Source organism: Pseudomonas brassicacearum (genome assembly GCF_003732265.1).
Taxonomy (GTDB): domain Bacteria; phylum Pseudomonadota; class Gammaproteobacteria; order Pseudomonadales; family Pseudomonadaceae; genus Aquipseudomonas; species Aquipseudomonas brassicacearum_D.
Map to the genome: position 1 here is coordinate 57,672 of NZ_MOBK01000011.1, position 57,671 is coordinate 115,342.

The following is a 57,671-nucleotide window of genomic DNA, read 5'->3' on the forward strand; positions in this document are numbered from 1 at the left end:
TGTACTCCGTGAACAACCGGGCAATCGGTGTCACGTCCTTCAAGGTGATTTGCGGTTTGTTCTGTTCAATGCCCGCGACCATGATCGCGCCCACCACCAGCAACGCATCGCGATCACCCTTGGTGCTGTTGGCAAACTGCGCAAGCCCCAGTGTTCCGCCAGCCCCGCCCTTGTTTTCGAAGGTGGCGGATTTAGCGACTTTGGCCTCGATCATGGCTTTGCCCAGTTCGCGGGCGGTCTGGTCATAACCGCCTCCGACCGAACCCGGGGCCATGAACTTGACCGTATCCAGCGCCATGGCGGGTGTCGAGAGTGCGACAGCGGTGATCGCCACGGCGGCGGCGTAGTTGAAACGACGGAACAAAGCGAACATGAGCGGTCTCCTGATCTCGTTTTTGTCGGTGCCGGTTGAATCGCGCTCAGGAGCAACCCCTGCTCACTGAACATGTGTCTGTGAACAAGCGTAGGTCATGGTTTTGATTGAGGGCGTGTTGTTGTCCAGATCGCCCGATGCCTCGGACTTATTACGTATGCGCCTCCACTACCCACTTCACTTTCAGCAGCGCTTGTCGAAGCGTGTCCATGTCCACCGAGCCCAGCGCCAACCGCAGGGCGTGAGGCACATGGAGTGACGTCGCAAAGGGTTCGGCGGTGGACACCGAGACCTGCTCGCGCATCAGCGCTACGGCGATCTGGTCCGCCCGTGCATCTTCCGACAACGGTAGCCACAGAAAGTAGGACGACGTATGGCGGATCACGGCAAGTCCGCTCAGCGCCTCATCGGCCAGCTTCTGTCGCGCCTGTGCGTCTTCGCGCTTTTGCGCTTCGAGCCGGGTGACGGTGCCATCCTCGAGCCAGCCGCAGGCGATGGCCGTCATGACGCCCGGGGTGTTCCAGGTGGTCGCCCTGATCGTACGTTCGAGTTCGGCGACGTTTTGCTTCGGGGCCGCAATGAAACCAACACGCAGGCCGGTGGCGACGTTCTTGGAGAACCCGGACACGTAAATCGTCCGCTCCGGCGCCAGCTCAGCGATGGGCGGCGGCGCGTCTTCGGCGAGAAACGCATAGGCCGCGTCCTCGATGATGTGCAGGTCGTGCTTGCGCGCAATCGACACCAGGAGTTCGCGCTGGTCAGCCGGCATCACCCAGCCCATCGGGTTATGCAGGGTCGGCATGGTGTACACGGCCCGCACCGTCCGGCGGCGGCACAGGTCGTTCAGCGCCTGCAGATCCGGGCCGTGCTCCGTGACGGGAATGGGCACGATTTCAAGGTGCAGCGTGGCGGCCAGCACTTTGAAACCCGAGTAGGTCAGCGCGTCCGCCGCGATCACGTCACCGGGTCGCAGCAGCGCCATCAGCGTCACCGCCAGACCATGTTGAGCGCCGCTGACAATCAACACGCTGTCGGCGTCGACCGTCAGGCCTCGGCTGCGCAAATGTCGGGCGATGGAGGCGCGCTCATGCGCACGCCCGCAATGGGGCTGGTAGCGCAGGTGCGATTCCAGGTCGCCGGATAACGCGAGTTGGCGCAAGGCATTGCGCAACAGGTCGGCCTGCCCCGGCAGCGCGGGATAGTTGAAGTTGAGGTCGATCACTCCCGGCGCAACATCCGGCTGATCGATGCCGTGGCTGGGCGGCAACGACGTCTCCCGGACAAAGGTCCCGCGCCCGGTTTCACCACTGACCAGCCCCATCGCTTCCAGCTCGGCGTACACCCGGCTGGCCGTGACCAGCGCCAGGCCTTCGCTGGCGGCCAACTGACGGTGCGTCGGCAAGCGTGTGCCGGGCAGCAAGCGCCCCGAGTGAATATCAGCGGCCAAAGTGTCCACCAGGGACTTGTAACGGGAGCGAGGCATCGTGGGATGTATCCATGACAATTTTTTGATTGTTCTTAATCCTGGCTCATAGGATGCCTTTCACGCAACCTGACACGGAGACGCCACATGGAAAGGACCTCAACGCTCAACAGACCGACGCTGGACAAGCACGCCAGCGGGCTGATCAATGGCTTCATCGGTGTGCTGATCTTCAGCGGCTCACTGCCCGCCACCCGCGTGGCCGTGCTCGAATTCGACCCGGTGTTCCTGACCGTCGCCCGGGCCACCATCGCCGGCGTGTTGGCGCTGTGCATGTTGTGGCTGTTCAAGGAAAAGCGCCCGGCGCGCAGTCAATTGCTGCCGTTGGTCATTGTGGCGTTGGGGGTTGTGGTCGGCTTTCCGCTGCTGACGGCGCTGGCGTTGCAATACGTGACGTCGGCGCATTCCATCGTCTTCGTCGGCCTGTTGCCGCTCGCCACCGCGGTCTTCGGTGTGTTGCGCGGTGGCGAACGTCCACGGCCGGCGTTCTGGTTTTTTTCGGTGCTGGGCAGTTTGCTGGTGATCGGCTTCGCCGTTTCCCAGGGCCTGACCGCGTCGCCTGTCGGTGATGTGCTGATGCTGTTGGCGATTCTGGCCTGTGGCCTGGGCTACGCCGAAGGCGCCAAGCTCTCCAGAACACTGGGCGGCTGGCAGGTGATTTGCTGGGCCCTGGTGTTGTCGCTACCGCTGATGGCCGCGCTGACGGTGTGGCGGATGCCCGTTTCATTGTCCGGGATCACGATGCCGGCCTGGTTGAGCCTGGCGTATGTGTCGCTGTTCAGCATGCTGATCGGTTTCGTGTTCTGGTATCGCGGATTGGCGCAGGGCGGGATTGCGGCGGTGGGACAACTGCAACTGCTGCAGCCGTTTTTCGGCCTGGCGCTGGCGGCGACATTGCTGCACGAACAGGTCAGCCTCGGCATGCTCGGGGTCACCGTGGCGGTAATCGTATGCGTAGCGGGCGCGAGAAAGTTCGCCAAATAAAAGTGTACTGCGGCTTGCGCTCATGGCTGTACGGGGCGAGCCGCACGCCCTCCATGATAAAAATGGCGTTCTCGTTGCCGGAGACTCGCCATGGACCTCGCTACCCTCACTCTTTTTCTGCCCGCCTGCTTTGCCCTGAACATGGCGCCTGGGCCGAATAACCTGCTGTCGGTCAGCAACTCGACGCGTTACGGCTATCGCACTTCCTGCGTGGCCGGGATCGGCCGGTTGCTGGCGTTCGCCGGCATGATCGCCCTCGCCTCCGCCGGGTTGGCCGTGGTGCTGCAAACCTCCGAAATGCTGTTCTACGGGATCAAGATCGTCGGCGCGGCGTACCTGTTTTACCTCGCCTGGCAATTGTGGCGCGCCGACCCTGGCGCCGAGCGCGCTGACACCCGGCTCCCCGTCGGTGTGCTGGCCTTGGCGCGGCAGGAGTTTCTGGTGGCGGCCGGCAACCCCAAAGCCATTTTGATCTTCACCGCATTCCTGCCGCAGTTTGTCGACCCGACCCGCGCGGTGACGCCGCAATTCGCGTTGCTGGGGGCGTTGTTTTTGATACTGGAATGGATTGCCATCAGTGCGTACGCCTACATGGGTTTGCACATGCGTCGCTGGTTCGCTGAGCCGCGTGGCAAGCGGATGTTTAACCGTTGCTGCGCGGGGTTGTTGTCGGCGGCGGCCTCGGTGTTGTTGATGGCGAAGCGAGCGTGATCAACCGGGGGACGATGGTTCTTTAAGCACGACATCGTCCCCTTCCCGCCTTTGCATCTGAGAAATGTTATTCCCCCATCCAAACTTTTCGCTTCGCTGGGCGTCATCTCTTTAACGCTGCCGACATGGCCTAGCAACCCCGACAAATGACCTCAGCCAAGGATCGCCGATGACCTTTCTCGTTTTTCTTCTCGCCTGCGGTGCAGCCGCAAGCACAGGCTTCTTTTTCAAACCGGGCCAGTGGTACGAATCGCTGGTCAAACCCGGCTTCACCCCACCCAACTGGGTGTTCCCCGTCGCTTGGTCGACGATCTACCTTTTGCTCGCGTGGGCCGGGTACCGGTTGACCCTGATACCTGGAAGCCAGGAGGTGCTGGCGTTATGGGCGGCGCAGATCGCGCTGAATACGCTGTGGACGCCGGTATTCTTCGGCGCTCAGCGCATTTTCGCCGGCATGGTGATCCTGACGCTGCTCTGGCTAGTAGTCGCGGTGATGGTGGTGATGGCGTTGCGACTGGATGTGATCACTGGCTTGATTCTGCTGCCTTACCTTGCGTGGCTTTGCGTGGCCGCTGCGTTGAATTTTTCCATCTTGCGCAATAACCGCTGATGATGAATGCCAACGAGGGGATCAAATCCCCATGGCCTGCTGACGAGCGAGAGTTGGCACAGGTGCGCGATTTCAACAAGAAGCTCGCCTGGTTGCCGCGCTTTCGAATCCGCAATCGCCTAATGCCTCGATTGATCCAGGCCTTGCTGCGTGCCAGTCAAATTGGCGGCGCAGGTAAATTGCTCAAGCACGAGCTCAAGGCTGAGAGAAAGGTGGTGAGCGTGGGCGGCGCTTCAGTGCCCGTTCGGATCATCCGGCCCAGAGGTGAATCAAAGGGCGTCGTGCTGGATTTTCATGGCGGTGGCTGGGTCATCGGCAATGCGCAGATGGATGACAACTTCAACGTTGCCATGGTGAAGACGTGCAACGTCACGGTCGTATCGGTCGATTACCGGCTTGCCTTATCGACACCGATTGAGGGTGTGATGGAGGATTGTCTGTGTGCCGCGCGCTGGTTACTGAGTGACAGCTGTGAAGAGTCTGCTGGCTTGCCCGTGATCGTCGTCGGTGAATCGGCCGGGGCGCATCTTGCTGCGGCGACGTTGCTGGCGCTGTCACCCGACTTGCTCCAACGGGTGAGCGGCGCGTTGTTGTATTACGGTGTCTACGATTTGACGGGAACGGCGAGCGTGCGTGCGGCGCCCCCTGAAACGCTGGTGTTGGACGGCCCCGGCATGGTTGAAGCGTTGCGCAGGTTGACGCCGAACCTGAATGACCAGCAACGCCGGCAGCCCCCCTTGTCACCGTTGTACGGCGACTTTACGGGTTTTCCGCCGGCGCTGATGTTTGCCGGCGAGCTGGATCCCCTGAGAGACGACACACTCGAATTAGCCGAGCGCTGGATGAAATCGGCACCGGTTGAGGTGCATGTGTTGGCGTCATGTCCTCACGGGTTTATTCATTTTCCGACGGCCATGGCAGATAGCGTGCTTGCGTATGGCCGTGAGTGGATAACGGCTCGGATCGATGCGCTGGCAGGCGCCTAGCGGTGTTGGCGAGGAAGCAAGCTCCCCCGCCAACGTAATGCAGCGATTACTTAGGCGGAACGAAGTTATCCAGCATTCGATTCACCGCCAGCTCCCCCAACATGATGACCTGCTGCAACGCCAGGACGTTACTGCGATGAGTCCCCTCTAGCGATGCCGCCACGTTGCTGGCCATGACACTGGCCGACGCCATGTTCTCGCACGTTTGAACCAGCAAGGTTTCATGGTCGACGTCTGGAGCAATCATGTAAATGGTGCTGGGTTTTCGAGGGGTGTTGTTCATGAGCGCCGCCGGGTTGAGATAGAAATTGAGCGCGCGTTCGGCGGCGTCGTGGAGTTTTTTGGGGTCGAGGGTTTCGTACGGGGATACTGAATCGGCGTTTGGCGGATCGGTATCTGGTGAATCGGTGTCTGGTGGGTTAGGTGTTACCTTGAACATAGATGAACTCCAACTTCTAATATTGAGGAGCCATTACCCTCGCTACCAAACGAAGGGGTGGCGGCCATACGTGGGTTGGTAGACCGGTAGAAGCTGGAAACCCGGCGCTCACAATGGAGCCCCACGCATGACCACCATAAAAACAGAGTCCCAAAAAGAGACTACATAAGGTGTTGTCATGCGGCTTCTAGACGGGCTACCAAACCCGATCACTGTTTTTCAGTGACAGGGAGACGATATAGCCCGCCCCGTAGCCGCACAAGCCGGCGGATTCTCTCTGACCCGTAGGTAACGGCGCAAGGTTTTGTAGCCTTCGGGACGTAACACCAAGTGTTTTTAAACACGCGCCATTAAACGTGTGAAGGCTTCCAATAAAATCAAAGAAACGTCCGACATTTTCAGAAATGATCGAATCCTATCGAGTGGCCGGTTTGATGCCTTGAAGTTCGCTTGGCCCCGAATCGAGTTCCTACGTGAGCGGCTAAACGACGCTTAAGGCTGATCAGTCGACGCCCCTTTGAGCTCAACCTGATTGCCATCCGGGTCAAAGCAATACAGCGACAAGCCATAACCCTCAGCACCAAAGCGCGTGGCCGCTTTCTCCGGCGTCAAACCAAAAGACTGCAAGTGGCTGACAAGTGCCACTTCATCAAAGGGTTCGATGCGCAGGCAGACATGGTCAAGGTTACGCCCCTCTGGGCCAGCGGCGGCACCACCCTTGCGCCCCAGCTCCCCGTCCAGGCTGACGAGGTCGATCATGGAAGTCCCGGCGCGCAAATGCACCAGCCCCAAGTGGTCTTGGCGCTTAACCAGTTCAGCGCCGAATACCTGGGCGTAAAACGCGATGCTGCGCTCCAGGTCCTGGACGCGCAGCACGATGTGATCAATGTGTTGAATCGTGAACGGATGCATGAAATCAGTTCCTGAAGGGTTGCATGACCGGTAACCCGGACACTGTAGTCCAGGGCCACAAAAATTCACTGTCGATTTTCCGGTGGAGTCACCGCCCGCAGGGTTTTATGCTCAGGCCATGAACATACAAACCGCATTGCTGCCGCCCCACGCCGAAATGGTTCGCGCCATGCTTGAACGCGACACTGCCTACGAAGGCGTGTTCTTCACGGCCGTGAAAACCACCGGGATCTTCTGCCGCCCCGGCTGTACGGCGCGCTCGCCGAAACCGGAGAACGTCGAGTTCTTTGCCCACGCCGATGAATGCATGGCGGCAGGTTATCGCGCGTGTCTGCGTTGCAAGCCGCTGGACGCTGCGGCCATCGCGCCAGGCTGGGTGCAGACGCTGCTGAAGTCGGTGGACGCCGATCCCGAGCAGCGCTGGACCGACGCCCAGTTGCTGGCCGAGGGCATCGAGCCGCTGAAGTTGCGGCGCTGGTTCAAACAGCATTTCGGCATGACCTTTCACGCTTGGCTGCGCACCCGTCGCCTCGGCATGGCGCTGGGCGGGATCAAACAGGGCGATTCCATCGACAGCGCGGCCTTCGATTCGGGTTATGAATCCCTCAGCGGTTTTCGTGACGCGTTCCAGAAGTCGTTCCACATCACCCCGGGACGAGCCGCACAGAGTGAACCCCTGCTCTTCACCCGGCTGACCACGCCACTGGGGCCGATGATCGCCATGGCCGAGCGTCGCGGGCTGGTGCTGCTGGAATTCCTCGACCGTCCGGCATTGACCCGTGAAGTCGAAGAGCTGCAAAACCGTTACGGCTACGCGGTCGCGCCGGGACACAACGCGCACTTGCAGCAGATCGAGGCCGAACTGGCGCAGTACTTCGCCGGCAAGCTCAGCGAATTCACTGTTGCGCTGCACATGCCCGGCAGCGAGTTCGCCCGGCAGGTCTGGGCTGCACTGGCACACATCCCGTACGGCCAGACCAGCACCTACGGCAGCATCGCCAGGTTGCTGGGCAAGCCCGGCGCCAGTCGCGCGGTGGGCCTGGCCAACGGGCACAACCGGCTGGCCATCGTGGTGCCCTGCCACCGGGTGATCGGTGCAGACGGTTCATTGACCGGCTATGGTGGAGGGCAACCACGCAAGGCGTTTCTGCTCCGGCTGGAAAACGCTGCGATGCAGATGACCCAACAACTGGCGTTCTGATTGCCTCAATCGTCATAAGGAAGGACATTCGATGGACAAGCAATTCCACCAACTGCACCACGAAGGCTTGTTGATCCTCACCAACGTCGCCGATGCCACCGGGGCGCGCATCGTCGAGCAGCTGGGCTGCGAAGCCGTTGCGACCAGCAGCGCGGCGGTGGCCTGGGCCCATGGTTATGCGGACGGCAACGCCCTGCCCCTCGATCGTCTGGTTTCGACCGTCGAGTCCATCGCCCGGGTGATTTCCGTGCCGTTGACCGTGGACGTCGAGGCCGGTTATTCCGTTGACTTGACGCGGGTCGCTCAAGTGATTGAAGCGGTGATTGCGGCCGGGGCGGTCGGGATCAATATCGAGGACGGCGCGTCCCCGCCCGAGTTGTTGGTGCGCAAAATCGAAGTGGCGCGCAAGGTGGCGGATCAGCGCAATGTGCGGCTGTTCATCAATGCGCGCACCGATGTGTACCTCAAGGGATTGGTGCCTGCCGAAGATCGCGTGGCCGAGACCCTCAAGCGTGCCGCGCTGTATCAAGCCGCGGGTGCCGACGGGTTGTTCGCCGCGGGCGTGTCGGCGGAGTACGAAATCGCTGCGCTGTGCCAAGGCACGACGTTGCCGGTGAACGTGCTGGGGCTTGCGAGCCTGCCTTCGCCTGAAGCGCTGAAAGCTCTGGGCGTGCGGCGCTTGAGTGCCGGGTCGGGCATCGCCGAATTCCTGTATGGCGCCATGGCCGGGCTGGCCAAGGGTTTTCTGGACACCGGCAAACTCGACAGCAGTCACCTCAAGGCCTTCACCTACGGTGAAGTCAACGCCCTGCTGAAAACGGCCGGGAACGCTTGACCGCCGTGCCCGATCCCTATCGGCCCGCGACCGAATTTCTGGCGTCCCTTGACGCAGACTGGGCGCGCCACATCGCCGTCGTCGGTCCGTGCCTGCACCAACCGCATGCGGCGCGCGATCCGTATGAGTCGCTGGTGCGGGCGATTGCCTACCAGCAACTGCACGCCAAGGCTGGGGATGCGATTGTCGGGCGCTTGCTGGCGTTGTTTCCGTCAGTGGCGTTTCCACGGCCGGAGCAGATCCTGGCGACCGGGTTTGATCAATTGCGCAGTTGCGGATTTTCGGCGGGTAAGATCGCGACCATTCAGGGGATCGCCCAAGCGACGCTCGATGGCGTGGTGCCCGACTATGCAACGGCGTTGGCCTTGGACGATGAGGTGTTGATCGAGCGTCTGATCACCTTGCGTGGGGTTGGCCGCTGGACGGTTGAGATGTTGCTGATTTACAGCCTTGAGCGGCCGGATATCTTGCCGGCCGATGACTTTGGCGTGCGTGAGGGGTATCGGCGGCTGAAGGGGCTGGAGGTGCAGCCGGCGCGTAAGCAGATGGTGGAGATCGGGTTGGGGTGGAGCCCGTATCGGACGGTGGCGGCGTGGTATTTGTGGCGGGTGCCTACCCGATAGACCGAGTCATCGTTCTTCGCGAGCAAGCCCGCTCCCACATTTGACCGCATTCTTCTGGGAGAACTCGGTTAAATGTGGGAGCGGGCTTGCTCGCGAAGGGGCCGGCAAACTCACCCCATCACTCAGCGCCAATCACAACCCCGACTTCAACCGGCTAAACGCCCGAATCAACGCCCGGTTAAACGCCTTCCCGTTGTCATTCTTGCTATACAACGAAGCCCTCACCTGCGCCGACGGATACGTCCCCGGATCATCACGAATCGCCGGATCGACCAGCCCGTCCGCCGCCGTAATCGCATTGGCGTAGTGAATGGTGTCGGTGATCGGCGCGATCACTTCAGGTGTCATCAGGTAATCCATCAATGCCAGCCCCGCCTCGGGGTGTGGCGCATCCTTGGGAATGACCATGGCGTCAAACCAGATCAACGTGCCTTCCTTGGGTATCCGGTACTTCAGCGTGAACGGTTTCTTCGCCGCCTCGGCCTGCCCCGCCGCGATGGCCACGTTGCCGTTCCACGACATCGCCACGCAGGTGTTGCCGTTGGCCAGGTCGCTGATGTTCAGGTCATTGTCGAAGTAGCGAATGTACGGCCGAATCTTCGCCAATTGCTGCTCGGCCAGTTTCAGGTCATCGAGGCTCTGGCGGTTGATGTCCAGGCCCATGTACTTCATGACCGCCGCGAATACTTCGTTGGGATCGTTGAGCAGGCTGACCCCGCAATCGGCAAATTTCGATACCACTGCCGGGTCGAAGAGCATCGCCCAACTTTCCCGTGGCGCGTCGGGCAGGCGCTGCTTCACCGCTTCTTCCTGGTAACCGACGCCGGTGGTGCCCCAGGCATAAATGCCGGCGTAACGGTTGCCCGGATCGAACACCGCCATGTGCTGGCGGAATTCCTCGCCGACGCCTTGAAAGTGCGGCGTTTGCTTGCGGTCCAGCGTCTGGATCGCACCGCTCTGGATCGCTCGGGACAGATGTTGCCCGGCGGTTAGCACCAGGTCATAGCCGCTGCGACCGGTGAGCAATTTGGTCTCGACGGTTTCCAGTGAATCAAAGTGATCGGCGACCACATGGATGCCGGTTTGCTTCTCGAAATTGCTCAGCGTATCCGGCGCCAGGTACTCGCCCCAGATGTACAGGTTGACCACCGGTTTGGCGGTGTCGGCGGCCTGCACACACAGGGGTGCAAGCACCAGCATTAACGCTTGAGTCAGTTTGTGCAGGCCCATGTTCATACTCCCTTTTTGTGGCTGGCAGGCGCGGCGTACTGGGGCATGGTGATGCAAGCCACGTTGCCGCCGCCGAGGAGTATTTCCCGGGAGTTTTCGATGCCGACGATCTTGTGCTGCGGGAACAACTCGGCGAGGGTCGCCATCGCAGCTTGATCGTTGCGATCGCCAAACAGCGGCACCACGATCGAGGTGTTGCCGGCGTAGTAGTTGATGTACGACGCGCAGATTTGCGTCCCGGCCTGACGGGTGTGCGTGCTGTCTTGCTGATCCAGGCCCTCGGCTTCTTCGGCGGTCCACTCCAGTACGTCGGGTTGCGGCAGTTTGTGCACGATCAGCTCGCGGCCACGGCTGTCGCGGGTGCTGCGCAGGATGTCGTAGGCCTCCTGATAGATTTCCCACTGCGGGTCATCGCGGTTGTCGGTCCATTGCAGCACCACTTCGCCGGGACGCACGAAGCACGCGAGGTCATCGACGTGGCCGTCGGTTTCGTCAAATTTGCAGCCTCGTGGCAGCCAGATGACTTGCTCGGCACCGAGGTAATCGGTCAGGCGCCGCGTGACTTCTTCCTTGCCCAGATGCTGGTTGCGATTGCGGTTGAGCAGGCATTGCTCGGTGGTGAGGATGCTGCCCTGGCCGTCGCTCTGGATGCCGCCCAGTTCGGCGATCAGCGGCGCGCGGTAACGGTCAAAACGTTCGATTTCGAGGATTTTGCTGGCGATCTGATCGTCCTTGTCCCACGGGTAGTACAAACCGCCGTCGAGACCGCCGTAAGCGTTGAATTCAAAGTCGACACCGCGCACTTCACCGCTGTGGTCATTGACCACGAAGCACGGCCCGCTGTCGCGGAACCAGGTGTCGTTGCAGGTCATTTCCACCACGCGCACTTGCGGCGGCAACTGACGGCGGGCGGTGGCGAATTGCGCGGCCGAGGCACAGACCGTGACCGGTTCACTGTGCGAGATCGCGGTGACGATTTGCACCCAGACTTTCTGCGCGGGCTTGGCGCCGTTGCGCCAGACATCGGTGCGCTCCGGCCAGCCGAGCCAGCAACCGGACTTGGTTTCGAATTCGCCGGGCAAGCGGAAACCGTCTTGCTTGGGGGTGGAAACGAGCAAACGTGCCATGGTCAAACCTCGTCAGCGGGGATTGGAATGACCACAGGCTAAGGTCGCTGGCGCCCTCCTCGCCAACGATGATTATTTCGGGACAGTTGAATTCAACTCATCAATCGATCAGCTGATCGTTGAACCATTCGAGCATCTGCGCCACCGCCGGACGCTCCAGCCGCACCCGCTCGCATACCAGCGCGTATTGGCCGAGGGCAGTCATGCTCGAGGTGAAAGGCCGGACCAGACGCCCGCTGAGCAAATCTTCCTGCGCCGTGAGGTTATCGCCCATAGCCACGCCCTGCCCTTGGGCCGCGGCTTCCAGCGCGAGGCCGGCGTGAGCGAAATACAGCTGTCGCTCGGGGCGTTGATCACCGGCATGGCTGGTCAGCCAGGCGGTCCAGGTCTTTCCATCCTGATCGTCGTGCAGCAGGCAATGACGGGCCAGATCCTTCGGCGTTTTCAAGGTGCCCTGATTGAACAGGCCGGGGCTGCACACCGGGAAGAACTGCAACGCCGGCAAAGGCCTGACGAAGTACGCGCTGCTGTCCACCGGACCGGTGCCGTAGGTGATCGCCAGGTCGATATCTTCACCCGGCGCCGTGCCGTCAATCGGTTGTTCGTACAGGTGCAGGGTGATGTGCGGATAGCGCGCGTAGAAATCCGTGAGGCGGCTCATCAACCACTTTTGCGCCAACTCGGCGGTGACGGCCAGGCGCAACACCGCCAGGGATGATGGATCGCGCAGTTCGTCGCAGGCATCGCCGATCAGTTCGAAGGCTTGCTGCAGGCTTTGCATCAGTCGGCCGGCGGCCATGGTCGGGCGAATCTGCCGGCCTTCGCGGATGAACAGCGAAACGCCTAACTGTTCTTCCAACTGACGGATTTGGTGGCTGACGGCGCTGTCGGTGACGCACAACTCGGCGGCGGCCCGGCCGAAATGCGCGTGGCGGGCGGCGCATTCGAAGGTTCGCAGTGCGGCTAAGGAAGGCAATCGTCGCATGAGGTCAGCCTTGGATATGAAGGTGTCCATGCTGCCTTGGGCATCCGCGGGCGTCCAGTGAGACCGCGTTATCGTTCTTCGCGAGCAGGCTCGCTCCCACAGGTATTTTGTGAACGCTGAAGATCCAATGTGGGAGCGAGCTTGCTCGCGAAGGGGCCGGCACATTCACCACAAATCCGTCGGCCCATCACCCTCCCTTATCCACCATGACTTCCCTCCACACCCGGCGCATGTTGGTGCCTCAATCGGAGGGATTCGCCATGCTCGACGCACTGAAACAGATCAACTCAACCTCAGCCTTCAACCGCTGGGCCGGTGTCGAAGTGACCCATGCCGCCAGCGGCGAAGCCGAGCTGACCATGGCTTTTCGCGAAACCGATATGGCGCAATATGCAGGCTTCCTCCACGCGGGCCTGATCGGCGCGCTGCTCGACACCGCTTGCGGTTTTGCCGCTGGCACGGTCGCCGGCAACGTGCTGGCCTCGCACTTCTCGGTCAACTGCCTGGCGCCGGCCGTCGGTGAAGTGTTCTTCGCACGCGGTCGGGTGGTGAAGGCCGGCAAGAAACAGGTATTCGCCCGCGCCGAGCTGTTTGCCCAGAGCGGCGATCAACTCAAACTCGTGGCGACGGGTGATGCGATTCTGGTGCCGGTCTAGTCTGTCTGGATAACCCCAGACCGGTCGGAGGTTGCCATGCAACTCGAAGGTTCCTGCCATTGTGGTGCGGTGTCGTTCAGTTTGAACAGCGCCCACCCCTACCCTTATCAGCGTTGCTATTGCTCGATCTGTCGCAAGACACAGGGCGGTGGCGGGTTTGCGATTAACCTCGGCGGTGATGCCGGGAGCCTCAAGGTTCGCGGTCGCAAACACATCGCGATCTACCATGCGCGCATGAAGGACGAAGGCGATAAACGTGCGCACAGCAGCAGCGCCGAGCGGCATTTCTGCTCGCTGTGTGGGACGGGACTGTGGCTGTTCAGCTCTGAATGGCCGGAACTGATCCACCCGTTTGCCTCCGCCATCGACACCGCGCTGCCGGTCCCACCGGAGCACACGCATTTGATGCTCGGTTCAAAAGCACCGTGGGTCGAGGTTGAGGCGCATGCGGGGGATCAGCTGTTCGAGGTTTATCCTGAGGAGTCCATCGCCGAGTGGCATGAACGGCTGGGTTTGACTCGCTGAGCGGAGGTTGCGGTGGTGCTGATGGCCTCATCGCGAGCAGGCTCGCTCCCACAGGGGACCGCATTCAAAATGTGGGAGCGAGCAAGCTCGCGATGGCACTACAAGGCCTCAGGCCGCAGCAGGCACACCGCTGTGGAAACGAAACTCCACGTCCGGTGACTCGATCAGCTCTTGCTCTGCCGCACGGACCTTGTCGATCACTTGGGCGATGTCCTTGGCGTCGCCGTACTGGTAAGCCAGCTTCAGGTAACCCTGGAAATGCCGGGCTTCGCTTTTCAGCAGGCCGAAGTAGAACTTGCCCAGTTCTTCGTCCAGATGCGGCACCAGCGCCTCGAAACGCTCGCAACTGCGGGCTTCGATGAAGGCCCCCACCACCAGCGTATCCACCAGTTTCACCGGTTCATGGCTGCGCACCACTTTGCGCAGGCCCGAGGCGTAGCGCCCGGCGGACAACTGGCGCAGCTCGATCTTGCGCTTTTTCATCAGGCGCATGACTTGCTCGTGGTGCACCAGTTCTTCCCGGGCCAGACGCGACATCAGGTTGATCAGGTCGACGTGGGAGTGATATTTGGCAATCAGGCTCAGCGCCGTGCTGGCGGCCTTGAATTCGCAGTTCTTGTGGTCGATCAGCAGGGTTTCCTGATCGGCCAGTGCGGCCTGCACCCAGCCGTCAGGGGTACGGCAGCCGAGGAACTCGTGAATTTCGGGAAGGATCATGGGGCTCACGGATAAATGGTCAAAACGAAGGGCGCCGATTATACCGGCCTGCCGCCAGACCACCAGTCGCCAACCGTTGATATGCATCAAGTACCTGGTTGGCGAGCAGCAACTATAGTTGTGCAACGCCGTGCTTTTTACCCGTTTATGGAGATCCCGATCATGCAAGCCATTCGCAGCATCCTGGTGGTCATTGAACCCGAACACTCGGAGAGCCTGGCGCTCAAACGGGCCAAATTGATTGCCGGCGTGACCCAGGCGCACTTGCACCTGTTGGTCGGCGATCCCAAGCATGATCACAGCGGCATGTTGGGGGTGCTCAAAGCCGCGTTGCTGGACGACGGTTACAGTGTTACGACCGAGCAGGCCTGGAATCACAGCCTGCACCAGACCATTATCGACGTTCAGCAAGCCGAGAGCTGTGGGCTGGTGGTCAAGCAGCATTACCCGGACAGCCCGCTGAAAAAAGCGCTGCTGACGCCGGATGACTGGAAACTGCTGCGTGAATGCCCGACACCGGTGCTGCTGGTGAAAACGGCTGGATCCTGGAAAGACAAAGTCATTCTGGCTGCCATTGATGTGGGCAACACCGACGGCGAGCACCGTCACCTGCACAACACCATCATCGATTACGGCTATGACATCGCCAGCTTGGCCAAGGCGCATCTGCACGTAATCAGTGCGCATCCATCGCCGATGCTGTCGTCGGCCGACCCGACCTTTCAGCTCAAAGAAACCATCGAGGCGCGCTATCGCGAACAGTGCAAGTCATTCCAGGCGGAATTCGACATCGACGATGCGCATTTGCATATCGAGGAAGGGCCGGCGGATGTGTTGATTCCGTTCATGGTGAAAAAGCTGCAGGCGGCGGTAACGGTGATCGGGACGGTGGCACGTAGCGGATTGTCAGGGGCGTTGATCGGCAATACGGCTGAAGTGGTGCTGGATGCGGTGGAGAGTGATGTGTTGGTGCTCAAGCCGCAGGAGATTGAGGATCACCTTGAGGAATTGGCTCAGCATTGAGATGGGCGGTGTCGGAACAGACGCCTTCGCGAGCAAGCCCGCTCCCACATTCGATCGCATTCCACTGGTGGAACTCGGTTAAATGTGGGAGCGGCGGTGCGACGATTCGACTTGCTCGCGAAGCTTTCAGGCGCCGAAGGCGTCTTTTAAAAAGCCCGGCGCGATGTACCGTTGGTAATGCGCCTCAGACAGCAAAAAGAATTCCCGATCAATGGCATCACGCAATTCCGGCAAATTCCAGTCACGAAACTCCGGCATCAACACCATCCCGTACGCCTCCAGGTTATTGATCACCCGCGCCCCACGGGCAATCAGCTGATACGCCCAGCAATACTCCGACTGATGCGGCACAAAGCGAATCTTGCGTTGCTCCAGTTGCAGACGCAGGCGCTGGGCGTCGAAAACCTCCAGCTTGCTGGCCATCACCTGGGACAGCAATTGCTCAAGACGCAGCCATACCGCGCGCTTCTCCTCCTCGTTGTAACCATTCCAGTTGATCACTTCGTGGTGGAAACGCTTGCAGCCACGGCACACCAGATCACCGTAAACAGTGGAGCAGAGGCCGACGCAGGGGGTCTTGATGGTCTGATTGGGCATAGGTAGGCAAAACACGGGAAAGCAGAACAGGCCGGCATGTTAGCCCTTTGTCTAACATTCATCACCCCTCAAAGTTCAGGGGCGGAGGGTCTATTGGACTTTGGTGACGGCCGCGTTGCGCGCCGACGTGTGCGAGGCTGCGTTGCGGGATTTGCCAAGGGAACAACCATTAGCGGCATCCCGCGCCTTGCCTCGCACACGTCGGCACACAACGCGACTCGCCACCAAAGTCCAATAGACCCTCACTTACCTTTAATTTTTTTTTGCCGTAGAATCAGCCAGCCTTTTAAGGCGCCAATGTCCGTTAGAAGCTGTTTTCAAAGCGTCACGAGCACAGTCGTTCCTTCAGAGCGGTGTTGGCGAAGGGTTTTTCCAGCGGGGAAAAGTCCAACGCCAACCCTCATCAGCTCCCGTTCTGCAGGCGTAAAACTTTGAAAGCAGCTTCTGTAAGGAATTGTCGGTAATTCTGGCTAAGTGGCCCACAACGCCACGCAGCGCATGAGTACGGCAATTTCGGGATGAGCGTCCCGGACACCCATTTGGGACCACTGATGAGGGTAATAACTGTGCTTGAAGCCTACCGCAAACATATCGAAGAGCGTGCAGCACTGGGTATCGTTCCCCAGCCGCTTAACGCCGAACAAACTGCAGGCCTGATCGAGCTGCTGAAGAATCCTCCGGCTGGCGAAGAAGCTTTCCTCGTTGACCTGATCACCAATCGCGTTCCACCTGGCGTGGACGAAGCAGCCTATGTAAAGGCCGGCTTCCTGTCCGCCCTCGCCAAAGGCGAAGCCAAATCCCCTCTGATCGACAAGAAGCGCGCTGTTGAACTGCTCGGCACCATGCAGGGCGGCTACAACATCGTGACGTTGGTCAACCTGCTGGACGACGCCGAACTGGCACCAGTGGCTGCCGAAGAACTCAAGCACACCCTGCTGATGTTCGATGCGTTCCACGACGTTGCTGAACGCGCCAAGAACGGTAACGTTCACGCACAAGGCGTGCTGCAATCCTGGGCTGATGGCGAGTGGTTCAAGAACCGCCCGGTACTGGCCGACAAGATTAGCCTGCGCGTGTTCAAGGTCACCGGCGAAACCAACACCGACGACCTGTCCCCTGCTCCGGACGCCTGGTCCCGCCCGGACATCCCGTTGCACGCCTTGGCGATGCTGAAAATGGCCCGCGACGGCATCGTGCCGGACGTACAAGGCTCCATCGGTCCGATGAAGCAGATCGAAGAAATGCGCAACAGCGGCTTCCCGATCGCCTACGTCGGTGACGTGGTCGGTACCGGTTCGTCGCGTAAATCCGCTACCAACTCGGTACTGTGGTTCTTCGGCGACGACGTGCCTTTCGTGCCGAACAAGCGCGCTGGCGGGTTCTGCTTCGGCAGCAAAATTGCTCCAATCTTCTACAACACCATGGAAGATGCCGGCGCACTGCCAATCGAATTTGATGTGACCAACATCAACATGGGCGACGTGATCGACCTGTACCCGCACGCTGGCAAAGTCTGCAAGCACGGTACCGACGAAGTCATCACCACCTTCGAAATGAAGACCCCTGTGCTGTTGGACGAAGTCCGTGCCGGCGGTCGTATCCCGCTGATCATCGGCCGTGGCCTGACCGACAAGGCTCGCGCCGAACTGGGTCTGCCAGCGTTCGACCTGTTCAAGAAACCGGATGCCCCGATCGAAAGCACCAAGGGTTTCACCCTGGCGCAGAAAATGGTCGGCAAGGCGTGCGGCGTAGCCGGTGTGCGTCCAGGCACCTACTGCGAACCGAAGATGACCACCGTGGGTTCTCAGGACACCACCGGTCCGATGACCCGTGACGAACTGAAAGACCTGGCGTGCCTGGGCTTCTCCGCTGATCTGGTGATGCAGTCGTTCTGCCACACCGCGGCTTACCCTAAGCCGATCGACGTGACCACCCACCACACCCTGCCAGACTTCATCATGACCCGAGGCGGCGTTTCCCTGCGTCCGGGCGACGGCATCATCCACAGCTGGCTGAACCGCATGCTGCTGCCGGACACCGTCGGTACCGGTGGTGACTCGCACACCCGTTTCCCGATGGGCATTTCGTTCCCGGCCGGTTCCGGTCTGGTGGCGTTTGCCGCAGCCACTGGCGTTATGCCGCTGGACATGCCGGAATCGATCCTGGTGCGCTTCAAAGGCAAGATGCAACCGGGCGTCACCCTGCGTGACCTGGTTCACGCCATTCCTTACTTCGCGATTCAGGCTGGCCTGTTGACCGTTGAGAAGAAAGGCAAGAAGAACGCCTTCTCCGGCCGCATCCTCGAAATCGAAGGCCTGGACAACCTGAGCATCGAACAGGCTTTCGAGCTGTCCGACGCCTCCGCCGAACGTTCGGCTGCCGGTTGCACCATCAAGCTGTCGAAAGAGTCGATCACCGAGTACCTGAGCTCCAACATCACCCTGCTGCGCTGGATGATCGGCGAAGGCTACGGCGATGCACGTACTCTGGAACGTCGTGCTCAAGCGATGGAAGCCTGGATCGCCAACCCTGAGTTGATGGTTGCCGATGCTGACGCCGAATACGCTGAAATCATCGAAATCGACCTGGCCGACATCAAAGAGCCTGTGCTCTGCGCGCCAAACGATCCGGACGACGCCCGTCTGCTGTCCAGCGTTGCTGGCGAGAAGATCGACGAAGTGTTCATCGGTTCGTGCATGACCAACATCGGTCACTTCCGCGCTGCCGGTAAGCTGCTGGATCAGGTCAAGGGTCAGTTGCCAACCCGTCTGTGGCTGTCGCCGCCGACCAAGATGGACGCTCACCAACTGACCGAAGAAGGCTACTACGGCATCTACGGCAAGGCCGGCGCACGCATGGAAATGCCGGGCTGCTCGCTGTGCATGGGTAACCAGGCACGTGTAGAACCAAACGCCACCGTTGTGTCGACGTCGACCCGTAACTTCCCGAACCGTCTGGGTGACGGCGCGAACGTCTACCTGGCTTCGGCCGAGCTGGCGTCTGTTGCTTCCATCCTGGGTCGCCTGCCGACCGTCGAGGAGTACATGGAATACGCTGGCAAGATCGACAGCATGGCGGCTGATGTCTACCGCTACCTGTCCTTTGACCAGATCGCCGAGTTCCGTGAAGCTGCTGCGAACGCCAACATCCCGGTCGTTCAAGCCTAACGTTACAACGCAATAGAAAACGCCGCCCATCGTGAGATGAGCGGCGTTTTTTTATGCCTTTAAGATGACGATGACTTACACAAATCCCCTGTGGGAGCGGGCTTGCTCGCGAAGGCGGTGTGTCAGCCTGCATCATTGTTGACTGATCCACCACCTTCGCGAGCAAGCCCGCTCCCACAGGGTTATGGGTATGTCTTGAGGGCTTGTTGTACCGCGCCATCCACGCTCAGGCCACTGAGGATCACCTGTGTCTCCTTCACTTCCGGCAACGCCGCCATCGCGGCCTGCGCCGAGTCCTTGAGCCGTGCGAGCACCAACCGCTTCCCTTCCCCCCGCACCCGCACAAAAAACGCCTGCAACGCCTCGATACTCGTGCCATCCAGGTCCGGCGATTCCTCCAGGCTTAAAATCACCGAATGAATCGGCGTCTGCGAATGGCGGATCAAATGCAACGTGCTGCCCAGAATCCGCTCGACGTTGGCAAAGAACAACGCCTCCCCCGGCCGGACGATCAACACCCCAGGCACTGATTGCGCCGTCGGATGGCGTTGCAGGTCCACGAAGTCGTGGCCGCCATCAATGCGCCCGAGGAGCTGAATATCGGCCGCCGACATTTGCTTGAGCATCAACACCACGCTGATCGCCACCGACAGCAGCAACCCGTCCAGCACACCCAGCACCAGCACGGCGGCCACCGCGCAGATGACCAGCAAGCGGTCGCGCCGCCAGATGAAATAGCGTCCCAGCGGTTGCAGGCTCAAGCCTCGGGCCAGGGCATGGATGACGATGGCGGCGAGAATCGGCTCCGGTGTCAGGGCAATAAAGGGCAACACGGTCAAAACGATGAGCAGCACCACCAGCGCCGCCACGCCTCCGGCCAGTCGCGAAGTGGCTCCCGCCGCTTCATTGGCCGACGTTGCCGAGTATCCTGCCCCCGCCGGCATGCCATGAAACAGCCCGGACAACAGGTTGGACGCACCCAGCGCCAGCAGATCGCGGTTGGACGAGATGCGGTCGCCGTGCTTGAGCGCATAAGCACTGATCGAGCCGTAAGACTCCGCGTACAGGATCATCACCATGGCAAAGGCCAATTCACCCAAGCGCAACCAGTCAGTGAAGGGCAATACCGGCAGCTTCGGCACTTCCAGGCTCAGATCGATCACGCCGATCAGCTTCACGCCATACGCGGGCAAATCCAGCCACTGACTGGCCGCAATGCCGATCACCACCACCAACAGGCCGCCCGGCAAGCGCCGGAACCTTGCAAACAGCACCAGCAAAGCCAACGCCACGGCGGCGACACCCGCCGCCACCCAATTCCACTGCGGCAGTTGCTCCAGCAGTTGCGGCAGAAAGCGCACCAGATTGCCGTCGCTCAGGTGCACCCCGACCACACTGGCGACTTGCTTGAGGATGATGGTCAACGCCAGGCCAAAGGCAAAACCGCGCAGCACCGGTTTTGCGATGAACGAGGTCACGCTGCCCAACTTGAACAACCCGGCCAGCAAGAAGAACGCGCCGGTCACCAGCACCAGGCCGATGGCCAAGGTGGAGCGCAGTTGCGGATCGCCGTTGGCCAGCGTCGCGGTGGCGGCTGCCAACACCGCTGCCGACGAGGATGTGGCCGAGACAATGGCGAAACGGCTGGTGCCAAACAGCCCATAACACAGCAAACCGGCAAACAAGGCGATCACCCCGGCCTGCGGAGCTACGGCGGCGATGCTTGAATACGCGACCGCTTCGGGCAGCAACAGGCCGGCAATCGACAACCCGGCCAGCAAGTCCTGCCAGCGATTGGGTTGTTCGGTAAGATTTGGGGGTGAGGCGCTGGGCAATCCGGTGTCTCCAGGCGAAAAAAAACCGCTGCACGTATCACGTGCAGCGGCCACTGTAGCTGTCAATCCGGCGCTGCGCGAGCAGGCCGAACGATCACGCGGTCAGCGAGTAGATCAACGCCGTAATCGCCACCAGGCCCACCGCCGTCACGAAGACATTGGACGCCTGCCCGCGATAACGCGCCATCGCCGGCACCTTGCGGATCGCGTACATCGGCATCAGGAACAGAATCGACGCGATGACCGGACCACCGAGGGTTTCAATCATCCCGAGAATGCTCGGGTTCAGTGTCGCAACAATCCAGCACACCACCAGCATGAACGCAGCGGTCATGCGGTCCAGAGCCTTCGGCGCCGGGCGCTTGCCGCTTTTGACGATCAGGCCTTTCAGACCTTCGCTGGCACCGATGTAGTGGCCCAGGAACGACTTGGAGATGGCCACGAAAGCAATCAACGGCGCCGCGAAGGCGATGGTCGGGTTGCTGAAGTGGTTGGCCAGGTACGACAGGATCGACAGGTTCTGCGCCTTGGCTTCGGCCAGTTGTGCCGGCGACAGGGTCAGCACGCAACTGAAGACGAAGAACAGCACCATCACCACCATCAACAGGTGGGCGCGGGACAGGATCTGCGAGCTGCGCTCTTCGGCGTGTTCGCCGTAACGACGCTTCTGATCGACCGCAAACGCCGAGATGATCGGCGAGTGGTTGAACGAGAACACCATCACCGGAATCGCCAGCCACAAGGTGTGCAGCAGCGCCGACGGTTCAGGCAGCGTGCTGGCGGTGGACAGAATGCCGCCGTTCCAGTGCGGGATCAGGAACACCGCCAAAAACAGCAGTGCAACGATGAACGGATACACCATCAGGCTCATGGCCTTGACGATCGCCTGTTCGCCGCAACGCACCACCGCCAGCAGGCCGAGGATCAGCACGAACGACAGCACTGCGCGCGGGGGCGGCATGATGTGCAGTTGATGCTCAAGGAAACTGCCCACCGTGTTGGTCAGTGCCACGCTGTAAATCAGCAGGATCGGGAAGATCGCAAAGAAATACAGCAAGGTGATCAACGCACCGGCCTTGATGCCGAAGTGCTCTTCCACCACTTCGGTGATGTCCGCGCCTTCGCGTCCGGACAGCACGAAGCGGGTCAGGCCACGGTGCGCGTAGAAGGTCATGGGGAACGCCAACACCGCCAGGATCAGCAGCGGCCAGAAACCGCCCAGCCCCGCGTTGATCGGCAGAAACAGCGTGCCGGCCCCGATGGCCGTGCCAAACAGGCCCAGCATCCAGGTGGTGTCATGACGATTCCAGCTCGAGAGAGTCGCTGGTGCCGCCGCTACATAGCGTTTGTCGACGCTATTGGCCTGATCATTCATCCGGTGGGATCTCCGCATTCCGGTCAGTTGCTACCCGGCCAGGACGAGTCGGAAAAAACCGACAGGCAGCGCCCTGGTCGAAACAGGGGCGCGATTGTCCGGGATTAATCAACAGAAGCAAAGACTTAGCTGAAGAATGGTTGTGCGGATCAATTTTCAGGGCGTTACACAGGAGCAAGCAGGGCTGTGTGCCGATACGGTCGTTTCTGATACCAACGTGTAGCACTCGGTAACATCCAGCCCTGTTGCGGTGCGTCTTTTCCCTGACGTACCGGCGCCCGTCCCGCGAGGCAAGGCGCAACCCGCCATGGCGTAGTTTGTGCATCCAATCGCACTCCACTCCTGTCTGAAACCGCCATGCGCCCCAAGGAACTCAAACTCTGGACCACCGGTGTCGCTCACCTGCTTGACCTGCCTGCAGGGCATGCGCGGTTATCGGCGTTGAGCCATTGGTTGCGCCAAGTGTGTCCGGTCGATCATTTCGTCCTGTTCGTCTACGAAGGCAATCACCGACCGTTGGCGCTGTTCGACACCTTTGCCGCCGACAAGCGTGCGGTGTATGTCGATGACTACCAGTGCGGTCCGTATCTGCTCGATCCGTTCTACCTCGCCTGCACCCGCGGACAACCGGCGGGACTGTGGCGCTTGCGCCAGTTCGCGCCCGACCACTTCTACCTCGGCGAGTACTACCTGACTTATTACCAGCAGACCGGCCTGGCCGAAGAAGTGGCATTTTTTGTCGAGCTCGGCGACGGCGCCATGGCCGTTCTATCGCTGATGCGCTCCTCCGCCAGTTGCGCGTTCAGCCGCGACGAAATGCAGTTGATCGAGTGCGCACAGGCCGTCGTCGAACAAGTCGTCAACGAAGCCTGGCGCTTGCGTCAGGCGCAACAACCGCGCCCGGCGCAAGACCTCGACTTCAAGATCCGCGAAGCGTTCGATCAGTTCGGTGCGCACATCCTTACCGGCCGCGAACAGGAAGTGGTGCAGTTGCTGCTGCGCGGTCACTCCAGTGCCTCGGTGGCCGAGCAACTGAGCATCAGCCCCGGCACGGTGAAGATTCACCGCAAGAACATCTACGCCAAGCTCGGCATCGGCAGCCAGTCCGAGTTGCTTGGGCTGTTTATCCGCGATCTCACAGAAAATCAGCTGCAAGCTTCAAGCGACAAGCTGCAAGAAACCCGTAGCCGCGCCGTCAACTTGTAACTTGCCACTTGCAGCTTGAAGCTGCCCCTATCCCCCAAGGGATATATACAGCGCAAATCCACGATTGCTAGTTTGGCTCCCGACGCAATGATTGATCACTGCAAGGGGAGCCGCACCGTGAATGACAACCAGCCAAGCGATATCGAATTCTGCAATGTGGTCAAACGCTATGGCGAGGTGGCGGCCGTCAATGGCCTGAATTTCGCTGTTCGTCGTGGCTCGTTCCATTCTTTCCTCGGCGGCTCGGGCTGCGGCAAAACCACGACCCTGCGCATGATTGCCGGCTTCGAACAACCTACCAGCGGCGAAGTACGCCTGGCCGGCAAAAACGTCGCCGGCATACCGGCGTTCGAACGGCCGGTGAACATGGTGTTCCAGCACTACGCCCTGTTCCCGCACCTGACGGTGGCGCAGAACATCGCTTACGGCCTGCGCTATCGCACGCCGCGCCCGGACAAGAAAACCCAATTGCGCATGGCCGATGAGGCCCTGGAAATGGTTCGCCTCAGCGGTTTCGGCCAGCGTAAACCGAGTGAACTCTCCGGCGGCCAACAGCAACGCGTCGCCCTCGCCCGGGCGCTGGTCAACAAACCGACCGTGCTGTTGCTCGACGAGCCACTGGCGGCGCTCGACCGCAAGCTGCGCAAGGAAATGCAATCCGAACTGCTGCGCCTGCAGCGCGAGGTCGGCATCACCTTCGTGCTGGTCACCCACGACCAGGAAGAAGCCCTGTCGATGAGTGACAGCATCAGCGTGATGCACAACGGTTCGATCATCCAGACGGCCACCCCGGAACAACTGTACGAAGCCCCGGCCAGTCGTTACGTCGCCGACTTCATCGGTGAATCCAATCTGTTCAACGGCACCGTGCGCCACCTGCACGGCAATTCGGTGGTGCTGCGGACCGAGCAAGGCCTGGAGCTGACCAGCCCGCTGACGCCAACCGGCAATGCCCTTAGCGCTGATGCCGCCGGTTGCATCGCGGTGCGCCCGGAGTTGATCAGCATTGCCGGTGCCCACGCCGAACTGGCCCGTGAAGTGACGCTGCAAGGCTGCGTAGAAGACCGCATCTACCTCGGCAATTCCACCGAATACCGCGTGCGCACCCAGGCCTTTGGCGTGGTCTGCGTGCGGGTGCCGCGCCAGCAGGATCACGGCGCCAATGCATTCGAACACGGCGCAGCAGTGAGCGTCGGCTGGGATCACGCCAATGGCCTGGCCATGGCGTTGTAAATCATCGACTCGATTCATCAACCGGATGTGGAGCGTGCTATGGACCAGAAGACGTTTATCAAAACCCTGCGCAGTTGGCAGAACGGCTCGATCAGTCGTCGCGAATTTCTTGGCCGCACCGGCCTGGGGATTGCCGCCGCCGTGGTCGCGACCAACATGCCCGGCCTGCTGACGTCCAGTGCAGAAGCGGCCGAACAGGCCAAGCTGGGGGATCGCCTGTCACTGGCGACGTGGCCGAACTACCACAGCCAGGAAAACCTCGACACCTTCGGCAAAACCACCGGCGCCCGCGTCTCGATGAGCGTGTTCGGCTCCAACGAAGAAATGCTCGCCAAGTTGCAAGCCGGTGGCAGTGGCTGGGACGTACTGGTACCGACCAACTACACCATCAGCACTTACGTCGGCCTGGGCTTGATCGAGCCGCTGGACCTGTCGCGCATTCCCAACTTCGATGCCTCGGCCTTCCAGCAAAAATTCATGGCCCAAGGCACCGTGGACGGCAAGGTGTACGCGGTGCCGAAAAACTGGGGCACCACCGGCATGCTCTACGACGCCGGCAAACTGAAGAACGGGCCGAGCAGCTGGAAAGAGTTCTGGGCCGCCGCCCAAGGCCCTGCCAGCGGCCGGACGATGGTTCACGATTACCAGTTGACCGCCATCGGCAACGCCCTCAAAAGCTTCGGCTACAGCTTCAACTCCCTCGACCCAAAAGAATTGGCCGACGCGGAAAAACTGCTGATCGAGGTCAAGCCGCACCTGTTCGCCATCAACTCCGACATTCAGCCATCCATGCGCAGCGGCGATGCCTGGCTCGCGATGTCATGGACCGGCGACGCCTCGCAATTGCACCGCGACAACGCGCAGATGCAGTTCGAACTGGGCAAGGAAGGTGGCGAACTGTGGAGTGATTTCTTTGCCATCCCGAAAAGCTCGGAGCACAAGGACGCGGCCTACGCCTTCATCAATTACCTGCTCGACCCCCAGCACAACAAGCTTGAAGTGTTGAGTCACGGCTACCCGAGCGGCGACAAGCGCGTCGATGCGTTGCTTCCCACCGCGATGCTCGACGATCCGATCATGTACCCGGCCGCCGAAGCACTCAGCCCACTGGAGTTCGGCGCCGCGGCAACACTCACCAGCCCGGCGCGCGCCGAACTGATGGCGCGTTTCAAGTCCGCCTGATCGCCTGACCATGGCCAATGAGGAGTCACCCATGAATGCTGCCGCCCACCCGCAAACGGTGCAGCCGGGCAATGCCCTGTCAATCGAGGTACGCCAACGGCGCAGCCTCGGCCGGCGGATCACCCTGCTGATGCTCTTGCCTTCGACCTTGTGGTTCCTGCTGCTGTTATTGATGCCGCTGGTGATCATCCTGGTCTTCAGTTTCGGCGAGCGCAGTGCCGTGGGCGGCTACGCCGGTGGCTTCACCCTGGCCAACTACCTGAACCTCGGCTCGCGTGGCGCGGCATTCAGCAACACGCTGATGCTGGCGCCACTGGGCACCCTGGTGTGCCTGGTCGCGGCCTACCCGCTGGCGTACTTCCTGGCGGTCAAGGTCACCCGTAACCGCTCGCTGTTGCTGACGCTGGTGATCGTACCGTTCTGGACCAGTTTCCTGATCCGCACCTACGCCTGGATCTTCATCCTCAGCGGCAAGGGCATCCCCGCCCTGCTCGCCAGTCTTGGGCTGGAAAACGTGCGGCTGATCAACACACCGTGGGCGGTGCTGATCGGTATCGTCTACGGCTACCTGCCACTGATGGTGTTTCCGATTTACGTCAGCCTCGAAAAACTCGACAAACGCCTGCTCGAAGCCTCTGCCGATCTCGGTGCCAGCGCGTTCGAGAGCTTCCGGCGGATCACCTTGCCGCTGTCCGCGCCGGGAATCATCACCGGCGTGATGCTGGTGTTCATCCTGTTGATGGGCGAGTTCCTGATCCCGGCGATTCTCGGCGGCGGCAAAGTGTTTTTTGTCGGCAACGCGCTGGTCGACCTGTTCTTGCAGTCGCGTAACTGGCCGTTCGGCAGTGCGCTGGCAATGACGCTGGTGGCGATGATGCTGCTGATCATCGGCGTGTATCTGAAACTGGTGGCGCGCTACGGCGGCCGCCCTGCCGATGGAGGGTTGTGACATGTGGCTGCGCAGCTATTCGACCTCGCTGTACCTGTTTCTCTACGCGCCGATCGCGTTGATCGTGCTGTTCAGTTTCAACGCCGGGCGCAGTGGCCTGGCCTTCGAATGCTGCTCGGTGCAATGGTTTGGTCGCGCCTTCGGCAACCCGTTCATCATGGAAGCGCTGGGGCACAGTGCGTTCATCGCCTTCACTTCGGCAGTGATTGCCACCTTGTTCGGCACCCTGGCCGTGTTCGGCCTGCAACGCGCGGGTAAAAAAGTACGCCTGTTGTTCGATGCACTGACCTATTGCGCGATCATCGTGCCGGGCATCGTCATCGGCATCTCGACGCTGATTGCGTTCATTACCCTGTTCGACCTGATCAACCCGCTGCTGGCGAGCTGGATACCGAATGTGCCGCGTCTGAACATGGGTTTTGCCACGGTGATTGCTGCGCATTCGCTGTTTACCATGGCGCTGGTCATGGTGATCGTGCGCAGCCGCGTCGACTCGCTGGACAAGGCCTTGCTCGAAGCTTCAGCGGACCTCTATGCCCCACCCATGCAAACGTTCTGGCGGGTGACCCTGCCGCAGATCAGCCCGGCAATCATGGCCGGATTCCTGCTGGCGTTCACCTTCAGCTTCGACGACTTCATCATTGCGTTCTTCGTTGCGGGTTCCGAAACGACGTTGCCGATCTACATCTTTTCATCGATCCGCCGCGGCGTGACGCCAGAGATCAACGCGGTCTCGACCGTCATTATCTGCGCCTCGCTGGCCCTGCTATTCACTTCCCGCTCTCTGCAAAACCGCCGCACTGGCGTCCAGGAGTCCAACCATGCGTGATCAGCTTTATATCAACGGCGAGTGGGTCAGTCCGGACCTGGGCGGTTATCTGGACGTCATCGACCCGGCCACCGAAGCCGTTTTCCATCGGGTAGCCGCGGGCACCGAAGAAGACATCGATCACGCGGTGCGCGCCGCACGCCGAGCCTTTGATAACGGCTGGAGCCAGACCACCGGCGCCGAACGCGCGCAATGGCTGGAGGCATTGGCTGATGAACTGGAAAACAGCCACGCGGCCCTGGCCGAACTGGAAGTGCGTGACAACGGTAAACCATTGCCCGAAGCGCAGTGGGACGTCGGCGATGCCATTGGTTGCTTCCGTTACTACGCCGGCCTGGCCCGCGAACTGGATCAGCAGCAGGATCAACCGCTGGCGTTGCCGGACGCACGCTTTCGCTGCCGTATCCGTCATGAGCCGATTGGCGTCGCCGGGCAGATCATTCCCTGGAATTACCCTTTGTTGATGGCGGCGTGGAAAGTCGCGCCGGCCCTGGCTGCAGGCGCCACGGTGGTGTTGAAACCGTCCGAGCTGACGCCGCTCACCGCGCTGGAGCTGGCCGCAGCCGCCGACCGTATCGGTTTGCCCGCCGGGGTATTGAACGTGGTCACCGGCCTCGGTGCCGACGCCGGCAGCCCGCTCACCGAGCATCCCGGCGTAGACAAGCTGGCCTTTACCGGCAGCGTGCCCACCGGGGCGAAAATCATGTCGGCGGCCGCCCGCGACATCAAGAACATCAGCCTCGAACTGGGCGGAAAGTCTGCCTTCATCGTATTCGACGACGCCGATGTCGAGGCGGCGGTGGAATGGATTCTGTTCGGGATTTTCTGGAACCAGGGCCAGGTGTGCAGCGCCACGTCACGCCTGCTGGTGCAGGAAAACATTGCCCCGCGCCTGGTCGAACGACTGGTGGAGGAAACCCGCAAGATCAGTATCGGCCCGGGCATGGAACCCGGTGTCCTGCTCGGCCCGCTGGTCAGTCAAAGCCAGCATGACAAGGTCCTTGGTTTCATTGATCAAGGCCTCGCCAGCGGCGCTCGCCTGCTCACCGGCGGTCGGCGGCCGACGCATTTGTCTGAGGGGTATTTCATCGAACCGGCGATCTTCGACGAGCCGGGACACAGCAGCATTCTCTGGCGCGAAGAGGTGTTCGGCCCGGTGCTGTGCATCAAGCGTTTCAAGACCGAAGAGCAAGCGGTGCAAATGGCCAACGCCAGCCGCTTCGGCCTCGCCGCCGCGGTAATGAGCGCTGATTTGCAACGCACCGCCCGCGTCGCCAACCAGTTACGGGCGGGAATCATCTGGGTCAACTGTTCGCAGCCAACCTTCGTCGAAGCCCCGTGGGGCGGGATGAAACACAGCGGCATTGGCCGCGAGCTGGGCCAGTGGGGCCTGCACAATTATCTGGAGGTGAAGCAAGTCACCGAGTACATCAGCGACCAGGCGTGGGGCTGGTACCTGAAATAGTCGCTCTCGGATCAGAGGCTCACTCCCACAAACGGCATGTGGATGTTTCGTCGCCAGATGACAGCTTTCGCTTGATAAAGGACATTCGTCATGTATTTTTAACTGACCGGCCTTTTTTCTGGAGACATCCCATGCCACTGGTTCGTGTCGACATCAAAAAACACCAAGACCCTACCTTCGCCAAACGCGTCGGCCAGCTGATTTACGCGGCCATGCACACTGCCATTGCCGTACCGGAGAACGATAACTTCCAGATCCTGACGGAGCACGATGAACACCATTTCATCTTCGACCCTGGATACCTGGGCATCAACCGCACCGACAATCTGGTGATCATCCAGATCACGCTGAGCGAAGGCCGCACCGACGAGAAGAAAAAGCTGCTCTACAAAACCATCGCCGAGAACCTGAACCGCGAACTGGCGGTACGCCTGGAGGATGTTTTCATCAATCTGGTGGAAGTTAAAAAAGAGAACTGGTCGTTCGGCAACGGGATTGCCCAATATGCCCTTTGATTCCACACCTTTCATACCTGTGAGCCACTGATGCCGCGAGTTTCCCGCAAGCAAGCCGACCTCAACCGCGAAATCATCGTCGAGGCCGCCACGCGGCTGTTTCGCGAGCGAGGCCTGCACGGCATCAGTGTCGTCGACGTCATGGGCGCCGCAGGCCTTACCCATGGCGGCTTCTATGGGCATTTCGAGTCCAAGGAGGCATTGGCGCAGGAAGCCAGCGGTCGGGCGTTCGAGCAGTCGGCTGAACGCTGGCGGGAACGGATCGCCGCCCATGTCGACGACAAGGACGCCGCTCGTCGCGCGCTGATCGAGCCTTACCTGTCGCCGGCCAGTCGCGACAACCCGGGTGACAGTTGCCCGGTGGCGGCCTTTGCCGGGGACATGTGCCACGAAGCGGCCGACAGTGGTTTGCGCCAGACCTTCATGGACGGGCTCAACCGGCTCCTGAAATCCTATGGTTCGCTGCTGGATTCAGGCGATGCCGATGCGGATCGACAACAGGCGCTGGTGGAGTACTCGCTGATGGTGGGCGCCCTGACCCTGGCCCGCGCCAGCCGCGGTGAGGCGGTATCGGATGAAATTCTCGACGCCGCACGCACCTTTCTGACTTCAAAGGGTTCATCAAACTGAACATCCGCGTGTGCGACTGTTGGCCGTTGCTAAACTGTTCGGGAGCCCGCAATCTGAAGCAACGTTCGAGCCCCGACAATTCCGATGCCCACAGGAGCGCAGCATGCCTGCAACCGTTCTGGTACTGGTTGAAACCATCAATGATTACTTGCCGATTCTCGAACATCAGGGTTTTCACCTGATTCTTGCCCCCACACCCGCCGAACGCGCGGCGGCCATCAGCCGTCATGGAGCGCAGATCGATGCCGTGCTGACACGCGGTCCGTTGGGTCTTTACGCCGATGAAATCGCCGCCCTGCCCAATCTCAAGATTATTTGCGTCATCGGCGCCGGGTACGAGCACGTCGACCTGCAAGCCGCCGCCGACCGCGGCATTACGGTGACCAACGGTGCCGGGGTGAATGCGTCATCGGTCGCCGACCACGCCATGGCCATGCTGCTCGCGCTGGTGCGTGACATCCCCCGCTGTGATGCGGCGGTGCGTCGTGGTGAGTGGCCGAAGATCATGCGCCCTTCCCTGGCCGGCAAGCGCCTGGGCATCCTGGGCCTCGGCGCCGTCGGCATGGCCATTGCCAAACGCGCCGCCAATGGCTTCGACATGACGGTCAGCTACCACAACCGCCAGCACCGCAGCGATGTGCCCTACACCTTCTGCTCAACACCCACCGAACTGGCGCGCACCGCGGATTTCCTGATCATCGCGACCCCGGGCGGCATTGGCACCAAACACTTGATCAACAAGCCTGTCCTTGAGGCCTTGGGGCCGAACGGGTTCCTCGTCAACATCGCCCGCGCCAGCGTGATTGTCTCCACCGACCTGATCAGTGCGCTTGAACAACGACGCATTGCCGGTGCCGCGCTGGACGTGTTCGATGCCGAACCGCATGTGCCGGAGGCGCTCAAGTCGCTGGCCAACGTGATCCTGACACCTCATGTGGCGGGTTTGTCCCCGGAGGCGACTCAAGGCACTGTCGAACTGGTGGGACGCAATCTGACGGCGTTCTTCTCCGGCAACCCGGTCTTGACCCCCATCGAACTGCCGTCATCGCTGAGCAGCGCTGTGATTTGAGGTTCATTCAAACAGGTGTATCAAAAGCAATGATTGCCCGGCAACACGCTCACCTATAAGGGCTGTTGATGGTTGTGGGTGTCGGGTGCGCGGATTAGATTAGCCAATAGTCGCAGGCCTCCAAAATAAGCAGAAGGGATAAGCATGGCGCTTACTGACCAGTCCACCCGTATCCGCTCTGGCGAAGAACTTGATGCCAGCCTGATCGATCCGTACCTCAAGGCACACATTCCGGGCCTCAGTGGTTTGCCGCAGATCAGCCAGTTTCCCGGCGGCGCATCGAACCTGACGTACCTGCTGGAATACCCCGAGCAAGAATTTGTCCTGCGTCGGCCGCCGTTTGGCCACAAGGCCAAGTCCGCCCACGACATGGGCCGCGAATTCCGCATTCTCAACCAGCTCAAGGACGGCTTCCCGTATTGCCCCAAAGCCTACGTGCACTGCACCGACGAATCGGTGATCGGCGCCGAGTTCTATGTGATGGAACGGGTCAACGGGATCATCCTGCGCTCTGAACTGCCGCCGGAACTGGGTCTGGATTCGGCAAAAACCGAAGCCCTGTGCAAAAGCTTCATCGACAAGTTCGTTGAACTGCACCGTGTCGACTACAACGCCTACGGCCTGGGCGATCTGGGCAAACCCGAAGGTTATGTCGCCCGCCAGATCAAAGGCTGGAGTGATCGTTACGAGAAAGCCCTGACCCCGGACGCGCCACAGTGGGACGTGGTCAAAGCCTGGCTCAACGACAAAATGCCGGCCGACCACCCGACGTCCAGCATCGTCCACAACGACTATCGCTTCGACAACGTGATCCTCGACCCGCAAAACCCGATGCAGATCATCGGTGTGCTCGACTGGGAGCTGACCACCCTCGGCGACCCGTTGATGGATCTGGGCAACACCCTCGCCTACTGGATCGAAGCCGGCGACCCGGCGCCGGTGCAACTGATGCGTCGCCAGCCGAGCCACGCACCGGGCATGCTGACCCGTCGTGAATTCGTCGACTACTACGCTGAGCGCTCGGGCATCCAGATCGATAATTTCGACTTCTACTACACCTATGGCCTGTTCCGCCTGGCAGGCATCGTGCAGCAAATCTACTACCGCTTCTTCCATGGTCAGACCCAGGACAAACGCTTCGCGCAGTTCATTCACATGAACAAACTGCTGGAGCAAATGAGCCTGCAAGTCATCCAGAAATCCAGCCTTTGATTACGCGCCTGGCCCAATAACAAGACTTTCTAAAGAGAACCCCATGTCCAAGACTCAGTTGTTCGACCTCGACGGCAAGATCGCTTTCGTTTCCGGCGCCAGCCGTGGCATTGGTGAAGCCATCGCCAAACTCCTGGCCCAGCAAGGCGCCCACGTCATCGTCTCGAGCCGCAAGCTCGAGGGTTGCCAGCATGTGGCCGACGCGATCATCGCCGCCGGCGGCAAAGCCACTGCGGTCGCTTGCCACATCGGTGAAATGGAACAGATCAGCCAGGTCTTCGCCGGCATCAAGGAACAGTTCGGCCGTCTCGACATTCTGGTCAACAACGCAGCGACCAACCCACAGTTCTGCAACGTGCTGGACACCGACCTCAGCGCCTTCCAGAAAACCGTCGACGTCAACATCCGCGGCTACTTCTTCATGTCGGTGGAAGCCGGCAAAATCATGCGCGAAAACGGTGGCGGCAGCATCATCAACGTCGCCTCGATCAACGGCGTCTCGCCGGGCATCTTCCAGGGCATCTACTCGGTCACCAAAGCGGCCGTGATTAACATGACCAAAGTATTCGCCAAGGAATGCGCGCAGTTCGGCATCCGCTGCAACGCCCTGCTGCCGGGCCTGACCGACACCAAGTTTGCCTCGGCGCTGGTGAAAAACGATGCGATCCTGAAGACTGCGTTGCAGCAGATTCCGCTCAAGCGTGTTGCCGATCCGAGTGAAATGGCGGGCGCGGTGTTGTATCTGGCGAGTGATGCGTCGAGCTACACCACTGGGGTTTCGTTGAATGTGGACGGTGGGTTCTTGTCCTGATTTGATTTGCCAGATGCAAAAAAGGCGGCCTTGTGGCTGCCTTTTTTTGTGCTCATGTTCAGGATCGTTCCCATGCGCTGCGTAGGATGGCGCCTGCGAAGCTCTGCGTCGCCACATCAACTAACCAGCACGAACAAACTCAACCGGTCGCCCAGTCAAATCCAAAACTCTAAAATACCCTTTGATACTCTTCACGTTACGGATTGCCAGTTGAACATGCGTTTCATGCATAAAATCCGTGCCTGGATAAAGTCGTTCACCCTCCCAAAATGGTGAGCGAACTGAATCGTATGCAGGCGCATCAGTAAATTTTCGGAATGCATGCAAGGCATCAATGACCTGACAATCCAAGCGACGCAGATAAGGCCTGTTTTTGTTAAGGGGCTGACCACCCTCTTTTTTTGAGGCAGCTTCAAGCCACAGGTAAGTCTGGCGGATTTCGCGCAGTGCGCTCTCAGTCGTGAAATCCAGGCAACGGCCCAAATCGATAACAGCACCGATCACGAACGGATTTTTGATAGAACTGCGTTTTTATGCATTCGTCGCAAAACTGAGCGCGCGCTGCGGATTATTTTCCCAAAAATAGGCACCACGACCGAGCCAGTCATAGTCGTTGGTGCTATCGAGGAGCGTCTGTTCACCCGCCAATACACGTTCGCCGACGTCTCGCTCACATCCATGAAAACCAAGTACAAAAGAAGGAGAAATGGAATACATCAGCGAGCCTTATCTTCCCCATTCACAAGCTTGAAAAACGCACGAACCTTGTTCGGATCCTTGAGCATCTCTGTAGCGTATTCATCGATACGCACCGAAGCGTAACTCGCAGCAGATACTCTAGAGCCGTTGGAACCGACCATGACCCAGCCAGTATCCGTGGATGTTTTTTGTCCTTCGATTCCCATATCCGCCATAACTCCTGATCCACTTTTTGCAACCGCTGCTGCAATATGTCCGTATGCCCTTTCAGATTCGCCTTTGTCAGTACCGGCGTGCCCGCTGACAATTCTTCCATTGGTCAGTCGGATAATACCGCCGTGCTGGAAGCCGACAGAATCGCGCACAAGCTTTGCTACATGACGATCCCCATCAACGAAAACAACGGCAGTTTTTTTGAGATCCTTCGACATGACCACCTCTATATCCGAGCTTTGTCGCATTGCTCAAATTTAATGAGTTGGTGGTCAATATAGTCTGCAGTTGATAGGGGAGTCATCAAGGCTTGAGTTTCGTCGCTGATTTTCGCCCCACGAAACAATAGAGGTCGAGCAATGGCGACACAAGCCAGCACATTCCTGCATATGTGTAGGCAATAGCGCACAGCGTCGTAGCCATTTCGACAGCAGATCGAGGTTGCTGCGCATAGCGCTGATCGCGCCTTCGATGGCGAACACCGCCGTGCCGACCAGATCGGCGACCAGCACGACCTTTTCGGCACGCGGCGTCAACGCTTCAAGCACCAAGATTTATTTGGTAATGCAGCGCGTAGTCGAAGTCATCCGAGTGACTTGCCCATTCTCCGCCCTCGGTTCGCCCAACACTTCGGCATTGTCGATTTTTTCGCAGTGGCGTTCTACCGGGGGTAGCGGAGGTGGTGGAGGCGGTGGACTGGAGCAACCACTGAGGATCGCAATGCAGAAGGCAAGCGACAGCGGCGAAAAAGCGCGTTTTCCAAGACTGTTCATAGGCTGACCTGCGGTAAGTAATCGATGTTTTCCGCGACTCGACGACAACACCGCGAAGCCGCGGACCGGTCACAGAAAATTTTACCCTCGCATTTCTTATAGCCCAGTCACCGGCCAATGCCAGCAAATAAGGCATTCCGGCTGATTTTCACCCCGAAAAACGACAGCTCTTACCGATTCTCGCCTGGTCGATGCAAATTATTGCTCTGCAACTCGTAACGCAGCTCTTCTATCAGCGACGCCATCGCTTGCGGCGAACTGAGGCTCGTCACTTTCAACCCGCTGACCACCAGGTCGACCTCACCTGACTCCGGGTGATACAGCTTCACCGTCACCGAGTTGTCTCCCGACACGCTGCATTCGCAGGCGCGCGGTGAAAAGTGTTGCTCCAGCAACGCGCGCAGTTGCGTCAGGTAAATCATTACGATTCCCCCTTCGGCTGACTCGCAACCTCGTCGATAGAAACGATATTGAGTGGGCGATGCATAGGGGCAATTCCTTGAGCTGTTTCGTAGAAGACACGAACGGGGCAAAGAGCCCTTTCGCACCCTGACAGCCTAAGGACTGGTGTCTGGCACCAACACCCCCATTTGCACCGCCTGCGCTAGTGCATTTGCACCCTAGCGCTGGCCCTTGGGACGGCGTTCACTGGAGAACAACCCACGTTCGCGCGCCCACACAATCGCCTCGCTGCGACTGTGGACGTCCAGTTTGGAATACACCGTCGAAACGTGGTTGCGCACCGTGTTGAGCGCCAGTTTCAGGCGCACGGCGATCTCCTTGTCGGCCAGCCCTTCGCAGATCAGGCCGAGTACATCGCGCTCGCGAGCGGTCAAGTCGGTGAAGGACACGCTGGGTAACTTCGGCGAATTGACGCTTTTCACGTTGGCGAGTTTTTCGATCAGCGTGCGGCTGAACCAGGAGGTGTCTTTCATCACCTCCTCGATTGCCGCGACCAGTTCCAGCTCGGTGCGTTTGCGTTCGGTGATGTCCATCAACACCAGCAGGTAACAAGGACTGTCCTGAATATTCACGGTGTCGGCCGAGATCGTGCAGTCGATCAAGGCCGTGTCTTTCTTGCGGATCCTGACATCGATGCGGTCCAGGCTCCCGGCTTTCTCCAGCGCCGCAAACAGCTGCGTGCGTGCCGCCTTGTCGTCGATGAAGTCGATCTCCGCGAGCGTCTTGCCGAGCACTTCCTCGCTGGGATACGCGAGGGTATCGAGAAAGGCTTCGTTCACGTCGATCACCACCTGATCCTGCGCGCTGCACACCAGCGTCGGCACCGGTGTCAGGCGAAACGCCTTGGCGAAGCGCTCCTCGCTCTGGCGCAGGGCAATTTCGGCTTTGTGCCGGGGCTCCATGTCGACGAACGAAAACAGCATGCAGTCTTCTTCGTTCAATTCCAGCGGCTGACCCGCAACGATCACCTGTTTGCTGCCACCGTCAGCCAAGCGCAACTCGGCCTGCATCTGTGGAATCGTGGCGTGCTCGCGCAGACGCTCGATGGCCAGGTCTTTCTTTTCGGCGCCTTCAAGGATGTCCAGTTCATAGGTCGACACCCCGATCACCTGATCGCGGGTAAAACCGGTCATCTCCAGAAAACCGCCGTTGACCTTGATGTAACGCAAATCACTGAGGCGACAGATCACCGCCGGGGCCGGGTTGGCATTGAAGGTCTTTTCGAAACGCTGCTCGGCGCTGGCCCATTCGGTGACGTCGTCCATGATCAGCACCAGCGACTCCGGCTCACCGGCACTGTCGGCCAGCACCATGCTGCGCACCCGGTGCACCCACAGGCGCTCTTCATCCCCGGCCGGACTCACTTCAACCAGCACATCGCTGAACGTTTCGCCCCGGGCGACGCGGCTGACCGGGTAATTGTCCTTTGGCACCGGATGATTGTTGCGATAGCGCAAGGCGAAGCGTTTGGCGTACTCCCGGGCGTTGGCGCCCAGTTCGCTGATCTGCCCGACACCGTGCATGGCCAGCGCGGCGTCATTGGCCCAGAGGATCGTCTGATCGAGTTCCAGCAGGATCACGCCGTCGGACAAACCGGCAATAATCTGCTGCAACTGGCGACGATTGGTTTCGGTGCTCAGGACGTCATGGCTCATTGGATCTCCACACATTTAGCGGCGCCCACGCACGGCGCCCAGTGAAGATTACGACCGCGCAGGAGTGGGATCGTGCGAAGAACCTGTGGGAGCGAGCCTGCTCGCGATGGCGGTGGGTCAATCACATTGATATTGAATGTGAAACCGCTTTCGCGAGCAGGCTCGCTCCCACAGGTTTTTTGGAGGTGTCAGTTGGGGCCGGTTACTGCATGTCCAACGAATCCTGCAACCCCGCCAACTTATCCGGATTACGCATGATGAAAATCCGGCTCACGCGCCCTGCTTCGTCAAAACCAAAGGTCATCGACGCCGTGATGACCCCGTCAGCCTTGATGATCACGCCCTGGGCACCATTGATTTCCATCGGCAACCATTCGCACGTTTGCCAATAAGCGTGCAGCGACTGACCAATGAAATCCTCAACGCGGGTAATGCCCAGCAGGGTTTCGCGGATGGCCGACGCCTTGCCGCCGCTGTCCGCGCAGAGTTCGACGTCTTCGCTCAGCATCGCGGTCAATGAAGCCGTCGAGCCGCTGGCGATGGCGCTGCGGAAAGCGCTCAACAGTTGGTCCTGGCGCGCCGGCTCCGGTTGGAAGCGAGCGTGCCCGGCGCCGAGGCTGGTTTTGGCGCGGGACACCAGTTTGCGGCACGCCGCTTCCTGAACGCCCACTGCGTCCGCGACGTGCGCGTAATCCATGTCGAATATTTCGTAAAGCAGGTACGCCGCACGTTCCTTGGGGGTCAGCCGCTCCAGCAACAGCAGGAACGCCGTGGACAGCGACGAGGCCAGTTCATGCATGTGCTCGGGTGAATCCTGGTGGGTGGTGTGAATCGGCTCGGGCAGCCAGGTGCCGATGTAATCAACCCGCGACGTGTGCGCCGACCGCAGCAGATCAATGCAGTGTCGGGTGCACGCCGTGGTGAGCCACGCGGCCGGGGTCGCGATGGAGGCCCGATCGGCCTCCAGCCATTTGATGAACAGCTCTTGCACGACATCCTCGGCTTCGGCGCGCGAGCCAAGAATGCGGTACGCCAGACCGAGCAAAAAGGGCCGGCGCTGCTCGAACACAGGGGCGGCGTTTTCAGCGCAATTCATCGATCAGTGCCTCGACATCTGCAAACGGTTCCACAGGTTGATCATGCCGATCTCGGCCGTCAAGGCACCGATCTGCGCGTCGTTGAAGTGGTCGCGCAAGTCACCGCGCAGACGGGCGTAATCGGTCTTTTCATCGAGCACGGTCAGGGCTTCGGTCCAGACCAGCGCGGCGCATTCGGCGGCGCTGAAATCACTGACGTGGCGCCAGACGATCAAACGGTCCAGACGCTGGTTGCTTTCGTTGGCCTCACGGGCTTCGCGGGTGTGCATTTTCACGCAGAAACCACACTGGTTGATCTGCGAAGCGCGCAGGTGAATCAGGTGTTTGAGGGACGGCGCCAAGTCGTGATTGTCGAGGGCGACGTGGACTTGGGTCAGGCTTTCGAAAACCTGTGGGATCGATTGCAGCAAATTGACCGGTTGGGTGTTGGACGACATCGTGTTGCTCCACTGTTTGAGGGGTTCAACAGGATGACGATTGAGGGTTGGGGTTTGTGACGTGCGCTGATTTTTTCAGCGCACGCCGGGTGTTTCAGGCCGCCAGTCCCCGCTGGCAATCGCTACCTAGAACCCTACTGCTGACTTCATTGCCAACTCTATTCGCTCACGTGCCGCACTCGTCAAACGCTTCACACCAAATGCCTTGGCGATTTCGAGCGGTCTATCACCTGCTGAAATCAATGACGCGACGACTAGCAACTCTTCAGATGCTATTTCTTCTACGGACCGGGCATCATCCAGCGCTCCTGCAATCCGATAACTGTTCCAGCCAGCAACGTCGCTTTCAGAATGCCAGACGAATAGACCGTCGACCGGGTCGCTTCTAAGGTGATGATTCTTCTCTGTCAGATCCAAAACCCGTTCACGGATTAGACGTCCAGAGCGTTGAAAACCATGCGCTCTAGCAATCCGCTGTACCAACAACGAATCGAGAATTGGAGCTTCTTGCGCTAACACATGAGCAATCAAATCTGAAAGAACAACGTCGTACTCTTGAGAGTAAAAGGCGTCCGCTTTGATCCGATCACTCACAATCGTGAAGTCTGTGGCGCGATACTCTCCCTTCACTGCAGGCTTGGCTGGAGCAAAAAACGCGCCTGCAATCTTGAGTTCTGCCGTCTCATCAACGAACTGATCCTGCGTAGAAGGACTGACAATCGCATCTGCCTGATCAACGGTAGCTACTGCAGACAGAGGTGGCACCAGTACCAGATGGGGAACAGGTAGATCTTGAGACTTTGCAATCGCAGGTACTGCGCGCGACTCACTTAAAAGTGTCTCAAGTGACGCATGCAAACGATCAAGCGCACCAGACTTATCAATCCACCATTCGGTGGACCATAGCCGAACCAGTTTCCACCCCAATCCTTTAAGGATTGCGCTACGAACCTTGTCACGATCTCTCGCTGTAGCTGCACTGTGATAAGTCGCGCCATCGCATTCGACACCAACGAGATAGTCACCCGGTCTATCCGGATGGACGATTCCCAAGTCAATTCGGAAACGAGACACACCAATTTGAGGCACTACCTGCCAGCCCTTTCGCCTCAAACCTTGAGCAACGGCCTCTTCAAATGGCGAATCATAGCCACCTACAGACCCCTGCACCGCCTCAGCAAGCGCTCTTGGGCCACGTTGAGCAAATTCGATAAAGTGTTTGAGATCACGTACTGCCCGGGCATTGGTACGGTTTAAGTCGACCATTGACGAATCGAAGGATGAAAAGACCAACATTTCCCTGCGCGCACGCGTAATCGCGACATTCAAGCGGCGCCACCCACCTTCTTTGTTCAAGGGGCCAAAGTTCATAGACATGACTTGAGCACCGGGCTCGGTGGGACCGTACCCAATACCCAACATGATCAAATCTCGCTCATCGCCTTGCACAGTCTCCAGATTTTTTACAACGACAGGTTCGGCGATATCATCCTGGAAAAACGGCTCAATCTGCGGAAACTGCTGCCGCGCCCTGTCCAACAGATCGGTAATAAGTCTTTGCTGATCACTGTTAAGCGTGATTATCCCGATTGTATGACCTGCAGCGACAAAGGCTGGGTCCAACAAACGCTTAACGGTTTCGGTAACGATAGCTTCAGCTTCAGCCTGATTGTGTCGACCCTTACCTTTCGCATAGACACCATTGACACGCCGCCACTCCACAGCGCTTGCGCGGGTTTCAGCTGCTGGGAAAGTTATCAAGTTACTGTCGTAGTAACGGTGGTTTGAAAATGCAATCAAACTTTCATGGCGACTACGGTAATGCCAGCTAAGGCTATGGCTTGGAATACCCGCACCGAGACACTCATCCAGAATGCTCTCCATGTCCTCCGACGTATCATCCTCTGACGCGGAGGCAGCACGATTGAAGAAATTCGTGGGGGGCATTTGACGGGGGTCACCCGCAATCACAACCTGCTTGCCTCTTGCAATCGAACCAATCGCATCCCAAGGCGCAATTTGCGAAGCTTCATCGAAAATAACCAAATCGAAAAGAGCTAGGTCCGTCGGTAGATACTGTGCAATCGAAAGCGGACTCATGAGCATACAAGGGGCAAGCTTGGACATGGCGTCGCCCATCTCAACAGCCAATTGTCGCACCGGTTTATGGCGTCGGGACTTCTGCAACTCGTGCTTCAAAATGCCGAAGCCACCCTGTTTGCCAATCTCGTTTTTCGATGGAATCAAACCACACAGCTTCGCTCGTATGTACCGCACTGTGAGCTTGGACAAATCTTCATCAAGACGAACAAACGCCTCAATATCGCTTGTGTGCTCCGCAGGCACGAAGTTTCGCAGCAACGGCTCCGCATCAATCATCACCGTCGCAAACCAACGAGCGTAGGCAGTTTCGAAAGCGTTGACGGTGCCACCTTCTGGTATTGCGTTAGACGCCAACGCATCACTTAACGGTTGCAGCCCCAAGGCCACCGCTTCCTCTCTAACTCGACACCAATCACACCAAGCTTTTAGCTTTGATTCCTGGCGGATGATTGCGTTAGAAGCCTCCAGCAAAGATTCAACTGTCAGTTTCGCCTCAAATGGCCGGTTGCCCAACTCGTTGAATCGTTTGGCGGATTCATTGAAGTTAGCGAGTGCATCTTTCAACTGATGCAATGCCGAAGCAATGAAACCTCCGCCGCCCAGTAATTCATTGGCTTTTACGACAAGCTTTTCAGTAGCTCCGCGTAAAGAAATCAGATCTTCGGGAGACTCCGCTCTGGAGCTAATCATCGTCCTCAGTCGTTCGCCCAACTCGCAGGCGGCAGCCATGGTTGGCGCATCGCTGGACACGCCGCTCCATCCAGGTACGGAACTCACATCTGCAGATAAGCCATCCAGAGAGGCAAGCAAGTTACGCAGTTCGTTAAGCTTGATCAGGTCCGACTCAACGTTCGGGAGTCCGACGGCGCCTCCTGTACTTGCCAGATTTCTAGCTACCTTCTTTTTACCGAGAGTAGCCAGGAGCCAGAATTTAGCCTTCGCCGTATCCCAATCATTTTTGACCTGTTCAAGGTTAATAGTGCGGCAAGCGTCTGGCGCATATCGCAGGGACAGCGACTGTTCAATCTCTCGATATTCTGCGAGTAGCCGAGCAGCTTTTTTGGCAGCACCTATCTTCGCGCTTGCGTTCAGCGTAAAGGCGAATGAAAGATCAATGCTGTGAGCATCAATCAGAACAGCGACAAACTGCGCGAGTTGTTCGATATCCTCACTACTTGCAACCGAAAGTGGAAGGTCGGTGGCTTTCAGCAAACTGCTGCTAGCTACTTTAAGTCGCTCGATAGCGCCCGGGAGATCGCTCGCTGCAGCGACAATCGCTTCCTGCCAACCGTTGGACCAATCCGTAGGAGCCAACAGTGAAAAACTTGCAGAAAGCTCTCGTGCAGCTTGGCTATTCAGATCAAGGCGTCTAGCGACATCCTGAAGCTGAGTGTAGGTGTGCGCGTCGTGAGTTGTGCCCTCTGGCCATCCAATACGCGGTATTGAGGCATTACCATCCCTAACAACACGGCCAATGGCCTGATGCACAGTCCACCCATTAGGTGAACGGCGATGCAACAGCTCTACAACTTCATTAAGGCTATTTCTCAGCCTATGCAGCTTCGAAGTTTCAACTGCCCACTCTCCAGCAGTCAGCGCATCACGTACGTCCCACGCTCGCTCGAGTTGCTTGAGCACTTCTACTTTCGACGTCTTGCTTGAGTGGAGTTCAAGACAGAATTCGCCTAACCCCTTTTCCTCAAGTCGACGATAAACCACATCAAGCGCCGCCATTTTCTCCGCGACGAACAAGACCCTACGTCCGAGGGCAAGGTTGTGCGCAATCATGTTTGCAATGGTTTGGGATTTACCAGTGCCAGGAGGCCCGTCGAGTACAAAGTCACAACCACTGGCCGAAGCAACGACGGCCGCCAATTGAGAAGAGTCCGCAGGTAAAGGCGTAAAGAGATCAGCAGGGTTGATCTTCTTATCTAGTTCGTTGGATTGAGGAAAGTCACCCGCAGTCGAATAGCCTTCACCACCAATGCTCCTTTCCAACAGGTGCTTGACCATAGGGCTTTTCAAAAGCTGTTCGGAACGGGCCGCAAGATCCTGCCACATCAAGTATTTCGCAAAGGAAAAAGTCCCCAACACGAGCTCCGTTGTGACTTCAAATCCCGGCACATCCCTTATCGCGCGTCTGACAGTATTCCAGATACCTGCGACATCGATACCGCTCTCATCGCTCGGAAGCTCCCCTTCCAACCCTGGAATGACTAACTCAAAATCGTGGCGCAATAGCTCGAGCAATGTAAGGTTAAAGCGAGGCTCATCCTCAAGCAGAGTCATAGTTACGCCTGACAAAGCGCTTTTACGGTCAAGCTTCACCGGTAGCAAAATCAAGGGAGCAGAATAAGTCTTGGGATCATCTGCCGACTTTTTCCATTTTAGAAAGCCGACAGCAAGAAACAGCGTGTTTGCGCCCCCCTCATCCAGATCGCTCCGGGCTTTGCGATAGAGGTCGATCAACGCAACTTCAAGCTTGCTCTTTTCGAGTGTGGCAAGTACTTCGCCTCGGGATAGAGCCGTCCTGGCATAATCATCGCGCAAACTTTCACGGTTTTGTTGCTCATACAGAGCAGCATCTCGTCCTCCCGCTTCAAGATCTGGCACAGGAACGATACGAATACGCTTTCCGCTGGCGAGTTGATCCTCCAATTCCGCTGGATCAGGACAAATCAGTCGGACACCTTTTGCGCTATCCGGCAAGTGAAGGAGCCGGTTGCGCGTGGTGAGATCTAGAAGTTTGCGCTGCCAAAGCGTTAACTTTCCAGCAGGGGAATCTGCATCGGTAGAAATCTCGATGTCGAAGCCGGGCAACGGAGGTGCTGCTTCCAAGGACTCTGATACTTCTTCTTGCCCTTCAGCAGGACTGGCTTTAGGCAGATATACCGAGGAGGCCAAGGGTCGGATACGCTGCATACGAGCCCGATGAATATCAATGGCCATGATGAAGTCTTCATCATTGATTTGCCGCTCTGCATTGCTTATCGCTTGACTGAATCCCGGCACAGGAAACTGGGTTGCGAGCGTAGTTTCAAATACGAGCACTTCTTTTAAGTCGATACGCTTGCGTACCGCTGCGGCTTCGTCGGTAATGAGCTGAGAGAATTCTTGTGGTTGAAGCCAAACGCCAACAAACGCATGCCCTTTGGTCATAATCAACAGAGCATTTAGCCCAGCCTGCTCCAGCGCTGCCGCAAAAAGCAATGCCGTATCCAGGCACGTCGCAACACCTCCCTCCAGAATAAGGCCCGGCGTCCGAACCTTTTGCCCCTGGGTTTCAAAGCTTGCGGGGGGTAACGCATAACTCAGCCTTAGCCCGCAAACAGCCGACCATATCGCGGAGGCCAACTCCCACGTCCTGGTTCTAGATTTACTTTCGTATCCGTCAATGCCATCCGTTTTTCCAGCGCGGCGCAAAACGTCCGATGCAGACTTCAGAACTCGATCGACCGCTGGGTCATTGGGCATCACAAAAGCGGGAAGCAACTCCGGCATGGAATTGACACCGCCCCATTCATTTTTCGCTAGAAGCTCAATCGGAAACGATTGGCTGAAGAGAGTTTCATCCTTGCAGCGAAGACGCAGAATGACGGTAGCAGTAAGACTTTCTGCAAGATCGGCAAGATAGCCGGCATTCAGCGCCAAATTGCGCTCGGTGATATGAAGCGTCGAACCTTTACTCAGACGGTCCAGACGCCACGTTTTACCTTCGAGAAAGGGAGGGTCTGCCACAAGCTCCAGTTCAAGATCGTTGAAGTCTGCCTCACCGTCGTTGTGTACCGTCAGCTCTCGCAGAACCGGCACAGCATTTTGGTGGGAAGCGAAGCCGATTTTGCTGGCTATCACCGCCTCGATCTTGATGGTCATAACCATTTCTCCATGGTGAACCTGACGATGCAACTATGAATACATGCACAAATAGCGGGCATACTCACCGACATGAAGGGTTTTTGAAACCGCTTTTTTTGGAAAATCGTGTGGTTTCGAATATTGCTACGCAAAAAGCGGCGCATGCATGACAAGGATCAACATCGCGAGCGCTTTCGCGCTGCTTGTACGATCAAATAGTTTTCAAAAGGTTAAGTTCTATCGCGATTATTTATTCAAACCAGAGCGTTCGTCTCTACGACTTATTCGTAACTGACGGAGTGTTGCAACGCTCCGACAAACCTCTTCACGTAATTTACTCATCTGTAAAAAAAAACGGCCTCCTGGCCGTTTCTTTAACTGAAGCAGTTACACATCAATAGTGTTAATCCGCTACCTCACCAACTCCCCGCTGGCAATCGCCGCCGACGCCGCCAACATCGCCCGCAACAACACCGCACACCCCGCCGCCAGATCATCCGGCGCGGCATTCTCGATTTCGTTGTGGCTGATGCCACCTTCGCACGGCACGAAGATCATCCCGGCCGGGCCGAGTTCGGCGAGGAAGATTGCGTCGTGCCCTGCTCCGCTGACGATGTCCATGTGCGATAAGCCCAGGCCTTGCGCGGCGTTGCGCACTGCGTCGACGCAGCCTGGGTCGAAGTACAGCGGCGGGAAATCTGCCGTCGGGGTGAGTTCGAAGGTCAGGCCGTGTTCATTGCAGGTGGTTTCGATGATTTGCCGGACTTCGGCGATCATCGAGTCCAGGCGTGCCGGTTCCAGATGACGGAAGTCGAGGGTCATGCGCACTTCGCCGGGGATGACGTTGCGTGAGCCGGGGTAGGCTTGCAGGCAACCGACGGTGCCGCAGGCGTGGGGCTGGTGGACCAGCGCGGCGCGGTTGACTGCACCGACAATCACGGCGGCGCCGACCAGGGCGTCCTTGCGCAGGTGCATCGGGGTTGGGCCGGCGTGGGCTTCGACGCCGCGCAGTTTGAGGTCAAACCACTTCTGGCCGAGCGCGCCCATCACCACGCCGATGGTTTTGTGTTCGTCTTCGAGGATCGGGCCTTGCTCGATGTGGGCTTCAAAATAAGCACCGACCGCATGGCCGCTGACCTGGCGTGGACCGGCGTAGCCAATGGCATTGAGGGCCTGGCCCACGGTGATGCCTTCGGCGTCGACCTTGGCGAGGGTTTCTTCGAGGGTGAATTTTTCGGCAAAGACCCCGGAGCCCATCATGCACGGGGCGAAGCGCGAGCCTTCTTCGTTGGTCCAGACCACCACTTCCAGCGGCGCTTCGGTTTCGATGTTCAGGTCGTTGAGGGTGCGCAGCACTTCGACGCCGGCCAGCACACCGAAACAGCCATCGAACTTGCCGCCGGTGGGCTGGGTGTCGATGTGGCTGCCGGTCATGACCGGTGGCAGGCTCGGATTGCGGCCCGGACGGCGGGCGAAGATGTTGCCGACGGCGTCGACGCTGACGGTGCAGCCGGCTGCTTCACACCAGTTGACGAAGATGTCGCGGGCCTGGCGGTCGAGGTCCGTCAGGGCCAGGCGACAAACGCCACCCTTGACCGTGGCGCCGAGTTGGGCGAGCTCCATGAGGGATTGCCACAGGCGGTCGCGGTTGATGTGCTGATGGGTGGATTGCAGAACGTCTACGGCTGCGTTCATGGGGATCTCCTCAGGCAGTTTGTTCCAGATTTATTCAGGTAGTGCTTTGGTGTTGTTGAGGCCGTCTTCGCGAGCAGGCTCGCTCCCACAGGGAACCGCATTCCAATTGTGGGAGCGACGGTGCGACGATTCGACCTGCTCGAAGGGGCCATCCGCTACACCGCCGATTTCGCGACGGATGGACTAGGCCGCAACGAGCACAACCCGTAATAAATCACCCCACCCAGCGCCGAGCCGGTAAACCAGCCGTAGCTGTAGAACCAGCTGAACGCATCGCTGCCCAGCGACAGCAGCGTCAACACCACCGGCACACCGAACGCGATAAAGCCGAACCAGTTCCACGCCGGATACACGTCATCGCGATACAGCCCGGCCAGATCCAGTTGCTGTTTCTTGATCAGGAAATAGTCCACCACCATGATCCCGGCAATCGGCCCGAGCAGGCTGGAATACCCCAGCAGCCAGTTCGAATAGACCGTTTCCAGGCTCAGGTCCGAAACAATCAAGCCAAGCTTTTTCAGCAGCTCATGCGCCATCAGCAACAGCCCCACCACCCCGGTGAGCAACACCGCTTTGGTGCGGTTGATCAACTTGGGCGCAACGTTCTGGAAATCGTTGGTCGGTGAAACGATGTTGGCCGCGGTGTTGGTCGACAGCGTGGCGATGATGATCAGTGCCATGGCCAGCGCGACCCAGATCGGGCTCTGGATATGCCCGATCAACGTCACCGGGTCAGAGACGGTCACACCCACCAGTTTCACCGAAGCGGCGGTCATGACCACACCCAGCGAGGCAAAAAGGAACATGGTCAGCGGCAGGCCGATAATCTGCCCGATGATCTGGTCTCTCTGGCTTTTGGCGTAGCGGCTGAAGTCGGGAATGTTCAACGATAAGGTTGCCCAGAAACCGACCATCGCCGTCAGGCCGGCGGCGAAGTAACCCGCCACGCTCGCGCCCTCGGGACGCTTGGCCGGGATCGCCAGCAACTCGGTCATCGACACATTCGGCAGCGCCCACACCAGCAGGCCGGCACCGACCAAGATCAACAGCGGCGCGGACAGGGTTTCCAGCCATTTGATCGACTCGGCGCCGCGAATCACCACCCACAGATTCAGCGCCCAGAACACCATGAATCCGATGACTTCGCCGGTGCCGCCCAACGACTTCCAGCCCTCGAACACCGAGCCCAGGAACAGGTGAATGGCCAACCCGCCGAACATCGTCTGAATCCCGAACCAACCACACGCCACCAAGGCGCGGATCAGGCAAGGAATATTGGAACCGAGAATGCCGAAGCTCGAACGCAGCAACACGGGAAACGGAATGCCGTACTTGGTGCCGGGGAAAGCGTTCAGCGTCAGGGGGATCAGCACGATGATGTTGGCAAACAGGATCGCCAGCAGGGCCTCACCCACCGTCAGCCCGAAGTACGCAGTGAGTACGCCGCCCAGGGTGTAGGTCGGCACACAAATCGCCATGCCGATCCAGAGCGCGGTGATGTGCCATTTGTTCCAGGTTCGCTCATGCAACTTGGTCGGTGCCATATCGTGGTTGTAACGGGGACTGTCGAGGACGTCGCTGCCGGCTTCGAGTTCATACAAGCCGTTGCGCTCGGTCACTTGCGATCTGATCTGTTGCATGGCCGCTCCACTGTTCTTTGAATTATTTTTTGCTCATCAAGCTGCCGGGGCATCAATAAACGTGCCGGGCCACTCGATTACGCATCGGGCAGTTCCATAAAACGCTACAACCAACTGTTTTTATTCATATATCCAGCAAGTCTTCGGTGAGATGCCTGTTCACTCAGGCTGAATGTCAGGCAAGTTGTCCGAATCGTCAGGACTCAAACTGGTGCATCAAACTTTTTTGAAACGTTGCGCATCAACCATAGACCATCCTCAAGCGGCTGATTTCACATAGAAAATCTCGTCTATTTTTGGAACCTGTCAAGTGCGTCAAAATGGTGAGAAGCCTCACCATTTTGGTGACTTACGAACTTAATCGTTATTAATCAAATGGTTAAAACAGTCATAAGCTTATAAAAAATATTCTTGCTGATTTCATAAACAAAGACTAGCTTCAATTCCTGACAGCGTTGACAGGAATACACCTGTTGGCGACGGTTTTATATAAAACACCTAGAACCGGCATAAGCCGGTCATTGCCTGCGAGGAACTCGGAATGTCTCTGTTGATCCGTGGCGCCACCGTTATTACCCATGATGAAAGTTATCGCGCCGACGTCTATTGCGCCGACGGCGTGATCAAAGCCATTGGCGATAATCTTGATGTTCCGGCAGGTGCCGAAGTGCTCGACGGCAGCGGCCAGTACCTGATGCCCGGCGGCATCGATCCGCACACGCACATGCAACTGCCCTTCATGGGCACCGTGGCCAGTGAAGACTTTTTCAGTGGCACGGCGGCAGGACTGGCCGGTGGCACCACATCGATCATCGACTTCGTGATTCCCAATCCACAGCAATCGCTGATGGAAGCGTTTCACCAGTGGCGCGGCTGGGCTGAGAAATCGGCGTCGGACTACGGCTTCCATGTCGCGATCACCTGGTGGAGCGAGCAGGTGCGCGAGGAGATGGCGGAGCTGGTCAGCCAGCATGGGGTCAACAGCTTCAAGCATTTCATGGCGTACAAAAACGCGATCATGGCCGCCGACGACACGCTGGTGGCGAGTTTCGAGCGTTGCCTGGAACTGGGCGCGGTGCCCACCGTACACGCCGAAAATGGCGAGCTGGTCTACCACCTGCAACGCAAGTTGATGGCCCAGGGCATCACCGGCCCGGAAGCGCATCCGCTGTCGCGGCCTTCGCAGGTGGAAGGTGAAGCGGCCAGTCGGGCGATCCGCATTGCCGAGACGTTGGGCACGCCGCTGTACCTGGTACACGTCTCGACCAAAGAAGCCCTCGACGAAATCACCTACGCTCGCAGCAAGGGCCAACAAGTCTACGGCGAAGTCCTGGCCGGGCATCTGCTGCTCGACGACAGCGTCTACCAACACCCGGACTGGCAGACCGCCGCCGGTTACGTGATGAGCCCGCCCTTCCGCCCTCGCGGCCATCAAGAGGCGCTGTGGCACGGCCTGCAGTCCGGCAACCTGCACACCACCGCGACCGACCATTGCTGCTTCTGCGCCGAACAAAAAGCCGCCGGCCGCGACGACTTCAGCAAAATCCCCAACGGCACCGCCGGTATCGAAGACCGCATGGCGGTGCTCTGGGATGAAGGGGTCAACACCGGGCGTCTGTCGATGCAGCACTTCGTCGCGCTGACTTCCACCAACACCGCGAAGATCTTCAACCTCTACCCACGCAAAGGCGCGATTCGGGTCGGCGCCGACGCGGACCTGGTGTTGTGGGACCCGGAAGGCACGCGGACGATTTCAGCGAAGACCCATCACCAGCAGGTCGACTTCAACATCTTTGAAGGCAAGACCGTGCGCGGCGTGCCGAGCCACACCGTCAGCCAGGGCCGCGTGGTCTGGGCTGATGGCGATTTGCGCGCCGAGCGGGGGGCGGGACGGTATGTCGAACGGCCGGCGTATCCGGCGGTGTTTGATTTGCTGAGCAAGCGGGCTGCACTGCTCCAGCCAAAATCTGTGAACCGCTGAGATCGAGGCCTGCGGCCTTCGCGAGCAAGCCCGCTCCCACATTTGGAATGCATACCCCTGTGGGAGCGGCGGTGCGACGATTCGACTTGCTCGCGAAGGGGCCAGAACAGGCAACACAAAAACCAATGCCCACCAGAGGCAGCACCTCCATCACCGTGAGGCCACTACCGTGATCAAGACCCTGAACCACCTCCCGCATCCTTACGAGAATGCCGCCGCCCTCGCCGGCCATTTCACCGACCTGGCGCCGCCGCTCAACGACCGCCAGGCCCATCTGGAAGCCTCGCGTTGCCTGTATTGCTACGACGCGCCCTGCGTGAACGCCTGTCCCAGCGAGATCGACATCCCGTCCTTCATCCGCAATATCCATCAGGAAAACGTCCAGGGCGCCGCGCAGAAAATCCTCTCGGCGAACATCCTCGGCGGCAGTTGCGCTCGTGTGTGCCCGACGGAAATCCTCTGCCAGCAAGCCTGCGTGCGCAACAACGACCATGAATGCGCACCGGTCCTGATCGGTTTGCTGCAACGCTACGCCGTCGACAACGCTCACTTCAGTGAACACCCGTTCGCGCGTGCGGTATCAACCGGCAAACGCGTCGCCGTGGTCGGGGCCGGCCCGGCCGGTTTGTCCTGCGCGCACCGCAGCGCGATGCACGGCCATGACGTGGTGATTTTCGAAGCCCGGGAAAAGGCCGGTGGCCTCAACGAGTACGGGATTGCCAAGTACAAACTGGTGGACGACTACGCGCAAAAGGAACTGGAGTTCCTCCTGCAAATCGGTGGCATCGAAATCCGCCACGGACAGAAACTCGGCGACAACCTGACGCTCAGCGACTTGCATCAACAATTCGACGCGGTGTTTCTCGGCCTCGGTCTGAATGCCAGCAAACAACTCGGCTTGGCCCACGAAGAGGCGCCCGGTTTGCTCGCGGCGACCGATTACATTCGCGAACTGCGCCAGGCCGATGACCTGACGCAACTGCCGCTGGCTGACCACTGCATCGTCCTCGGCGCCGGCAACACCGCCATCGACATGGCCGTGCAAATGGCTCGTCTCGGCGCTCGCGATGTGAATCTGGTGTACCGCCGTGGCGTGGAAGACATGGGCGCCACCGGTCACGAACAGGACATCGCCAAGTCCAATCAGGTGCGTTTGCTGACGTGGGCGCAGCCGGAAGAAGTGCTGCTCGACGACCACGGCAAGGTGCGCGGCATGCGCTTCGCCCGCACGCATCTGGTGGACGGTCGCCTGCAAACCACCGGGCAAACCTTCGAACTGGCCGCTGACGCCATCTTCAAAGCCATCGGCCAGGCCTTTGACGGCAGCGCCCTCGCCGACCCGCTGGCCCGTGAGCTAAAGCGTCAGGGCGAACGGATTCAGGTCGACGAACAGCTGCGCACCAGCATCCCCGGCGTGTATGCCGGCGGCGACTGCACCAGCCTCGATCAGGACCTCACCGTGCAAGCCGTGCAACACGGCAAACGCGCCGCCGAGGCGATCAACGCTCAACTGATGCTCAACGTGGAGGCTGCGTAAATGGCCGATCTCTCGATTGTCTTCGCCGGCATCAAAGCGCCCAACCCATTCTGGCTGGCGTCCGCGCCACCGACCGACAAGGCCTACAACGTAGTCCGCGCCTTCGAGGCCGGCTGGGGTGGTGTGGTCTGGAAAACCCTGGGTGAAGACCCGGCGGCGGTCAACGTGTCGTCGCGCTACTCGGCGCATTTCGGCGCCAACCGCGAGGTGGTGGGTTTCAACAACATCGAGCTGATCACCGACCGTTCGCTGGAGATCAATCTGCGGGAAATCACCCAGGTCAAAAAGGACTGGCCGGACCGCGCGATGATCGTGTCGTTGATGGTGCCCTGTGTCGAAGAGTCGTGGAAATTCATCCTGCCGCTGGTGGAAGCCACCGGCGCCGACGGCATCGAACTGAATTTCGGCTGCCCCCACGGCATGCCGGAACGCGGCATGGGCGCGGCGGTCGGCCAGGTGCCGGAGTACGTCGAACAGGTCACCCGCTGGTGCAAGACGTATTGCTCGCTGCCGGTGATCGTCAAGCTCACACCAAACATCACCGACATCCGCGTCGCCGCCCGCGCTGCCCATCGCGGGGGTGCGGATGCGGTGTCGCTGATCAACACGATCAACTCGATCACCAGCGTCAACCTCGAGCGCATGGTCGCCAACCCGGTCGTGGGCAGCCAAAGCACTCATGGCGGTTACTGCGGGTCGGCGGTCAAGCCGATTGCGCTGAACATGGTCGCCGAAATCGCCCGTGACCCGCAGACCCAAGGCCTGCCGATCTCCGGCATTGGCGGCATCGGTAGCTGGCGCGATGCGGCGGAATTTATTGCGCTGGGCAGCGGTTCGGTGCAGGTGTGCACGGCGGCGATGCTGCATGGCTTCAGGATTGTCGAGGAGATGAAGGACGGCTTGTCACGCTGGATGGACAGTCAGGGCTACGCCAGTATTTCGGAATTTTCCGGGCGGGCCGTGGGCAATACCACGGACTGGAAGTACCTCGACATCAACTATCAGGTGATCGCCAGGATTGATCAGGAGGCGTGCATTGGGTGTGGGCGTTGCCACATTGCTTGCGAGGATACGTCGCACCAGGCGATTGCCAGCGTGAAGCAGGCAGACGGGACACATCAGTATTCAGTGATTGATGAGGAGTGTGTGGGCTGTAATTTGTGCCAGATCACCTGCCCGGTGCAGGATTGTATCGAGATGGTGCCGATGGACACGGGCAAGCCGTTTCTGGATTGGAATCATGATCCGAGGAATCCGTACCATGTAGCGGTCTGAGATTTGCTGAGCCTGAACTGGCCCCATCGCGAGCAGGCTCACTCCTACAGTTGAAATGCGTTCCAAGGTAGGAGCGAGCCTGCTCGCGAAGGGGCCATCAGCCACACCACAAGGCTCAAGGCTCCAACCCGATCCCCCGCAAAATCACGCTGGTCACCGTCTGCACCGCCCGCTCGAACTGCATGTCCGACAACGGCTGGTGATCATTCAAGATATTCACCTGATGATCAAAGTCCGCATAGTGCTGGGTCGACGCCCAGATCATGTACAGCAGGCTCGAAGGCTCCACCGGCAGGATGCGTTTGTCATCCACCCACTGACGGATTTTCGCTTCCTTCATCTTCGCCCAGTCATACAAGCTGGCGTCCAGCGCCTCACCCAATGTCGGCGCACCGTGGATGATCTCGTTGGCCCACACTTTCGACCCATAGGGCCGGCTGCGTGAGTGGTTCATCTTGGCGCGGATGTAGCTGCTGAGCACCACGCGCGGATCGTCGAACATCTCGAAGCACAACGCGTCCTGCTTCCACACTTCCAGCAGATCGAACAACACCGCGCTGTACAACTCGGTCTTGGTGCTGAAGTAGTAATGCAGGTTGGAGCGCGGCAGTTGCACCTCGACAGCGATGTCGGCCATGGCGGTGCCGCCAAAGCCTTTTTCGGCGAAGACCTTTTCCGCTCCCAGCAAAATTTTCTCGACGTTACTGCGACGAATCCCGATCTTGTGATTGCCCATGAGGGCTCCCTGACACCAGCGTTGACCAAGACTAGCATCCGGCTCTACGTCACGGCGACAGGCTAAAACGAAACTTCGACACTAAGCTTTCGGCGGGTAAACTGGCGCCACTTCGAACCTGCCTCAGAGGTATCCGCGATGCTCAAGAAAGCCCTGGTCACCACCGCCCTCCTCGGCTCGCTGCTGGCCGCTTCGTCGGTGTGGGCCCACGCCCATCTCAAAGGCCAGACCCCGGCCGCCGACAGCACCGTGAGCGCGCCCGCGCAGTTGCGCCTGGAATTTTCCGAAGGCGTTGAAGCGACGTTCACCAAGGTCACAATCACCAAGGACGGTGCCGCGGTGCCGGTGAAAAGTCTCGCCACGGAAGGCAGCGACAAGAAAACCCTGATCGTCACGCCTGCCGCACCGCTGACCGCAGGCACCTATAAAGTCGAGTGGCACGCGGTGTCCGTCGACACCCACAAAAGCGAAGGCGCCTACGGCTTCAAGGTTGGCCAGTAATTCATGACGAGCGCGATGGTGCTGTGTCGCTTTGTGCATTTCACCATGGTGCTGATGCTGTTCGGGGCGTGGGTGTTTCGACCGTTGTTGCTCAATGGCAGCGCTGAACACCTCGATCGAAAACTGGCATTGACCAGTCGTTGGCTGGCCGCCGTAGGGTTGGCCAGTGGCGTTGCCTGGTTGCTGCTGATCACCGCCAGCATGGCCGGCGCGTTGGAGGCGGCGTTCGATCCGTCGACCCTGCACCTGGTGTTGGGCAACACGTTTTTTGGCCAGGTCTGGCGCTGGCACTTGTTGCTCAATGGGTTGCTGGTGGCGTTGCTGATGAGTCCGTGGCGGGCCAGCAAGCCGCTGCGAATCGGCCTCGTCAGTCTATTGCTGGCGACCCTCGCGCCGGTCGGTCATGGCGCCATGCTGGACGGCCTCAACGGCCAGTTGTTGATGCTCAATCAAATCGTTCACCTGACCTGCGTGGGTGCATGGCTCGGCGGGTTGATGCTGTTGGTGATGATCTTGCGTCAACCGCAAGAGCAGCCCGTCAAAGCGATATTGCAGCGGTTTAGTGGTGTCGGTTACGCCTTGGTGGCGGGTTTGCTGATCACCGGATTGATCAACGTTCGGGTCCTGACCGGAGTGTTCTGGCCGACACCGTTGTTCACTGGTTTTGCGTTGATCCTGTTGATCAAGGTGGTGCTGATTGCGGCGATGCTCGGTTTGGCGCTGTTCAATCGCCTGCGCATCAACGATTGCGAGCAGCGTCTGTCGACACTTAAAACCAGCGTGATGCTCGAATGGATGCTGGGGATGGGCGCGGTCGCAGCAGTGTCCCTCCTCGGCACCATGCCCCCCATGATTTCCAGCTGACACCTCCCACAGGTTTTTTCGGTGTCCGGACCAATGGCGCCATGTCATCGTACAACTTCTGATTGACAAGCCCTCAGACCCTCGCAAATAATCGCCGCCAATGTTGTACGACGACGTATAACAAAAATAAAAACAACAAGAAGCAAGGGAGCGTCACTGTGAGCAAGCTCGTCCGCAATTCGTCCGCCCGCACCCCCAATCCGATTTTCAAACGCCGTCATGCCCTGAGCCTCATTGGTTGCAGCGGCCTGGCCCTCGCCCTGCCGATGGCCGGCCATGCCGAAGGTTTCACCGACGACGCCAAGGCCACGTTGAACCTGCGCAACGCCTACTTCAACCGCAACTACACCAACCCGGCGTATCCGCAGGGCAAGGCTGAAGAGTGGACGCAAAACTTCATCCTCGACGCCAAATCAGGATTCACCCAAGGCTTCGTCGGTTTTGGTGTGGATGTGCTCGGTCTGTACTCGCAAAAACTTGACGGCGGCAAGGGCACCGGTGGTACGCAACTGCTGCCGATCCACAGCGATGGCCGCCCGGCCGACAACTTCGGCCGCTTGGGTGTGGCGCTCAAAGGCAAAATCTCGAAGACCGAAGTCAAGGTCGGCGAATGGATGCCGGTGCTGCCGATCCTGCGTTCCGACGATGGCCGTTCCCTGCCGCAAACCTTCCGCGGCGGTCAGCTGACCTCCACTGAAATCAGCGGCCTGACGCTCTACGGCGGTCAGTTCCAGCAGAACAGCCCGCGCAACGATGCGAGCATGGAAGACATGTTCATGAACGGCAAATCGGCGGCCATCACCTCGGACCGTTTCAACTTCGGCGGCGGCGAATACACGTTCAACGACAAACGCACCCAGGTCGGTGTCTGGTACGCCGAACTCAGCGACATCTACCAGCAACAGTATTTCAACCTGAGCCACAGCCAGCCGATCGGCGACTGGACCCTCGGTGCCAACCTTGGCTACTTCACCGGCAAGGAAGACGGCAGCGCCCTGGCCGGCGACCTCGACAACAAAACCGCGTTCGCCATGCTCTCGGCCAAATACGGCGGCAACACCTTCTACGTCGGCCTGCAAAAACTCACCGGCGACGATCAATGGATGCGCGTCAACGGCACCAGCGGCGGCACCCTGGCCAACGACAGCTACAACTCCAGCTACGATAACGCCAAGGAAAAATCCTGGCAGGTGCGCCACGACTACAACTTCGTCGCCCTCGGCGTTCCCGGCCTGACGATGATGAACCGCTACATCAGCGGTGATAACGTGCACACCGGCACCATCACCGACGGCACGGAATGGGGTCGTGAATCGGAACTGGCCTACACGGTGCAAAGCGGTCCGTTGAAAAACCTCAACGTCAAATGGCGTAATGCGAGCATCCGCAAGAGCTTCAGCACCAACGAATTCGATGAGAACCGTATTTTCATCAACTATCCGATTTCGCTGTTGTAACACTGCCCCTGTAGGAGTGAGCCTGCTCGCGATAGCTATCTTTCAATCAGCACTTTGGTTGACTGATCCACCGCTATCGCGAGCAGGCTCACTCCTACAAGGATTGTTTTCCAATCAGGAATTGACCCTCCGTCCATTTCAACCAATGTCGCGTTGACAAGACCCGGAGAGCCTTACGATACTTCAGCAAAGTCGTACGACAACCTACAACGATTCGATAACAACAACTGTTTGTCCAGGATTCCCATGACTACTACAACCACCCGCCTCCCTTTCAATCGCCTGCTGCTGACCGGTGCCGCCGGTGGCCTGGGTAAAGTCTTGCGCGAAACCCTGCGCCCCTATGCCAATGTGATTCGCCTGTCGGACATCGCCGAACTCGCTCCAGCAATCGATGACCGCGAAGAAATCGTGCCGTGCGACCTGGCAGACAAGCAAGCCGTGCATCAATTGGTCGAAGGCGTGGATGCGATCCTGCACTTTGGCGGCGTGTCGACCGAGCACTCGTTCGAGCAGATCCTCGGTGCCAACATCTGCGGCGTGTTCCACATCTATGAAGCCGCGCGCCGCCACGGTGTGAAGCGCGTGATCTTCGCCAGCTCCAACCACGTCATCGGATTCTACAAGCAAGACCAGGTCATCGACGCCCACTCCCCACGTCGCCCGGACAGCTACTACGGTTTGTCCAAGTCCTACGGCGAAGACATGGCCAGTTTTTACTTCGATCGCTACGGCATCGAGACCGTCAGCGTGCGTATCGGCTCCTCGTTCCCGGAACCGCAAAACCGCCGCATGATGAGCACGTGGCTGAGCTTCGGCGACCTGACCCAATTGCTGGAATGCGCCTTGTACGCCCCGAATGTCGGCCACACCGTGGTGTATGGCGTGTCCGACAACAAAAACGTTTGGTGGGACAACCGTTTCGCATCCGGGCTGGGTTATCAACCACAGGACAACTCCGAAGTATTCCGCGAAAAAATCGAAACCCAACCGATGCCGGCCGCTGATGACCCGGCGATGGTTTACCAGGGTGGTGCGTTTGTCGCGTCGGGCCCGTTCGGCGACTGACCCCCAACCACACAAAACCAAGGGAATGAGTGGCCATGCAAGCCGAATTGATTGTCGATGCCCGTAACGCTGTCGGTGAGTGCCCGGTGTGGGTGCCTGAGGAAAACGCCCTGGACTGGGTCGATATT

At 59.1% G+C, this 57,671-nt stretch carries 53 protein-coding genes (2 of these 53 cut by a window edge); 30 read left to right on the plus strand and 23 right to left on the minus strand.

The window, feature by feature from the left end:
• On the minus strand, positions 1–373 hold the 5' end (the start) of the coding sequence (locus tag BK660_RS25490) for a tripartite tricarboxylate transporter substrate binding protein (RefSeq protein WP_123435637.1). 596 nt of this gene lie to the left of the window's left edge; the window shows 373 of its 969 coding nt (coding positions 1–373); the start codon lies at positions 371–373; its stop codon lies beyond the left edge, outside the window.
• Between the two features lie 151 nt (positions 374–524).
• Complete coding sequence (locus BK660_RS25495) at positions 525–1,856, minus strand: aminotransferase-like domain-containing protein (RefSeq protein ID WP_123435638.1); 1,332 nt, start codon at positions 1,854–1,856, stop codon at positions 525–527.
• Between the two features lie 87 nt (positions 1,857–1,943).
• Between BK660_RS25495 and BK660_RS25500 the strand changes: the two genes are divergently transcribed.
• From BK660_RS25500 to BK660_RS25515, 4 genes are all read left to right on the plus strand, one after another.
• The gene (locus BK660_RS25500) at positions 1,944–2,840 is read left to right on the plus strand and encodes a DMT family transporter (RefSeq protein WP_123435639.1); all 897 of its coding nucleotides are present in this window, start codon (positions 1,944–1,946) and stop codon (positions 2,838–2,840) included.
• Between the two features lie 90 nt (positions 2,841–2,930).
• Positions 2,931–3,551, plus strand: a complete 621-nt coding sequence (locus tag BK660_RS25505; protein ID WP_123435640.1) for a LysE family translocator — start codon at positions 2,931–2,933, stop codon at positions 3,549–3,551.
• Positions 3,552–3,720: 169 nt separating this feature from the next.
• The gene (tspO, locus tag BK660_RS25510; protein ID WP_123435641.1) at positions 3,721–4,161 is read left to right on the plus strand and encodes a tryptophan-rich sensory protein TspO; all 441 of its coding nucleotides are present in this window, start codon (positions 3,721–3,723) and stop codon (positions 4,159–4,161) included.
• Positions 4,161–5,147: an alpha/beta hydrolase fold domain-containing protein gene (locus BK660_RS25515; RefSeq protein WP_123435642.1), complete on the plus strand. Its 987-nt coding sequence runs from the start codon at positions 4,161–4,163 to the stop codon at positions 5,145–5,147. The genes tspO and BK660_RS25515 overlap by 1 nt, the downstream gene beginning before the upstream one ends.
• A gap of 46 nt (positions 5,148–5,193) precedes the next feature.
• On the opposite strand, the gene BK660_RS25520 is transcribed toward BK660_RS25515, so the two are convergent.
• Positions 5,194–5,586 carry a DUF6124 family protein gene (locus BK660_RS25520; protein WP_123435643.1) on the minus strand — a complete coding sequence of 131 codons (393 nt, stop codon included), beginning with the start codon at positions 5,584–5,586 and terminating at the stop codon, positions 5,194–5,196.
• 492 nt (positions 5,587–6,078) lie between these two features.
• Positions 6,079–6,498: a VOC family protein gene (locus BK660_RS25525; RefSeq protein WP_123435644.1), complete on the minus strand. Its 420-nt coding sequence runs from the start codon at positions 6,496–6,498 to the stop codon at positions 6,079–6,081.
• 118 nt (positions 6,499–6,616) lie between these two features.
• Between BK660_RS25525 and BK660_RS25530 the strand changes: the two genes are divergently transcribed.
• Genes BK660_RS25530 through BK660_RS25540 form a run of 3 tightly spaced genes read left to right on the plus strand, consistent with a single transcriptional unit; the run spans position 6,617 to position 9,157 of the window.
• Positions 6,617–7,699 (plus strand): bifunctional transcriptional activator/DNA repair enzyme AdaA, encoded by a 1,083-nt coding sequence (locus BK660_RS25530; RefSeq protein WP_123435645.1) that lies wholly within the window; start codon positions 6,617–6,619, stop codon positions 7,697–7,699.
• A 31-nt stretch (positions 7,700–7,730) separates the two neighbouring features.
• Positions 7,731–8,534: an isocitrate lyase/PEP mutase family protein gene (locus tag BK660_RS25535; RefSeq protein WP_123435646.1), complete on the plus strand. Its 804-nt coding sequence runs from the start codon at positions 7,731–7,733 to the stop codon at positions 8,532–8,534.
• A gap of 5 nt (positions 8,535–8,539) precedes the next feature.
• Entirely contained in the window at positions 8,540–9,157 is a 618-nt protein-coding gene (locus BK660_RS25540; protein ID WP_123435855.1) for a DNA-3-methyladenine glycosylase family protein, read from the plus strand.
• 132 nt (positions 9,158–9,289) lie between these two features.
• On the opposite strand, the gene BK660_RS25545 is transcribed toward BK660_RS25540, so the two are convergent.
• The 3 genes from BK660_RS25545 to BK660_RS25555 form a co-directional block, all read right to left on the minus strand.
• The gene (locus tag BK660_RS25545; RefSeq protein ID WP_123435647.1) at positions 9,290–10,387 is read right to left on the minus strand and encodes an extracellular solute-binding protein; all 1,098 of its coding nucleotides are present in this window, start codon (positions 10,385–10,387) and stop codon (positions 9,290–9,292) included.
• 2 nt (positions 10,388–10,389) lie between these two features.
• Positions 10,390–11,514, minus strand: a complete 1,125-nt coding sequence (gene aguA / locus BK660_RS25550) for an agmatine deiminase (protein WP_123435648.1) — start codon at positions 11,512–11,514, stop codon at positions 10,390–10,392.
• 100 nt (positions 11,515–11,614) lie between these two features.
• Positions 11,615–12,499, minus strand: coding sequence for a LysR substrate-binding domain-containing protein (locus tag BK660_RS25555; protein WP_123435856.1), 885 nt, complete (start codon positions 12,497–12,499; stop codon positions 11,615–11,617).
• Between the two features lie 260 nt (positions 12,500–12,759).
• On the opposite strand from BK660_RS25555, the gene BK660_RS25560 reads away from it, so the two are divergent.
• A complete protein-coding gene (locus BK660_RS25560; RefSeq protein ID WP_123435649.1) occupies positions 12,760–13,155 on the plus strand; it encodes a PaaI family thioesterase in 396 nt (131 codons plus the stop codon).
• 36 nt (positions 13,156–13,191) lie between these two features.
• Complete coding sequence (locus BK660_RS25565; protein ID WP_123435650.1) at positions 13,192–13,680, plus strand: GFA family protein; 489 nt, start codon at positions 13,192–13,194, stop codon at positions 13,678–13,680.
• A 108-nt stretch (positions 13,681–13,788) separates the two neighbouring features.
• Here the strand turns inward: BK660_RS25565 and BK660_RS25570 are convergent, their stop codons facing one another.
• A complete protein-coding gene (locus BK660_RS25570; protein ID WP_046032069.1) occupies positions 13,789–14,397 on the minus strand; it encodes a MiaE family protein in 609 nt (202 codons plus the stop codon).
• Positions 14,398–14,559: 162 nt separating this feature from the next.
• Between BK660_RS25570 and BK660_RS25575 the strand changes: the two genes are divergently transcribed.
• On the plus strand, positions 14,560–15,420 hold the full coding sequence (locus BK660_RS25575; protein WP_123435651.1) for a universal stress protein: 861 nt from the start codon (positions 14,560–14,562) through the stop codon (positions 15,418–15,420).
• A gap of 126 nt (positions 15,421–15,546) precedes the next feature.
• On the opposite strand, the gene BK660_RS25580 is transcribed toward BK660_RS25575, so the two are convergent.
• Positions 15,547–16,017, minus strand: coding sequence for a DUF1289 domain-containing protein (locus BK660_RS25580; RefSeq protein ID WP_123435652.1), 471 nt, complete (start codon positions 16,015–16,017; stop codon positions 15,547–15,549).
• A gap of 566 nt (positions 16,018–16,583) precedes the next feature.
• Here BK660_RS25580 and acnB point away from each other — a divergent pair.
• The gene (gene acnB / locus BK660_RS25585; protein ID WP_123435653.1) at positions 16,584–19,184 is read left to right on the plus strand and encodes a bifunctional aconitate hydratase 2/2-methylisocitrate dehydratase; all 2,601 of its coding nucleotides are present in this window, start codon (positions 16,584–16,586) and stop codon (positions 19,182–19,184) included.
• Positions 19,185–19,366: 182 nt separating this feature from the next.
• On the opposite strand, the gene BK660_RS25595 is transcribed toward acnB, so the two are convergent.
• Positions 19,367–21,019, minus strand: coding sequence for a SulP family inorganic anion transporter (locus BK660_RS25595; protein ID WP_123435654.1), 1,653 nt, complete (start codon positions 21,017–21,019; stop codon positions 19,367–19,369).
• A gap of 94 nt (positions 21,020–21,113) precedes the next feature.
• A complete protein-coding gene (locus BK660_RS25600) occupies positions 21,114–22,394 on the minus strand; it encodes an HAAAP family serine/threonine permease (protein WP_123435655.1) in 1,281 nt (426 codons plus the stop codon).
• 357 nt (positions 22,395–22,751) lie between these two features.
• On the opposite strand from BK660_RS25600, the gene BK660_RS25605 reads away from it, so the two are divergent.
• The 11 genes from BK660_RS25605 to BK660_RS25655 all read left to right on the plus strand — a co-directional run bounded on the left by BK660_RS25605 (position 22,752) and on the right by BK660_RS25655 (position 33,495).
• A complete protein-coding gene (locus tag BK660_RS25605) occupies positions 22,752–23,600 on the plus strand; it encodes a response regulator transcription factor (RefSeq protein ID WP_123435656.1) in 849 nt (282 codons plus the stop codon).
• 117 nt (positions 23,601–23,717) lie between these two features.
• Positions 23,718–24,833 carry an ABC transporter ATP-binding protein gene (locus tag BK660_RS25610; RefSeq protein WP_123435857.1) on the plus strand — a complete coding sequence of 372 codons (1,116 nt, stop codon included), beginning with the start codon at positions 23,718–23,720 and terminating at the stop codon, positions 24,831–24,833.
• Between the two features lie 39 nt (positions 24,834–24,872).
• Positions 24,873–26,015: an ABC transporter substrate-binding protein gene (locus BK660_RS25615; RefSeq protein WP_123435657.1), complete on the plus strand. Its 1,143-nt coding sequence runs from the start codon at positions 24,873–24,875 to the stop codon at positions 26,013–26,015.
• 31 nt (positions 26,016–26,046) lie between these two features.
• Complete coding sequence (locus BK660_RS25620) at positions 26,047–26,964, plus strand: ABC transporter permease (protein ID WP_123435658.1); 918 nt, start codon at positions 26,047–26,049, stop codon at positions 26,962–26,964.
• Between the two features lies 1 nt (position 26,965).
• Positions 26,966–27,793: an ABC transporter permease gene (locus tag BK660_RS25625; RefSeq protein WP_123435659.1), complete on the plus strand. Its 828-nt coding sequence runs from the start codon at positions 26,966–26,968 to the stop codon at positions 27,791–27,793.
• Positions 27,786–29,258, plus strand: coding sequence for an aldehyde dehydrogenase family protein (locus tag BK660_RS25630; RefSeq protein WP_123435660.1), 1,473 nt, complete (start codon positions 27,786–27,788; stop codon positions 29,256–29,258). Before BK660_RS25625 ends, BK660_RS25630 begins: the two co-directional genes overlap by 8 nt.
• 131 nt (positions 29,259–29,389) lie before the next feature.
• On the plus strand, positions 29,390–29,773 hold the full coding sequence (locus BK660_RS25635) for a tautomerase family protein (protein ID WP_123435661.1): 384 nt from the start codon (positions 29,390–29,392) through the stop codon (positions 29,771–29,773).
• 30 nt (positions 29,774–29,803) lie between these two features.
• A complete protein-coding gene (locus tag BK660_RS25640) occupies positions 29,804–30,403 on the plus strand; it encodes a TetR/AcrR family transcriptional regulator (RefSeq protein WP_123435662.1) in 600 nt (199 codons plus the stop codon).
• A gap of 103 nt (positions 30,404–30,506) precedes the next feature.
• The gene (locus tag BK660_RS25645; RefSeq protein WP_123435663.1) at positions 30,507–31,472 is read left to right on the plus strand and encodes a 2-hydroxyacid dehydrogenase; all 966 of its coding nucleotides are present in this window, start codon (positions 30,507–30,509) and stop codon (positions 31,470–31,472) included.
• A 144-nt stretch (positions 31,473–31,616) separates the two neighbouring features.
• A complete protein-coding gene (locus tag BK660_RS25650) occupies positions 31,617–32,684 on the plus strand; it encodes a phosphotransferase family protein (protein ID WP_123435664.1) in 1,068 nt (355 codons plus the stop codon).
• Positions 32,685–32,727: 43 nt separating this feature from the next.
• A complete protein-coding gene (locus BK660_RS25655; protein WP_123435665.1) occupies positions 32,728–33,495 on the plus strand; it encodes an SDR family oxidoreductase in 768 nt (255 codons plus the stop codon).
• Between the two features lie 120 nt (positions 33,496–33,615).
• On the opposite strand, the gene BK660_RS33155 is transcribed toward BK660_RS25655, so the two are convergent.
• From BK660_RS33155 to BK660_RS25705, 11 genes are all read right to left on the minus strand, one after another.
• Complete coding sequence (locus tag BK660_RS33155) at positions 33,616–33,999, minus strand: hypothetical protein (protein ID WP_259698533.1); 384 nt, start codon at positions 33,997–33,999, stop codon at positions 33,616–33,618.
• Between the two features lie 27 nt (positions 34,000–34,026).
• Positions 34,027–34,212 carry a hypothetical protein gene (locus BK660_RS33160; RefSeq protein WP_259698534.1) on the minus strand — a complete coding sequence of 62 codons (186 nt, stop codon included), beginning with the start codon at positions 34,210–34,212 and terminating at the stop codon, positions 34,027–34,029.
• On the minus strand, positions 34,212–34,625 hold the full coding sequence (locus tag BK660_RS25665; protein ID WP_123435666.1) for a hypothetical protein: 414 nt from the start codon (positions 34,623–34,625) through the stop codon (positions 34,212–34,214). The genes BK660_RS33160 and BK660_RS25665 overlap by 1 nt, the downstream gene beginning before the upstream one ends.
• Positions 34,626–34,679: 54 nt before the next feature.
• On the minus strand, positions 34,680–34,955 hold the full coding sequence (locus BK660_RS33165) for a TRIC cation channel family protein (RefSeq protein ID WP_259698535.1): 276 nt from the start codon (positions 34,953–34,955) through the stop codon (positions 34,680–34,682).
• Between the two features lie 395 nt (positions 34,956–35,350).
• Positions 35,351–35,602 (minus strand): DUF1652 domain-containing protein, encoded by a 252-nt coding sequence (locus tag BK660_RS25675; protein WP_123435667.1) that lies wholly within the window; start codon positions 35,600–35,602, stop codon positions 35,351–35,353.
• A gap of 198 nt (positions 35,603–35,800) precedes the next feature.
• On the minus strand, positions 35,801–37,297 hold the full coding sequence (locus tag BK660_RS25680; protein WP_123435668.1) for a PAS domain S-box protein: 1,497 nt from the start codon (positions 37,295–37,297) through the stop codon (positions 35,801–35,803).
• Positions 37,298–37,499: 202 nt separating this feature from the next.
• Positions 37,500–38,393, minus strand: coding sequence for an RNA polymerase sigma factor SigJ (sigJ, locus tag BK660_RS25685; protein WP_123435669.1), 894 nt, complete (start codon positions 38,391–38,393; stop codon positions 37,500–37,502).
• Between the two features lie 3 nt (positions 38,394–38,396).
• A complete protein-coding gene (locus tag BK660_RS25690) occupies positions 38,397–38,831 on the minus strand; it encodes a carboxymuconolactone decarboxylase family protein (RefSeq protein WP_123435670.1) in 435 nt (144 codons plus the stop codon).
• 126 nt (positions 38,832–38,957) lie between these two features.
• Positions 38,958–44,807: a DUF3320 domain-containing protein gene (locus BK660_RS25695; RefSeq protein ID WP_123435671.1), complete on the minus strand. Its 5,850-nt coding sequence runs from the start codon at positions 44,805–44,807 to the stop codon at positions 38,958–38,960.
• Positions 44,808–45,200: 393 nt separating this feature from the next.
• On the minus strand, positions 45,201–46,484 hold the full coding sequence (locus tag BK660_RS25700; protein ID WP_123435672.1) for a Zn-dependent hydrolase: 1,284 nt from the start codon (positions 46,482–46,484) through the stop codon (positions 45,201–45,203).
• Positions 46,485–46,639: 155 nt separating this feature from the next.
• A complete protein-coding gene (locus tag BK660_RS25705) occupies positions 46,640–48,124 on the minus strand; it encodes an NCS1 family nucleobase:cation symporter-1 (protein ID WP_123435673.1) in 1,485 nt (494 codons plus the stop codon).
• A 541-nt stretch (positions 48,125–48,665) separates the two neighbouring features.
• Here BK660_RS25705 and hydA point away from each other — a divergent pair.
• The 3 genes from hydA (at position 48,666) to preA (ending at position 52,917) form a co-directional block, all read left to right on the plus strand.
• Positions 48,666–50,105 carry a dihydropyrimidinase gene (gene hydA, locus BK660_RS25710; protein ID WP_123435674.1) on the plus strand — a complete coding sequence of 480 codons (1,440 nt, stop codon included), beginning with the start codon at positions 48,666–48,668 and terminating at the stop codon, positions 50,103–50,105.
• A 169-nt stretch (positions 50,106–50,274) separates the two neighbouring features.
• Complete coding sequence (locus BK660_RS25715) at positions 50,275–51,642, plus strand: NAD(P)-dependent oxidoreductase (protein WP_123435675.1); 1,368 nt, start codon at positions 50,275–50,277, stop codon at positions 51,640–51,642.
• A complete protein-coding gene (preA, locus tag BK660_RS25720; RefSeq protein ID WP_123435676.1) occupies positions 51,643–52,917 on the plus strand; it encodes an NAD-dependent dihydropyrimidine dehydrogenase subunit PreA in 1,275 nt (424 codons plus the stop codon).
• A gap of 115 nt (positions 52,918–53,032) precedes the next feature.
• On the opposite strand, the gene BK660_RS25725 is transcribed toward preA, so the two are convergent.
• Entirely contained in the window at positions 53,033–53,653 is a 621-nt protein-coding gene (locus BK660_RS25725; RefSeq protein ID WP_123435677.1) for a TetR/AcrR family transcriptional regulator, read from the minus strand.
• Positions 53,654–53,791: 138 nt separating this feature from the next.
• Here BK660_RS25725 and copC point away from each other — a divergent pair, with 138 nt between their 5' ends.
• From copC to BK660_RS25755, 5 genes are all read left to right on the plus strand, one after another.
• On the plus strand, positions 53,792–54,154 hold the full coding sequence (gene copC / locus BK660_RS25730) for a copper homeostasis periplasmic binding protein CopC (RefSeq protein ID WP_123435678.1): 363 nt from the start codon (positions 53,792–53,794) through the stop codon (positions 54,152–54,154).
• Positions 54,155–54,157: 3 nt separating this feature from the next.
• Positions 54,158–55,018: a copper homeostasis membrane protein CopD gene (gene copD / locus BK660_RS25735; protein WP_123435679.1), complete on the plus strand. Its 861-nt coding sequence runs from the start codon at positions 54,158–54,160 to the stop codon at positions 55,016–55,018.
• Between the two features lie 158 nt (positions 55,019–55,176).
• A complete protein-coding gene (locus tag BK660_RS25740; protein WP_123435680.1) occupies positions 55,177–56,475 on the plus strand; it encodes an OprD family porin in 1,299 nt (432 codons plus the stop codon).
• A 246-nt stretch (positions 56,476–56,721) separates the two neighbouring features.
• Positions 56,722–57,543 (plus strand): NAD-dependent epimerase/dehydratase family protein, encoded by an 822-nt coding sequence (locus BK660_RS25750; protein WP_123435682.1) that lies wholly within the window; start codon positions 56,722–56,724, stop codon positions 57,541–57,543.
• Between the two features lie 35 nt (positions 57,544–57,578).
• On the plus strand, positions 57,579–57,671 hold the start of the coding sequence (locus BK660_RS25755) for an SMP-30/gluconolactonase/LRE family protein (protein ID WP_123435683.1). The gene runs 795 nt beyond the window's last position; only the first 93 of its 888 coding nucleotides appear in the window; its start codon is at positions 57,579–57,581; the stop codon falls past the right edge of the window.

Coding starts and splice junctions, on each gene's coding strand:
- BK660_RS25495 (WP_123435638.1), bottom strand. CDS start 1,856: ATGCCTCGCTCCCGTTACAAGTCCCTGGTGGACACTTTGGCCGCTGAT.
- BK660_RS25500 (WP_123435639.1), top strand. CDS start 1,944: ATGGAAAGGACCTCAACGCTCAACAGACCGACGCTGGACAAGCACGCC.
- BK660_RS25505 (WP_123435640.1), top strand. CDS start 2,931: ATGGACCTCGCTACCCTCACTCTTTTTCTGCCCGCCTGCTTTGCCCTG.
- tspO (WP_123435641.1), top strand. CDS start 3,721: ATGACCTTTCTCGTTTTTCTTCTCGCCTGCGGTGCAGCCGCAAGCACA.
- BK660_RS25515 (WP_123435642.1), top strand. CDS start 4,161: ATGATGAATGCCAACGAGGGGATCAAATCCCCATGGCCTGCTGACGAG.
- BK660_RS25520 (WP_123435643.1), bottom strand. CDS start 5,586: ATGTTCAAGGTAACACCTAACCCACCAGACACCGATTCACCAGATACC.
- BK660_RS25525 (WP_123435644.1), bottom strand. CDS start 6,498: ATGCATCCGTTCACGATTCAACACATTGATCACATCGTGCTGCGCGTC.
- BK660_RS25530 (WP_123435645.1), top strand. CDS start 6,617: ATGAACATACAAACCGCATTGCTGCCGCCCCACGCCGAAATGGTTCGC.
- BK660_RS25535 (WP_123435646.1), top strand. CDS start 7,731: ATGGACAAGCAATTCCACCAACTGCACCACGAAGGCTTGTTGATCCTC.
- BK660_RS25545 (WP_123435647.1), bottom strand. CDS start 10,387: ATGGGCCTGCACAAACTGACTCAAGCGTTAATGCTGGTGCTTGCACCC.
- aguA (WP_123435648.1), bottom strand. CDS start 11,514: ATGGCACGTTTGCTCGTTTCCACCCCCAAGCAAGACGGTTTCCGCTTG.
- BK660_RS25555 (WP_123435856.1), bottom strand. CDS start 12,499: ATGCGACGATTGCCTTCCTTAGCCGCACTGCGAACCTTCGAATGCGCC.
- BK660_RS25560 (WP_123435649.1), top strand. CDS start 12,760: ATGCTCGACGCACTGAAACAGATCAACTCAACCTCAGCCTTCAACCGC.
- BK660_RS25565 (WP_123435650.1), top strand. CDS start 13,192: ATGCAACTCGAAGGTTCCTGCCATTGTGGTGCGGTGTCGTTCAGTTTG.
- BK660_RS25570 (WP_046032069.1), bottom strand. CDS start 14,397: ATGATCCTTCCCGAAATTCACGAGTTCCTCGGCTGCCGTACCCCTGAC.
- BK660_RS25575 (WP_123435651.1), top strand. CDS start 14,560: ATGCAAGCCATTCGCAGCATCCTGGTGGTCATTGAACCCGAACACTCG.
- BK660_RS25580 (WP_123435652.1), bottom strand. CDS start 16,017: ATGCCCAATCAGACCATCAAGACCCCCTGCGTCGGCCTCTGCTCCACT.
- BK660_RS25600 (WP_123435655.1), bottom strand. CDS start 22,394: ATGAATGATCAGGCCAATAGCGTCGACAAACGCTATGTAGCGGCGGCA.
- BK660_RS25605 (WP_123435656.1), top strand. CDS start 22,752: ATGCGCCCCAAGGAACTCAAACTCTGGACCACCGGTGTCGCTCACCTG.
- BK660_RS25615 (WP_123435657.1), top strand. CDS start 24,873: ATGGACCAGAAGACGTTTATCAAAACCCTGCGCAGTTGGCAGAACGGC.
- BK660_RS25620 (WP_123435658.1), top strand. CDS start 26,047: ATGAATGCTGCCGCCCACCCGCAAACGGTGCAGCCGGGCAATGCCCTG.
- BK660_RS25625 (WP_123435659.1), top strand. CDS start 26,966: ATGTGGCTGCGCAGCTATTCGACCTCGCTGTACCTGTTTCTCTACGCG.
- BK660_RS25630 (WP_123435660.1), top strand. CDS start 27,786: ATGCGTGATCAGCTTTATATCAACGGCGAGTGGGTCAGTCCGGACCTG.
- BK660_RS25635 (WP_123435661.1), top strand. CDS start 29,390: ATGCCACTGGTTCGTGTCGACATCAAAAAACACCAAGACCCTACCTTC.
- BK660_RS25640 (WP_123435662.1), top strand. CDS start 29,804: ATGCCGCGAGTTTCCCGCAAGCAAGCCGACCTCAACCGCGAAATCATC.
- BK660_RS25645 (WP_123435663.1), top strand. CDS start 30,507: ATGCCTGCAACCGTTCTGGTACTGGTTGAAACCATCAATGATTACTTG.
- BK660_RS25650 (WP_123435664.1), top strand. CDS start 31,617: ATGGCGCTTACTGACCAGTCCACCCGTATCCGCTCTGGCGAAGAACTT.
- BK660_RS25655 (WP_123435665.1), top strand. CDS start 32,728: ATGTCCAAGACTCAGTTGTTCGACCTCGACGGCAAGATCGCTTTCGTT.
- BK660_RS33160 (WP_259698534.1), bottom strand. CDS start 34,212: ATGTATTCCATTTCTCCTTCTTTTGTACTTGGTTTTCATGGATGTGAG.
- BK660_RS25665 (WP_123435666.1), bottom strand. CDS start 34,625: ATGTCGAAGGATCTCAAAAAAACTGCCGTTGTTTTCGTTGATGGGGAT.
- BK660_RS25675 (WP_123435667.1), bottom strand. CDS start 35,602: ATGATTTACCTGACGCAACTGCGCGCGTTGCTGGAGCAACACTTTTCA.
- BK660_RS25680 (WP_123435668.1), bottom strand. CDS start 37,297: ATGAGCCATGACGTCCTGAGCACCGAAACCAATCGTCGCCAGTTGCAG.
- sigJ (WP_123435669.1), bottom strand. CDS start 38,393: ATGAATTGCGCTGAAAACGCCGCCCCTGTGTTCGAGCAGCGCCGGCCC.
- BK660_RS25690 (WP_123435670.1), bottom strand. CDS start 38,831: ATGTCGTCCAACACCCAACCGGTCAATTTGCTGCAATCGATCCCACAG.
- BK660_RS25695 (WP_123435671.1), bottom strand. CDS start 44,807: ATGACCATCAAGATCGAGGCGGTGATAGCCAGCAAAATCGGCTTCGCT.
- BK660_RS25700 (WP_123435672.1), bottom strand. CDS start 46,484: ATGAACGCAGCCGTAGACGTTCTGCAATCCACCCATCAGCACATCAAC.
- BK660_RS25705 (WP_123435673.1), bottom strand. CDS start 48,124: ATGCAACAGATCAGATCGCAAGTGACCGAGCGCAACGGCTTGTATGAA.
- hydA (WP_123435674.1), top strand. CDS start 48,666: ATGTCTCTGTTGATCCGTGGCGCCACCGTTATTACCCATGATGAAAGT.
- preA (WP_123435676.1), top strand. CDS start 51,643: ATGGCCGATCTCTCGATTGTCTTCGCCGGCATCAAAGCGCCCAACCCA.
- BK660_RS25725 (WP_123435677.1), bottom strand. CDS start 53,653: ATGGGCAATCACAAGATCGGGATTCGTCGCAGTAACGTCGAGAAAATT.
- copC (WP_123435678.1), top strand. CDS start 53,792: ATGCTCAAGAAAGCCCTGGTCACCACCGCCCTCCTCGGCTCGCTGCTG.
- copD (WP_123435679.1), top strand. CDS start 54,158: ATGACGAGCGCGATGGTGCTGTGTCGCTTTGTGCATTTCACCATGGTG.
- BK660_RS25750 (WP_123435682.1), top strand. CDS start 56,722: ATGACTACTACAACCACCCGCCTCCCTTTCAATCGCCTGCTGCTGACC.